Source organism: Pseudomonas serbica, assembly GCF_028823535.1.
Classification (GTDB): domain Bacteria; phylum Pseudomonadota; class Gammaproteobacteria; order Pseudomonadales; family Pseudomonadaceae; genus Aquipseudomonas; species Aquipseudomonas serbica.
Genome location: NZ_JAQIYM010000011.1, coordinates 1 through 56112, shown reverse-complemented (window position 1 = coordinate 56112; position 56112 = coordinate 1). Strand labels below are relative to the sequence as shown.

Below are 56112 nucleotides of genomic sequence, written 5' to 3'. Positions count from 1 at the left end.
TGCTGAAGGAAATGCCTGACAAACGCTTCAAACAAAGGCCGATTCGTCAGGACGCCGAGAAGCGCGGGCCGAACAGGATGATGCTTGCACCTATCACGCACAGGGCTACGCCAAGCCAGTCGGAGTCCAGTGGACGAATCCGCTCGACCACCGCCAGCCAGGCAATTGAAGCAATGATGTAGATACCGCCGTAGGCGGCATAGGCACGGCCTGCATAAGTCGCCTCTATTCGCGTCAGCAGCAACGCGAACAACGTCAGGCTCAGTAGCGCCGGCAGTACCCACCAGGCACTTTTGCCCTGACGCAACCACATCCAGAAGGCAAAGCAGCCAGCAATTTCAAACAGCGCGGCGAGGAAAAACCACAGGTAATTGAGCATGGGAAGGTCTCGCGAGGTTGGCCGATGGCGGCCACCCTAACGAGGCTGTTCGGAGCAGGCAAGTTCAGCTAGCGGATTGTTTGGCCTTGGCGCGCATCTTGTCGGCCATCTGGGTCATTTCGTTGTAGAGCAGTTGCGGGTTCTTCTGCTTGAGCGCCCAGGCCAGACGACCCTGTTCGTGGGGCAGGATCATGAACTCGCCAGCGGCGACCTGCTGGTAGATATAGTCGGCAATATCGGCAGCACTGATGGGCGAGCTTTCCAGCAACTTGCCGACCTGGGCTTTCATGGCCGGGGTCGGGCCACGGAAGGAGTCCAGCAGATTGGTCTGGAAGAACGACGGGCACACCACATGCACGCCGACTTCCTGATGCGCGAGTTCAATCAGCAGGCTTTCGGATAACGCCACCACGCCGGCCTTGGCCACGTTGTAGTTGCTCATGGCCGGGCCCTGCATCAGCGCCGCCATCGACGCGATGTTGATAATCTTGCCCTTGCTCTTCTCCAGCAACGGCAGGAAAGCCTTGCAGCCCTTGACCACGCCCATGAGATTGATTGCGATCTGCCAGTCCCAGTCTTCCAGGGACAGCTCGCTGAAGAACCCGCCCGACGCCACGCCAGCGTTGTTGACGATGACGTCGATGCCGCCGAACTTGACTTCGCAAGCCTGGGCGAACGCGGTCAGTTGACTGTAGTCGCGTACGTCACAACGCTGGATAAACCCGTCACCACCAGCCTCTCGCACCAGCTTCAGGGTTTCCTGCAGGCCAGGCTCACTGACGTCCGACAAGGCCAGCTGCCAGCCTTCGCGCGCCCAGCGCAGCGCGATTTCGCGACCCAGGCCTGAGCCTGCGCCAGTGATCATCATGCGATTTTGCATAGCAAACAGCCTTGTTGTTCCGGGGAAGATGCGTCGAGTGTAGCGAAGGCTATCGGCCTACCCACGCTCTATCAGATTGCTGAATGCCCCGGGCAAACCGCAGACACGGCTCATCAACTAACGCAACAGCGGCCGGAATAGGCCATCGCTCTAAAAACTGCAAAAAAACTTGGAATTTTATGCCTTGCGTCGCGGTCGGATTTTTTAAGCAGCTCGAATTAATGACATTCCCGCTGACTGTTGAACGGCTAGGTCATTCCTGAATACTTACAGCAAGGAAACAGACATGGGCACAATTCTTCTGATCATTTTGATCCTGTTACTGATCGGTGGTCTACCGGTCTTCCCACACTCCAGAAGTTGGGGTTATGGCCCGTCCGGTATCATCGGCGTGGTGTTGGTGGTGATACTCATCCTGTTGTTGCTCGGCAAGATATGAAGTTCTGACCGATAAAAAAAGAGGCCCTTAAAAAGGGCCTCTTTCTATTGCAGCACTGTTTAGTCCGGCTTGCCGTCGACTACACCGGCGGTGTTATCAATCAGGCTCTTGGTCGCCGTTTGCAGGAACGCTTCGAGCTTGGTTTTAAGCTCGGCGGTGCGCGGAGCATTCGCAACGACCACGGCACTTGGCGTAGCGCCCAGTTGGTACTGGTACATCTTCGGTGCCATGTCCTTGTCTCTCGGCAAGACCAGGATCTGGTCGGCGGTGATGATCGCGGTGGTCTGCTCGCTGCCCGATGGCTTGATCACGCCAAAACCGGTATCGCCTTCAGGCAGGTTGAGCAAGTCGCGGCCCCAGCACTGATGACGTACTTCGCCACCGATGCGGCCCATGATGGTCGGCACGATGTCGACCTGGGTGCCCACGGTGTGGTCGAGGGTGCCGAATTTTTCCTGGATGCCCGGTGCGATCATCAGCATCGGCACGTTGAAGCGGCCCAGGTCCATTTCGGTGATCTGGCGCTCGTTGCCGAAACCGTGGTCGCCGACGATGACAAACAGGGTCTCCTTGAAGTACGGCTCCTTGCGCGCCTTTTCAAAGAACTGGCCCAGGGCCCAGTCCGAGTAGCGCATGGCCGTCAAATGTTCGTTCAGGCTGCCGCGGTCGGTCACACGTTCAACCGGCAATGGGCTCGGCAGGGCGTACGGGGTGTGGTTGGACAGGGTTTGCAGCAAGGCATAGAAAGGCTTCTTGTCCTTGCCATCGCGAGCCTTGAGTTCCACCAGACCGCGATCGAACATGTCCTGGTCGGACACGCCCCAGGTCGGATCGGAGAACACCGGGTTAACGAAGTCGTTACGACCGATGAAATTGGTCATGCCCTGGTTACTGAAGAAACCCGACTGGTTATCCCAGGCGAAATCGCCGTTGTAGACATACACATCGTCGTAGTCACGCGCGCTGAGCAACTGCGGCAGGCCGGACAGTTTGTGGCTGCCCTCCGGGGTCTGCATCAGGTATTCGAAACCCGGCAGGTTCGGGAAGCAGGCCATGGTGGCGAACATGCCCTGGTGGGTATGGGTACCGTTGGAGAAGAAACGGTCGAACAGCAGGCCTTCCTTCGACAGTTTGTCGAGGTACGGCGTGATGTTGCCCGGCCCGCCGAGTGCACCCACAGAGTGACCGGCCATGCTTTCCATCAGGATCACGACGACGTTCTTGATCGGCAGGGTCTTGTCCGCTGGCGGCATGTAGTCGCGACGTACGGCGGCGGTCTCGGCATCCACCAGTTTGTCGTCCTTCATCACCAGCAGGTCACGCACGGTCTGCTGCGCCATCGGTTGCGGCAACGTGGCTTTCCAGATGTTATCGCGATCTTCGGACATCCGGCTCTTCGCCGCCGCCACCAGGGACAGGGTGCCGTTGAGACCCAACTGGTTGGCGAAGTTCGAATCGGTGGTGTAGACATCACCCCAACGCATTGGCGGACCTTGACGCAAGGTGCCGCGAGCGGCGACCACGCAGATCAGCAGGCACACCACGAATACCGCGGTGCGCGTATACCAGGGGGCAACCTGACGGGTGCTGATGCTGCCGCCGCTGAAAGGCCCACGAGGACGCGTGGCACGATCGGCGCCCTTGAACGCCAGGCTCAGGATCCAGGTGCCTAAAGCCCATGCCAGCAGGTAGCGAACCACCGGAAAACCGTACCAGAGCATGCTCATCACGGTTTTCGGGTCTTCCTTCACATACTGGAAGACCAGACCGTTGAGGCGCTGGTGGAATTCACGGTAGAAGTCCATCTCCATCAGGCCCAGGAACAGCGCGATACTGGAAGTCACTGTCAGCCAGAAGCGGAAGATTCCCCGCGCCGCCATGGCACGGGCACCGAACAGCGCCAGTATCAGCGGTATGCTGAGGTAGACCACCAGGCGCAGGTCGAAACGCAAGCCATTGGCGAAGGCTTCGAAAAAGGTCGCGGCCGGTGTATCGAGGATCATTTCGCGGTTGTAGACCAGCAGCGCGAGGCGCAGCGCGGAAAACATCACCATCATGACCAGAGCGCACAACAGCGTGTAGGCCAGATGCGATTTGACGGTCGGTTGCAGCAAGCGACTCGATGCTCGCTTCTGACTCAGGGCGTCCGGGATTGCCATGTCGTTTTAGGACCCATTGGAAGTTGAAGTTTCGAAAATACAGCTGCGCCCTGCCCTCTGTTGGCCAGTACTCGGCCTGGGGTTTGCGCGGTGCGCAAATGTTGCACGATCAATCGCGGCATTGCCATTGATTACTGTTCGTCGATGGCGGCGCGGGCGAATTGTCTTGGAGGTGTTGTGAAAATTCTGTGCAAAGCATATCTGGAAACACAATAAAGGTTTTCAGGCTTTGATGGCGGTTTGGGGGGCAAGGCCAAAGATCGCAGCCTTCGACACCTCCTGCAGAGGCTGCGATCTTTTGATCGGGCTTACTTTTCGGCGCGCGCCTTCAAAGCCTTCAACGTATTGAACGGGGCATCCACCACAAATTTGTTGGCCACCATCGACGGCACGCTGCCACCCGGCTCGGTATGTACCTGGTAGGTCACTTCAACCTGATCGCCCTTGGGTACGAATTTCCAGAAACCGTCGACCTTGGCGACCCGGACAAAGCCTTTTTCTTCAGGCAGGTATTTCGGTACGCCCTCGAGCTTGCGGGTCAGGCTGCCATCGGCACCTTCTGTGGTGGTGACATGCAGCACCGAATCACGTGGCGTGACCGGCCATGGCGTATTGAACTGGGTGTAGGTCCAGGTCTGGTTGCCTTCGTGCTTGAGCAGCTTCTGGGTCTTGCACTCGTGAATCCAGGCGCAGGCGCCGACCACGTCTTCCTGCAGCGCCCGCAGCTTGGCCACGGTGGTCTTCATCAGGGCGACACCCTGATAGGCCTTGTAGTCGGAACCGGCCACGTCACTCAGGGATATCTTGATGCCGTCTTCATTCCTGGCGTCCTTCCAGTCTTCGGCCTGGGCGACCGAAGTGACCAAAACCGCCGTCAAACCACACAACACAGCCATACGATGCAGCGAACCCATGATTTTATTCCTTATTGTTTAAGTTCCGTTCGTCGAACACATCACGCTGCCGTCATCTGCTCCCACCAGCCAATCAACCGAATCGCCTCCTCGCTGCTGCTGCCACACACCTCGACGTCAGCCTCGAACGCCGAACACACCGCCGGGCGCTCAGGCTTACCGAAAATATTGCACAGGTTCTCGGCAGACAGTTGCAGGCAACGTTCCCCGGCGGCCTTGCCATTGGGCATACCGGGAATCGGTGAACTGATGGAAGGGGCAATGCAGCAGGCGCCACAGCCCTCACGGCATTTCATGACGAAAAGCTCCTCGCGACGAGCGATGTGTTAAAAGACGGGGCACAGAGTAACCGCTAAAACAGTTGTTTTAAATTACTGGCCCTCGGGTTTTTACGCGCAAGCGGGCTTGACCGGGCAGTCTCCGACAGCGTCTGGCTGGCGGGCATGCAAAAGCAGGATTCAGCGCTTGAATTCGAATTCCAGCGCCGCGCCTTCGACTTCACGGCGATCTTCGTTACGTAGTTGCAACTGCATTTCGTTATTGATCAGCCGGCCGTTGAGCTGGAACTGATGACTTTTGTCCCCGAACATCTGCGGCAACACCGGTTCGCGCTTGGGCAATGGCACCATGCCGAGCGGTTTCAGCTCTTCGACCATGTCCTTGGGCAGACTCAAGTCCAGGTCGGCTGTAGGTACCGGGGTTTTCACCACCTCGCTGGCCGGTTTTGACTTGGCGGCAATAGGTGGGCGTTTTTTGACCGCGGCGGTCTTTTTGACCGGTGCGGTCTTATTCGCAGGTGCGGTTTTTTTCGGGGTAACCCGGGCATCGCTCGCGGCGGGTTTTCCCTGCCCGGATTCGGCCATCACGGACGCGGGATAAACACTCGTTAAAAGGCAGATCAACAGCCAAACGGCAGGAAAAATCGGCTTCATGTACCCAACGATGCAAACGGCGTAGATGACAGAAGTGTAGATGCTGGCCTTTTGCGCCCCCCTTGACAAGCACGGACCGAAACCGCCCGCTCAAAAGCCGCCGGCCATTTCCTGGCAGAGCTGGGTGGCAAGCATGCCCAGGGTCATCAACGCACGTTCGGCTTCGCGGTTCCACGGGATGCCGCAATTGAGCCGGATGCAGTGATTGAACTGCTCGGTGTTACTGAAAATCAGCCCCGGCGCGATGCTGATGCCCTGCTGCAACGCTCGCACATGCAGTTCCTGGGTGTTGACCCGTCCCGGCAGGCTCACCCACAAAATGAACCCGCCGGTCGGCCGGGTCATTTGCGTGCCCTCGGGGAAATACTGCTGCACCGCCAGCTGGAAAGCGCTGAGGTTCTTGCGGTACTCCTGGCGGATGTAACGCAAATGGCGGTCGTAACCACCGTTTTCCAGATAGGCGGCAATGCCCATCTGCGTGACGCTGCAGGCTGAATGGGTACTGAAGGTCTGCAGGCGCTGGATCTCCTGCTGATACTTGCCGGCAATCATCCAGCCGATCCGCACCCCCGGCGACAGGGTCTTGGAGAAACTGGAGCAATAGATCACCCGATCCAGGCGGTCATAGGCCTTGAGCGACTTGGTGCGGCCCTGTTCAAACATAAGCTCGCCGTAGATATCGTCCTCGACTATCTGGATATCGAAGTCCGACGCCAGGCGCAGCAGCTGCTTCTGCCGCTCCTCGGGCATGGTGCCGCCTAACGGATTACTAAGACGAGTGGTCAACACCAGCGCCTTGATCGACCACTGGTTGGCCGCCAATTGCAACGCTTCGAGGCTCATGCCGGTGGACGGGTCGCTGGGAATTTCAATGACCTTGAGACCCAGCAGATCGGCCAGCTGCAGCAAACCGTAGTAGGTCGGCGACTCGGCCGCAATCAGGTCACCGGGCCGGGTCAGTACTCGCAGCGACATCTGCAAGGCGTCGACACAGCCGTGGGTGATCACCACTTCCGAGGGGTCGACCACCACGCCGGCATCGCGCATGCGGATCGCCACCTGTCGGCGCAAGGGTTCGAAACCGGGGCTGAACATGTAGCTGAAAGCCCGCGGGCTATGGAACCGGGTGACTTTTGCCAATTGCTGGTGCAGCGCCCGCACCGGCAAATAGTCGACGCTGGGCACCGCGGCGCCCAGGGGGAAAACACCTTCGCGACGGGATTCGACCAATACCTGCTGGATGATGCTGCTGCGGGTGACCAGGCCTGGTCGTTCGACCCGGGCGATGTCCGGGGTCGGCGCAGTCAGCGCCGGGGTCTGGTGCACGTAGTAACCGGATTGCGGCCGCGCACGGATCAGACCCTGATCCTCTAGATTGGCATACGCCTGCAGCACCGTGGCATGGCTGACGTTGAGCTGCGAACTCATCTTGCGCACCGAAGGCACGCGCTCTCCCGGTTGATAGACACCACGGCGGATGTCTTCGGCCAGTTGCTGAGCAATACGTTGGTAGAGCAAGAGATTAGTCATGACGCAGCACTCGATTTCACGGGCATTTTATTCTTGTGTGAAACAATACCGGAACAGTTTAGAAGTGTACGGGGACAGTTGCCACAATAGTCGACAGTACAGTGCAGTGTCAGCAAGAACTGTACTGTTTTGTGCGGTAATCGGCAGGCGAAAAAAAACCCGGCGCTGTCTGGCAGGCCGGGCTTTCCAGAGACGCCGCCCTTTAGCGGGCCGCGCCCAACTGGCCTTTCTCGTCGGAAAACACGATTTCCACTCGACGGTTCTGCGCACGCCCACGCTCGGTGGCGTTCACGTCCACAGGGTATTCATCGCCGTAACCTTCAACCTTGATGCGCTTGTCGTCGATACCCAGGTCCATCAAGACGTCAGCCACCGACTGCGCGCGGTCCCGTGACAGCTTGAGGTTGTCCTGTTTACCACCGGTACTGTCGGTGTAGCCCTCGATCCGCACCACGCGCTTGGGGTTGAGCTGCAGGAACTGCACGATCTTGAGCACCACGCGGTTGGCCGAGTTTTTCAACTCCGCTTCGCCAGTGTCGAACAGCACATCGCCCAGGGTCATCACCAGGCCACGATCGGTCTGGGTGGTCGCCAACGCGACAATCTGTTCTTCGAGCAACTTGCCTTGCTGCTGCACGCTGAACAGCTTGGATTCACGCAATGCCAGTTGCAGGCGTTGACGCTCCAGTTCGAGCTTCGCTGCGCGCTCTTCGTTGAGCACCTGGTTGGTGTGCTCGCGAGCGATTTCGCTATAGCGCTTGCTCAGGTAGGCGTAATGCACCACGTCCGAACCGCTGCCCCAGTAGCTGGACAACCGGTCGGCGCGGGCAAGGGACTCACCGGCGCGAATCACGTCCTTGGGGGCGATGCGCAGCACGTTGGAGTCTTCCTTGACCTTCTGGAAGTCGGCGCCAGCCTGCTGCAGTGCCACTTCGCTTTGCTGTCCGGCACAGCCAACAAGGCTCGCGGTACCGGCCAGGATCAAGCAGCCGAGAATATTGCACTTGAGGCTCATTGGGCATCTCCCAACTGCTTGTGCAGGCGGGCTATGCGGGTATTGAGCACGTTCAGTTGCTCTTCACTCTTGAGGGTCAGGACGCGGGCCTCTGCCAGGCGCGCGTCCAGCTCGGCCTGTTCAGAGCGCATCCGCGCATTCCTGAAAGACTGGTCGGCCATGCTGCCCTTGGCCCGGTTGAACTTGTCTTCAGCCAGTTTCATTTCCGGCACTTCGTCGGCAGTGGCGCCCACGGCCTTCGCTTGTTCGAGTGCCTGTTCGGTCAGGCGCATTTGTTCATTAGGCGCCGGATCGGCTGCACAACCCGCCAGGGCCAGAAGGGCCAGGGCAGCGAAAAGGGGTCGGATACTCACTAAAAATCCTTACTGTTTTGGGGCACTGACAGGTTGTTTCTGCCGTTGAGAAAGTTGAGCGTTCCAGCGCTCGATATTGCGCAACAGCACGACCTCCGTCAGTCCGGACGCGGGCAATTCTGTCATCTTTTTGGCCAGCTGTCCGCGTAACCACGGATCGTTGCAGGCGGAGTTGTGGGAAACCGCCAGGAACAGTCCGGGTTTGTCGACCGGGTGCTCGCGCGCGACCAGGTCGTTGGTCATGCCCAGGGTCTGCGCCATTGCAATGCCGGAATAGCGCCCTGCCAAGACAAATTCCACCTCGCCCAAAAGCAGTTTCTGAAAGGCCTGGGTGAGGTTTGGCGTACGCGTGAGGGTCAATTGCTGCTCGGCTACAGTGCCGAATTCCGTGGTCAATCGAGACTTTTCCGACAAAGCGCCGGAATGACCGTGCAGGTCCTGGACGTCGTTGTAGACCAGCAATGAATCCTTGCGGGTCCAGACCAGGTAATCGTTTACCAGCAACGGCGGATGAATGTAATCCAGGGATTCCAGCTCGCTGACCGTCAACGGGGCATCGGCCAGCATGTCCATGCGCCCGCTGCGTACTTCATCCAGGGCCTGGGAACGTTTGCCGGCGTAGAGAATGTCGACCTTGATCCCCAACTGCCCCGCTACCTGCTGCAGCAAGTCGGCGCTGGCACCGATCAGGTGCTTGGGATTTTGCGGGTCCTGCCACAGGTAGGGTGGGGCATCCGGGCTGCCGGTCACCACCAGGCGTTCGCATTTGCCGGCGGCGTTGGACAGTGCCGGCAACAGCACACATCCGAGCAAGCTCCACGCGAGGCGCAGATCCATGGCAATACACTCCTCGATCCCGGTTATGTCATAGAAAAAAACTAAAAAAAAAGCCCGACCAAAAGGTCGGGCTCTTTATAAGTGAAGCAGCCGGATTAGACCAGCTTCTCCAGCTCAGGGATGGCTTCGAACAGGTCCGCCACCAGGCCGTAATCGGCCACCTGGAAGATCGGCGCTTCTTCGTCCTTGTTGATCGCAACGATCACTTTGGAGTCTTTCATGCCGGCCAGGTGCTGAATCGCGCCGGAAATACCGACGGCAATGTACAGCTGTGGAGCAACGATCTTGCCGGTCTGACCGACCTGCATGTCGTTCGGAACAAAACCTGCGTCGACCGCGGCGCGCGAAGCACCGACGGCAGCGCCCAGCTTGTCGGCCAGGGCGTACAGGTGTTTGAAGTTGTCACCGTTCTGCATGCCACGGCCGCCGGAAACGACGATCTTGGCAGCGGTCAGTTCCGGACGATCAGATTTAGCCAGCTCTTCGCCAACGAAGCTGGAGATACCAGCGTCGTGAGCAGCGCCAACAGCTTCAACAGCCGCCGAACCACCGGTAGCGGCAACCGGGTCGAAACCGGTGGCACGCACGGTGATCACTTTCACGGCAGCGTTCGATTGAACGGTAGCGATAGCGTTACCGGCGTAGATCGGACGCTTGAAGGTGTCGGCGCTTTCTACCGAGATGATCTCGGAGATCTGGTCAACGTCCAGGGCAGCGGCAACGCGCGGCAGGATGTTTTTGCCGTTGGAAGTGGCGGCGGCCAGGATGTGGCTGTAGCCCTTGCCCAATTCAGCAACCAGAGGAGCAACGTTTTCCGGCAGTTGGTGAGCGTAGGCAGCGTTGTCAGCGACCAGTACTTTGCTCACGCCAGCCACTTGCGCTGCAGCTTCAGCCACGGCGCCAGCGCCCTGGCCTGCAACCAGAACGTGGATGTCACCACCGATTTTGGCGGCAGCAGCAACGGTGTTCAGCGTGGCCGGGGCCAGCACTTTGTTGTCGTGTTCAGCAATAACCAAGATAGTCATTTAGATTACCTTCGCTTCGTTTTTCAGTTTCTCGACCAGTTCAGCCACCGACTTGACCTTGATACCCGCGCTGCGTGCAGCAGGCGCTTCGACTTTGACGGTCTTGTTGGTGGAGGCGGTGGAAACGCCCAAAGCGTCCGGAGTCAGCACTTCGAGAGGCTTCTTCTTGGCTTTCATGATGTTTGGCAGGGACGCGTAGCGCGGCTCGTTCAAACGCAGGTCGGTGGTAACGATGGCCGGCAGTTTCAGGGAAACGGTCTGCGCGCCGCCGTCGATTTCGCGGGTTACAGCAACGCTGTCGCCGCTGATTTCGACTTTCGACGCGAACGTGCCCTGACCGTAGCCGCTCAGTGCAGCCAGCATCTGGCCAGTCTGGTTGTTGTCGCTATCGATGGCTTGTTTGCCAAGGATCACCAGCTGAGGCTGTTCCTTGTCGACAACGGCTTTCAACAGTTTGGCAACGGCCAGGGAAGTCAGGTCTTCGGCGGACTCGACGAGGATGGCGCGGTCGGCACCCAGAGCCAGCGCGGTGCGCAGTTGCTCTTGAGCGGTGGACGGGCCGACGGAGACGACGACGATTTCAGTCGCAACACCCTTTTCTTTCAGGCGTACGGCTTCTTCCACGGCGATCTCGCAGAACGGGTTCATCGACATCTTGACGTTGGCAAGATCGACGCCGGAATTGTCCGCCTTGACGCGAACTTTCACGTTGTAATCCACAACGCGTTTGACAGCTACAAGAACCTTCATGGATTCCTCGTTACTCTCCGGTGAAAAGAAAGTCGCCTAGGCGAACCTGGCGGTTGATGCTCATCGGGCGCAAGGGCACCTCCAAAAACGCCGGCAAACGTGTCAAGTGACCATCGCTCATGATGCAAATGACCGTTTGTCAGGAGTGACTAACGGGTCATTCAATATCGTGGCGTGTAAACTGCGCGCCAAACCCGCGCTACGCATTCACCTTCCACTGCCATCGCCCTGTCTTTAGAGGTGCTCTTGAAACCAACAGTCAGCCTACGGCGAGCGCAAAACCGCCCGTATCTTGACCGGAACACCTATTCCGGTCAATACGCCAAAATGGCCGTTCATAAGCCGGGTGACTTTGATTTCTCTGGCTTGGAGCCATTTCAAACAAACGTTTGTATTGGACGCTGAGAGTGGTGTAGATATAATGCGCCACCAAAGAGAAAGGTGGTTAATCGATTGTCCTCTCCCTGCGTTGCGCAGGGATTCACGGATGCGACACCCAACCTCCATATTAGAAAAAAAACTGTTGAGCCTTGAGTAGGAGATAACCTGTGGAACGCGAATACATGGAATTCGACGTGGTCATCGTCGGTGCCGGCCCCGCTGGTCTTTCCGCTGCCTGCCGATTGAAGCAGAAGGCCGCCGAAGCCGGTAAGGAAATCAGCGTCTGCGTGGTCGAAAAAGGCTCCGAAGTCGGTGCTCACATCCTGTCCGGTGCGGTGTTCGAGCCACGGGCCCTGAACGAACTGTTCCCGGACTGGAAAGCGCTCGGCGCGCCGCTGAACACGCCGGTCACCCGCGACGACATCTTCGTGCTGAAGAACGCTGAAAGCGCGCAGAAAATTCCAGACTTCTTTGTGCCCAAGACCATGCACAACGAAGGCAACTACATCATCTCCCTGGGCAACCTGTGCCGCTGGCTGGCCCAGCAGGCCGAGAACCTGGGTGTAGAGATCTACCCGGGCTTCGCCGCCCAGGAAGCCCTGTTCGACGAGAACGGCGTGGTTCGCGGGATCATCACCGGCGACCTGGGTGTCGATCGCGAGGGCAATCCGAAAGAAGGCCTGTATACCCCGGGCATGGAACTGCGTGGCAAATACACGCTGTTCGCCGAAGGTTGCCGTGGCCACATCGGCAAGCAGCTGATCAAGCGCTTCAACCTGGACACTGACGCTGATGCCCAGCACTACGGCATCGGCCTGAAGGAAATCTGGGAAGTCGACCCGGCCAAGCACCAGCCAGGCCTGGTGGTCCACACCGCCGGTTGGCCGATGGACATCATGGGCACCGAGAACACCGGTGGCTCGTTCCTCTATCACCTGGAAAACAACCAGGTAGTGGTCGGCCTGATCGTCGACCTGTCCTACAGCAACACTTACCTGTCGCCATTCGACGAATTCCAGCGCCTCAAGCATCACCCGGTGCTCAAGCAGTACCTGGAAGGCGGCAAGCGCATCAGCTACGGCGCCCGTGCCATCTGCAAGGGTGGCCTGAACTCGCTGCCGAAAATGGTCTTCAAGGGCGGCGCGCTGATCGGTTGCGACCTCGGCACCCTGAACTTCGCCAAGATCAAGGGCAGCCACACCGCGATGAAGTCCGGCATGCTCGCCGCTGAATCCGTGGCTGACGCACTGTTCGCCGAGAAGGACGGCAGCGAAGAGCTGACCACCTACGTCGACGCGTTCAAGAACAGCTGGCTGCACGAAGAACTGTTCGCCAGCCGTAACTTCGGCCCGGCGATCCACAAGTTCGGCGCTATCGTCGGTGGTGGTTTCAACTGGCTCGACCAGAACATCTTCGGCGGCAAACTGCCGTTCACCCTGCACGACACCAAGCCGGATTACGCGTGCCTGAAACTGGCGGCCGACTGCAAGAAGATCGACTACCCGAAACCGGACGGCAAGATCAGCTTCGACAAACTCAGCTCGGTGTTCATCTCTGGTACCAACCATGAAGAAGAGCAGCCGTGCCACCTGAAGCTGACCGACCCAAGCATCCCGATCAGCAAGAACCTGCCGCTGTACGATGAGCCGGCACAGCGTTACTGCCCGGCCGGTGTGTACGAAGTGATCACCAAGGAAGACGGCGAGAAGCGCTTCCAGATCAACGCCCAGAACTGCGTGCACTGCAAGACCTGTGACATCAAGGATCCTTCGCAGAACATCACCTGGGTGACGCCGGAAGGCGCTGGCGGCCCGACTTACCCGAACATGTAAGCCGATAGCCTGAACATCAAGGCTCCCGCCATGGGGGCCTTTTTGTTGCCTGCAATTTAAGCCCCCGCCACAAGACCACTGTGGGAGCGAGCCTGCTCGCGAAGACGGGCTGAAATCCAACATCGATGCTGACTGACATACCGCATTCGCGAGCAGGCTCGCTCCCACAGGGTTTCCTTTCGGGATCAGGCGGCGCGTTCTTCTCCTGGATTACGCTCGAAGTAGCGCTTGTACTCGCGACTGAACTGCGACGTGCTCTGATACCCCACCCGATGCGCCACCTGGGCCACGCCCAGCCCCTCGCCCAGCAACAACTGCTGCGCCCGAAGCAAGCGCAGTCGCTTCAGGTACTGCACCGGCGACAACAAGGTGCTGCGCTTGAAATGCTCATGAAAGGTCGAGGCACTCATGTTCGCGCAACCGGCCAGGGTCTCGACATTCAACGGTTCGGCGAAATGCGCATGCAGATGACTGAGCGACGCCGCGATCCGCGCGAATTGCCCCTGCTGCTCGACCAGCGCACGCAACACGTCGGCTTGCGGACCGCGCAAGGCGACGAACAACAATTCACGCAAACGTGCTTGCCCCATGATCTGGCATTCCAGCGGATCGTGCAGGCAGCGCAACAAGCGCTCGACACAACCGCGCATGGCGTCATCGAGCACTGCCGAGGTCATGGACTCCGGCGTTTGTGCCGGAATATGCCGACCCGGTGCCAGGCCCATCGCCAATACCAACTCGCCGAGCATTACCCGGTCGATCGCGACAGAAACACCCAGCATTGGCCCGCTCGGCGCGGCAAAGGTTTCACACTCGAACGGCACCGGAAGGGCCTGAATCAGATAGTGCCCTGCCCCGTATTCCAATGTGCGCGGCCCCAGGTACGCCAGTTTGCTGCCCTGGGCGATGATCACCAGGCTCGGCTCGTAGATCTGCGGCCCACGGGCCACATCGCAACTGGCCCGAAGAACCTGCACGCCCGGCAACGCGGTCGGGACAAAACCTTCGCGCGTGGACAGCGGCGCGATCAACGAAACCAGCGTGGCATTGGCATCAAGATGACGGGTCAGCAGCATCGGAGCTCTTCACAAAAGACACGGAAAAAGGAATAAAAGCATCATCGCAGGTCTGATCGCCAATGCGATCGATCAAGGGACGATGTCGGAGGAATAGGCATGACACCCGGAGGAATTGCCATGGCCGCAATGAGGGTCGGCGCCCAGAATGCGCCACCTCACTTGTCAGCGCTTTTGCGAGGTTCACCATGTACACCGCCATCGGATACGCCGCCCAATCGGCCACCACGCCCCTCGCCCCAATGAAATTCCAACGTCGCAGCCCACGGGCCGATGACGTGGCGATCGAGATTCTCTACTGCGGCGTGTGCCATTCCGACATCCATCAGGCACGCAACGAGTGGGGCATTGCCGTCTACCCCTTGATGCCTGGCCACGAGATCGTCGGAAAAGTTACCGCCATTGGTGCGAATGTCACCCAATACAGAATCGGCGATCTGGTCGGTGTTGGCTGCATGGTCGACTCCTGCCGCAGCTGCGACGCCTGCCAGGCCGACCTCGAGCAATACTGCCTCGCAGGTCCGACCATGACCTACGCCACCCCCGACCGGGTCGACGGCAGCAACACCATGGGCGGCTACTCCGATAGCATCGTGGTCAGCGAGCACTTCGTTGTGCGCATTCCGCAAAAGCTCGACCTGGCCAGTGCCGCGCCCATCCTGTGTGCCGGTATCACCACCTATTCGCCGCTCAAGCACTATGGCGTGAAGGCCGGTGACAAAGTCGGGATTCTCGGCATGGGCGGCCTCGGCCACATGGGCATCAAGTTCGCCAAGGCCATGGGTGCCGAAGTGACCTTGTTCACCCGTTCGCCGAGCAAGGCGGAAGAAGCCCGCCGCCAGGGCGCGGACCACGTCATCGTGTCCACCGATGCCGAACAGATGAAGGCCGCGGCGGGACATTTCGACTTCCTGCTCGACACCATTCCGGTGCAGCACGACCTCAATCCCTACCTTGATACGTTGCGCTTCGATGGCGTGCACATTCTGGTGGGCTTGATCGAACCGGTGGATCCGCCGGTGCACGCCGGCAAACTGGTGATGAGCCGTCGCGTGCTGGCCGGTTCCTTGATCGGCGGCATCGCCGAAACCCAGGAAGTGCTGGATTTCTGCGCCGAGCACAACATCACCTGCGACATCGAGATGCTCGACATTCGCCAGATCAACGAGGCGTTCACACGCATGATCGCCGGTGACGTGAAGTACCGCTTCGTCATCGATATGGCGACCCTCAAGGTCTAAACCTTGAGCCCAAGCTCCGCCGAGAGCCGGGCTGTGACCCCTTTGATCAGGGGAATCAGCTCGGCCATTTTTTCCAGCGGCATGTACGGCACGGTGCTGGCAATGCTGATGCCGGCGACGATGCGCTTGCTGGCATCGCGGATCGGCGCCGCTACGCAGCGGATAGACGGTTCGTTGTCTTCCAGGTCGAAGGCGTAGCCGCCGGCCACATACTCGACCATGCGCTGCCGGAACTGCTCCCAGGACTGCTCCGGGTGCTGCGGCCAGAACAGATTTTTCCCACCCACCGGCAGGCTGACTTCGTACAGGCGCTGCCACTCCTGCGGTGAGTCATCGAGCATCAATGCCTTGCCGATCCCGGTACGCGCCAACGGCATGCGATGGCCGACCCGCGAACGCATTTCCGGACCGTTGCGCCCCGGATTCTTGTGCAGGTACAGCACTTCGTCGCCTTCGCGGATCGCCAAGTGAATGGTGTCGCCGGTGGCCGCCGACAACTCATCCAGGTACGGCCCGGCCAGGGTCACCAGCGGCAACTCTTCGCGCGCCTGAAACCCCAGCTCGATCAGCTTGGGCCCCAACAGGTAACCGACCTGCGGCACCACCCGCAGATAGCGCTCGTCCACCAGGCAACTGGCCAGGCGGTGCGTGGTGCTGCGCGTGGTGCCGATCAACCGGGCGATTTCCTTGAGGTCACGGGCGCCACTGGCCACGGCCTGAACCACACCCAGACCGCGAAGCAGGGTCTGAGTGCCGGTGGGCGCGGCGTCCTTGGCGATTTTTGGGGCGTCTTCCTGCATATCCAGCCTTTACCGTTGAGCGAGTGAACGGGCGGCATTATGGTCGCCCGCAGGTCACGACTACAACTTGATACGCTCGACCTTTCCAACCAGCAAGATGTAGGAAAGTGCCCCGATCAACGCCAGAACCGAGATATAGGTGATGGCCGGGGCAAAGGAGTCGCCGCTGGCCAGGAAGCCGATCACGATTGGCGTGGCGATGGCCGACAGGTTGCCGATGAAATTGAACACCCCACCGGTCAGTCCCAGCAAGCGGGCCGGCGCCAGGGTCGACACCAGCGACCAGGTGATCGACGCCAGGCCGTTGCCGAAAAATGCCAGCGCGAGGAAGGCAATCACCAGCGGCGTCGACTCGACGAAGTTGGCGCCAATGATCGAGGTCGAGATCAGCAAGCCACTGATGATCGGCAACTTGCGCGCGAACCCTACGCTGTAGCCGCGACGGATCAGCAAGTCCGAGAAGAACCCGGAACACAACACACCGACGAACGCGGCGAGAAACGGCAGCGACGCCAGCAGGCCGGACTTGATGAAGTCCATGCCGCGGTATTTCACCAGGTAGGTGGGGAACCACGTCAGAAAGAACCACAGCGTCGAGTTGAGGCAGAACTGGCCGAGGTAGATGCCCCAGAGCTTGCGCTTGGTCAGGACAATGCCCAGGTCGGTCCAGCTGAACTTGGCCTTGACCTTGGCTTGTTCAGCCTGGATATCCACCAGCCCGCCGCCTTCGCGGATCAAATCGATTTCGGCCTCGTTGGCACCTTTGAAATCCCGTGGCTCGCGATACACCGCGTACCAGATCGCCGCCCACAGAATGCCCACCGCGCCAGTGGCGACAAACACCATGTGCCAGCCAAATGCATGCTGCAGCCACGCCAGTACCGGCGTCAGGAATGCCAGGCCGACGAATTGCCCGGAGGTGTAGAAACCGATGGCCGTGGCGCGCTCACGCTCGGGAAACCAGGTGGTGACCACGCGGCTGTTGATCGGATACGCCGGCGCTTCGAGTGCACCGACCGCCATGCGCAACACGAACAGGGCGATGAAACTGGCGGCGAAACCGAGCATGACTGTGGCAATCGACCACAGCAGCAGTGCGGCGGTGTACAAGATACGCGGCGGTACCCGGTCCACCAGCCAGCCACCGGGAATCTGCATGGCGGCGTAGGTCCAGCCGAAGGCCGAGAAGATCAGGCCGACGTGGATCGGATCGATGCCCAGGTCGCTGGTCAGCGCTGGCGCGGCGATCGACAGATTGCTGCGGTCCAGGTAGTTGATCACCACGGTGATGAACAGCAGGACCATGATGAAAAAACGCTTGCGGCTGGGCGCCGCCAACGACGCCTGCCCGGTGAGGGTTTGCGGTTGCATGGGGAGTGCCTCTTTTTATGTTTATTGAGGTCGGTCTAAAGACTGGCGCTGAACCCTGTAGGAGCTGGCTTGCCAGCGAAGGCGGTCTCAGGTGTGGAGCAAGACTCAAAGGCCCCTTCGCTGGCAAGCCAGCTCCTACAGTGGGCTTGTGGTGGGTCAGGCAGCACTCACCACTCGGCAAAACTGCCGTCGGCATGGCGCCAGATCGGGTTGCGCCAGCGGTGGCCGACTGCGGCGCGTTCGATCACGTATTCCTCGTTGATCTCGATGCCCAGGCCCGGACCGTTGGGGATCTTCACGAAACCTTTGTCGTAGTCGAATACCCGCGGGTCTTTCACGTAGTCGAGCAGGTCATTGCTCTCGTTGTAATGGATGCCCAGGCTTTGCTCCTGAATGAACGCGTTATAGCAAACCGCATCCAGTTGCAGGCACGCCGCCAGCGCGATCGGGCCCAGCGGACAATGCAACGCCAGCGCCACGTCGTAGGCTTCGGCCATGTTGGCGATCTTGCGGGTTTCGGTGATGCCGCCAGCGTGGGAAGCATCGGGCTGGATGATGTCGACGTAGCCTTCGCTGAGCACGCGCTTGAAATCCCAGCGTGAGAACAGCCGCTCGCCCAGGGCGATCGGCGTGCTGGTCAGCGGCGCCAGCTCCTTCAGTGCTTCGTAGTTTTCGCTGAGCACCGGCTCTTCGATGAACATCAGTTTGTAGGGGTCGAGTTCCTTCATCAGCACCTTGGCCATGGGCTTGTGCACGCGGCCATGGAAGTCGACGCCGATGCCGACGTTCGGCCCCACCGCATCACGCACGGCGGCGACGTTGGCCAGGGCCAGGTCGACCTTGTCGAAGGTATCGAGGAACTGCAGCTCTTCGGTGCCGTTCATTTTCACCGCGGTGAACCCCCGGCTGACCGCTTCTTTCGCAGCACGCGCGGTGTCGGCCGGGCGGTCGCCGCCGATCCACGAATACACGCGGATCTTGTCCCGCACCTGGCCACCCAGCAGGTCACTGACCGACACGCCCAGCGCCTTGCCCTTGATGTCCCACAACGCCTGGTCGATACCGGCCAGGGCACTCATGTGGATCGCACCACCACGGTAGAAGCCACCGCGGTACAGCACGGTCCAGATGTCTTCGATGTTGCGCGGGTCTTTGCCGATCAGGTAGTCGGACAGTTCTTCAACGGCGGCAGCAACCGTGTGCGCGCGGCCTTCGACCACGGGCTCACCCCAGCCGGTCACGCCTTCGTCGGTCTCGACCTTGAGGAAGCACCAGCGCGGTGGAACGATGAATGTGGTCAGTTTGGTGATTTTCATCTTTTGTCTCTCTTATGGATGCAGCGCTCGCAGCGCCAAAAAAGTCTTAGCGAAGGGCTTTCCAGGCAGTGACGTAGGCCTTGGCATTGGCCGCCACTTGCGCCGGGGTCATGCCCGGCTTGAACAGCCCGGAGCCGAGACCGAAGCCCTTGACGCCGGCGTCGATGAACACCTGCATGTTGTCCGGGGTGATGCCGCCGACCGGCACCAGCAGGGTTCCGGCGGGCAGCACCGCGAGCCAGGCTTTGACGACCGCCGGCCCCATCTGCTCGGCCGGGAACAGCTTCAGCACATCAGCGCCCTCGGCCAGCGCCGCGAAGGCCTCGGTCGGGGTGGCGACACCGGGCGACAGATACAGGCCGGCCGCTTTCGCCGCGCGCAAAACCTTCGGATCACTGTGAGGCATGACGATCACCTGCCCGCCCGCCGCCTTGACCTGTTCAACCTGCTCCGGCGTCAGCACCGTGCCCGCACCGACCAGGCAATCGGCGGGCAAGCTGCTGCGCAGGATGCGGATGCTTTCGTATGGCTCCGGGGAATTGAGCGGTACTTCGATGACGCGAAATCCGGCCGCGTAGAGGACTTCGCCGATGGCGGCTGCTTCTTGCGGTCGCAGGCCACGCAGAATCGCGATCAGACCGTTTTGCGCCAGTGCTTGCTTGAGCATGTCAGGACTCCAGTCAGGTTTAATGATTTTGAGTGGACGCGATCAGGCCGGCCGCCATTGCCAGCTGCCACAGCCCGCGTTCGGTGGCCTGCTCGGCCAGGGTCACCCGGGCAAAACCGCAGGCATCGAGCGCCCGGCCATAGCGGCTGCACAGTTGGGAATTGCCGATCAGGACGACCGAAGGCAAGTGCACGCTGTTGCGTCGATGCCGCTGCACGCAGGCCAGGGCCGACAGTTCATGGCCGATCAACAGGCCGGACAGATAATCCACTTGCGCCGTGGCGCTGAGCTCACCGGTCAGGCCGAGGCTGCGCGCACTGAACACGGTCGACAGGGGGCCGATTTCGCCGTCCGTCGACAACGCCACTTGCACGCCGCGATCGAACGCATCGCCGTCGAATGACCCGCCGCGTTGCTGGGTGCGCCCCAGAATGCTGTGTTCGCTGAGCACGGCGAAGATTTCGCCGGTCATGAAGGTATCGAAATGCACGATGCAGCCGTCGGCCACTTCCACCCATTTCGAATGGCTGCCCGGCAGGCCGATCAGCAGATCGGCACCCGCCTCGCCCGCCAGGTTCTGCAGCACGCCGAGCACCTGGGTTTCCTCGCCGCGCATCACGTTCGGCAGGCGCGAACGCTGAATCACTCCCGGCACGATGTGTACATCGACACCGCGAAGACTGCGTACGGTTTGCAGGGAGGTACCGAGGTTGGCGACGTTCGCCGGTGTGTCGCGATAGGCCGCTTCGCGCCAGCCCTGGGCGCTGCCGACCATGCCACAGGCGATGACCGGCAAGTCGGGCTGTTCGTCGAGCCAGTCACCACAGGCCTCGTCGAAGGCCAGTTCAAAACCGTCGGTGCATTCGCGACCCTTGATGATTCGCCCAGCCTTGGGCAACTGCATGATCCCCGACGACAGCGAACGCTGTTCGAGCACCTGGCCGCCCGCGGCAAGTTTGTAGGCACGTAATGAGGTTGTCCCCCAGTCGAGCGCGATCAATTGCGCCTGCATCGCTTCACCTGTTCTGTTTTTGGCAGTGAGTGAGCGGACTATAAACCTTGGCGCCGATAAATCTCAATATATAAATATCACTCCCATATATTGGGATGCGCTTATTTCAGACAAAAAAAATCGCAGACGTTGATTTCTGCGATATTTGAAACATACACAGCCCTGGAGCCGGCTTGCTGGTGATCCTACCTGAGGTGCTGCGCTGCTCTTCAGGTCGCCTTCGCTGGCAAGCCAGCTCCTACAGATGGGTTTACGCCGTGATTAATTACCGTCTGCGAACTCTCTCAGCACCTTGCCATCCATGCGGTAACGAACCCACTCTTCCTGCGGCTGCGCGCCCAGGGATTTGTAGAAGTCGATGGCTGGGGTGTTCCACTCCAGCACGCTCCATTCGAAGCGCCCGCAGTCGTTGGCACAGGCAATTTTCGCCAGGTGGCGCAACAGGGTCTTGCCAGCGCCGCCGCCGCGCTGCTCAGGCGTGATGTACAGGTCTTCGAGGTACAGGCAGTTGCTGCCCAGCCACGTGGAGTAGCTGAAGAAGAACACGGCAAATCCGATCGGCACGCCTTCGCGCAGACAGATCAGGCCATGGGCCGTGGCCCCTTCGCTGAACAGGCTGCGTTCGATGTCAGCGACGCTGGCGATGACTTCATGCCGAGCACGTTCGTAGTCGGCCAGTTCAGTGATGAACGCGAGGATTTGCGGCGCGTCACTGGGGGTCGCCGGGCGGATTTCGATCGTCATGGACGTGCCTTGTCAGAAAGTGAAAACGCCATACTAAGGCGGTGCGTGGCGCTCGTCACATGGCAAATGAAAATGCCATCCCGGGCATTACTCCGCCCGACGCTAACCCTCGCATCGCGAACCTCGGACCTATCCTTGCCGCCCGCCGTGTTAGATAGAGGCCCTGGGTATCTATCGGGTCAAGGAACCGCGTCATGTCTACTGCAACACCTCAAGTCTCCAGTAAGTTGTTCGGCCTGTTTTGCCTGGCCAGCTACTTGCTGTCCCTGTCCTACGGCTCGACTTTTTTGCTGTCCTTGCTGATCGGTTCCCGCGGGGGGAACGAGCACGATGCCGGCAGCGTGATTTCGACGGCGATGCTCAGCACCTTCGTTGCGGTGATCGTTTCCGGTCACCTGTGCGACCTGCTCGGTGCGGCACGTTCGGTGGCACTGTTCGGCCTGTTGCTGGCGGCCGCCAGCCTGGGCTTTGCCCTGACACCGGGCATTGGCCACTGGCTGCTGTTTTTCGGGCTGCTGCTGGGCTTGGGCTGGGGCGTGTTCTACACCCTCGGGCCGATCATCGTCGCCAGCCTGGTGACGCCAGCGCAACGGGCGAAATATTTTGCCCTGCTGTCGGGCAGCATGATGACCGGGATCGGCAGCGGTCCCTTGCTGGGTCGTGCCGCCAGTGCCCTTGGCTATCCGGTGACGGTCGCGTTTTACCTGGCCGCCTTCGCCAGCCTGATGGGCGTGTTGCTGTTCTGGCGACTGGATCGCCAACTGAAACAAGCAGCCGTGCCCTCGACTGCCGTGTCGAGGATTTCCTGGCGTGCCGCCGCGCAAGTGCTGTCGTCCCGGGCGGCGCTGCCGATCGTCATGGTCGGCCTTGGCGGGTGCGTTTTTGGTGGCCTGTCGAGTTTCCAGACCAGCTACGCCGCCGCGCGCTCACTGGACTATTCACTGTTCTTCCTCGGTTTCATGGGTGCAGCGATCAGCAGCCGCCTGCTGATCGCAGGCTTCGTGGTCAAGCGCGATCCGCTGCGCGCCTCGTGCCTGCTTTCGGGCCTGATGATGGGCTCGATCCTGATGTTCGGTTTCATGGTCGACGATGGCTTGAGCTATGTGCTGGCGGCGGTGATGCTCGGGGTCGGTTACGGCCTGACCTATTCGGTGATCAACGGCCTGGCCGCTAATGAGGCGCCGAGCGGCACCACAGCGCAATCCTTGCTGCTGTTCAGCCTGTCTTACTTCATCGGCGTGTTCGGTTTCCCGCTGATCGCCGGGAAAATTATCGTCGAGCAAGGCATGGCGACGCTCCTGTACGCCGTGCTGGCAGTCGCCGGCCTCAACTGGCTGATCACTGTGGGGCGGCTGATCTGGCGTCGATTGAGTGCGACCCGGTCATTGCAGCAAGCCTGAACCGTTCGTCGTTCATCAGGCACCAATTCGAAACGGGGGCGGACCAACATCAGGTAAGGACTCTAAATCGATGGAGACACCACCATGCGCACGCCCAGGTTGACCGCCCTCGCTCTCGCTGTCCTGCTATCCCCACTTGCCGTTGCTGGCACCACCGCTTCCGGCACAGGCCCGACCAACCCGGTCGAAGCACCCAAGGCCCCCGCCATCCAGAGCGCCCCCGGCATCAACACCAACGGCACGGGCGTCGACAACAGCTTGCCGCCGTCAACCGGCACAGATCCGCGCATCCAGGGCAACGATACCGGCCGACAGGGCGGTCTGAACCTGCCCGATACCAAGACACCCGATAACGCCGCCCCCGGCATTGGCTCGACCACCACCGAAGGTGGCCCGGACGCATTAGGGGGCGTGAGCCAATAGTTCGCCGCACGACCTACCCATCGCAACGAAGAGGTAACCATGAACGTCGATAAAAACCTGGAAAAAGAAGTCCTGACCCGTCTGCTGCACGCCCACCCCAGCGGCCTGGGCAAGGAGGTGCTGGACAATTACCGGGGGGAAAAAATCGTCGCCAGTACCCTCGCCACACTGCAAGAGCGTGGTCTGATCCAGCACGGCAATGTGGTGTGCAACGAAGCTGGCGAACATTCGTTGAACTTGCCGATCAAGCTCAGCGCCGCCGGCGTTGAGGCGGCACGCAAGCTGGATGTTTGAACCCACCAAGAAGCCAGGAGAAATCCCATGCCTCGTGGAAGCAAAGACAAATACACCGCCGAGCAGAAACGCAAGGCCGAACACATTGAAGAGAGCTATGAGCACAAGGGCGTGTCCAAGGACGAAGCCGAAGCGCGTGCCTGGGCGACTGTGAACAAACAGTCCGGTGGCGGCGAACGTGCGGGTGGTTCAGGGCGCAAGAAGCCGGCCAGTGCCAAGGCGTAGGATCGCAAGGAATCGTCGCGACGCGCAGTGGCCAGCCGTGAAGGTCATTCGCGCAGCAGCAAGGCTTCGCGCGATGCGCAGACCGTGGACAGCCTGATGAAGGAGGCCCGGGCGAAGAATATTCCGGGGCGGTCGAGCATGCGCAAACAGGCGTTGATCGAGGCGCTGCGCAAGGCAGGCTAGAGTCCAATCCTGCATTGGCTCTGATGGCCTCATCGCAGGCAAGCCAGCTCCTACAGGGTTCGATGGTGTTCACCCATTATGTGCTCACCACCAGGAGCTGGTTTGCCAGCGATGGCGTCCGATCAGGCGCCGAAAGTCTCGCGGATCAAAGCATCCACCTCAGCAGCCCCAGGCGAAGTCGCCGGCCCCCACCGGGTTACCGCCAACGCCGCTGCCGCATTCGCCCGTTGCGCCGCATCAAACGCCGACAACCCCTGCGCCAGCCCCGCTATGAACACGCCGGCATGAGCATCGCCAGCGCCATTGCTGTCGACCGCCTGCACTTTGAAACCCGGTACATGTCGACGCTCGCCGTGCTGATCAATCCAGCATCCCTGGGGCCCGTCACGCACGACCATGAGCACATTGCGCGGCAGAAACCCGAGCAGACCATCCAGCGCCTGAGCGATGTCTGTCGAGCCGGTAATTTTCAGCGCTTCGACGCTGTTGCTGGTCCACACGTCGATACGCGGCAGTAAAGCCTGCATCAGCGGCGCGTCCGGCGAATCCACCAACGGCCCCGGATCGAACACCACGTTGACGCCTTGTGGCAGCGTCAGCACCCAGTTCACCAACGGTTGTGCCTTGCCCACGTGCAGCAGGCTGTAGCCGCTGACGTAGACATAATCGCCCGCCTCGGTCGGCACACTGGCCAGGTCCTCGGCAGTCAACTCGCCTTCGGCACCGATGTAGGAGACGAAACTGCGTTCGGCCGAAGCGTCGGTGATGGCCACGCACAGCCCGGTATCGCGCTCGGCAGGATCAGCGATGCCGATCCGGATGCCTTCGGCATTCATGGCCTCACGCGCCAGGTCACCGAAACGTCCGGTGCCGTGGCGACCGAGGTAGACCACCGACAGCCCGTTACGCTGGGCGGCCGCCATCACATTGAAACCGCCGCCAGCCTGGAAACTGGCGGACTGCGCCAACACGTCACCCCCCGCTTGCGGCAATTTATCCACGGCCATGACCAGGTCGATAATGACCTGGCCGGTGTGCAGCATCTTAGGCATGAGCATTCTCGACCAGCGCGGCACGACGGTCCGTCGCCCCGCCGAGTACAAGATAAATGCCACCGGCAACCACAAAGGTGACGATCCAGCCGAGGCCGTTATGCCCCAGCCACGAGTCGGACAGGAAGCCCTTGAACCAGGTGTTTTCTGCCGTGGTGCCGATGGTGGTGAAGCTGAAACCGAGCACGATCGCCAGCGCCCAGGCGCCGAACGCGCGCCACTCGACGCCGCCGCGATACCAGTAGGCGCTGCTCGGACTGACGTCCAGCAGGTCCTTGGGGCTGTAGTAATGCCGATGAATCAGGTCGACCACGAAGATCCCGACCCATGCCGTGATCGGCACCGCCAGCAGGGAAATGAAGGTGATGAAGGGGCCGTAGAAACTGTCGGCGATCAGCATGAAGTAGATCGAACCGGCGAAGATCGCCACGATGTCCACCACCACGGCGTAGACGCGCTTGACCTTCAGGCCGAGGGTCAGCGTGGTCAGGCCGGCGGAGTACACCGACAGGTTGTTCGACAGCAGTAGGCCACCGAAGGCGGTGATCAGGTACGGCACGGCCATCCAGGTCGGCAGCATGTCGCGGATGGCGATGATCGGGTCGGTGGCCTGGGCCAGGTCGTTGTTGCCCACCGACAACAGGCCACCGAGGGTGATCAACAGCACCAGTGGAATGCCCGCGCCGAACGCTGCCGACGCCACCAGGCGCACGGCCTTGACGCTGCGATGCTGATAGCGCGACATGTCGGCACCGGCATTGGCCCAACCGATCCCGGTGCCGGCCGCCATGGTGCCGATACCAATGATCATCGCGCTCATCGGCGCCGGCGTGGCGTTGAACACCGCGCTCCAGTCGATGGTGGCGCAGAGGAAGCCGCCGACCAGGATGTTCAGCGCACCGAACACGTAGGTCGCCCACTTCTGGATCACCAGCAATGTGGCGTGACCGAGGCCGGAGACCGACAAGGTCAACAGGACAAAAATCGCGATGAACACCAGCGTCAGTATCGGCGCGCTTTTCGCTTCCACCGGCGAACCAAAAAGGATCGAGCACAGCGACAGCAGCACGAACGCGGCGGTGGTGGTGTTGACGGTTTCCCAGCCCAGGCGCGACATCAGCGAGACCAGGGTCGGGCCGATATTACCGCGCACACCGAAGATGGCGCGCGACAGGGTCAGGCTCGGCGCACGACCACGACGACCGGCGATGGAAATGATCCCGACCACCGCGAAAGAACCGGCGGCACCGAGGATCGCGACGATGATCGCCTGCCAGATCGCCAACCCGCGAAAGGCCACGAGGGTCGCACCCAGCGGCAGGCCGAGAATGGAAATGTTGGCGGCGAACCAGACCCAGAACAGCTGCAGCGGATGCCCATTGCACTCGGCTTCCGGCACCGGCTCGATGCCGCGGGTTTCCAGCTGCCCGGCGTTCTGCCCGGCGTTCGATGAACTCATGAAAAAATGCTCCTGTTGCCATTTTTGTGGTTGTAGGCAAATACGGGAGTTGGCACAACATCCCGGTGAAAAACTTCAATACGCGGCGCTCCCCTTCGCGAGCAAGCCCGCTCCCACACTTGATCCGCAGCGCCTACAAATTATGTGCATGGCACAGATTCAATGTGGGAGCGGGCTTGCTCGCGAAGAGGCCAGCCCAGTCAACGCAAGGCCAAAAGCCCTTGCACCAAAGGTTCCAGCTCCAGGTCATTGACGGTTTTGACCGTCTCGATCATCGCCACCGGCCAGCTCGCCAGCCCCAGGCAGGCCCCGAGCATCGCCCCCAGGATCGCCGCGATGGTGTCGGTGTCACCGCCCAGGCTGGCGGCCATGCACAATGCGTCGAAGGCATTCATTTCGCCAATGGCCACTTGCTGGGCCAGGGCAAACGACACCACCACCGACTCTTGCGAAGCCACCGAGGTGCCGATGACGTCGTACAGCAAGTCGGCGAGCAACGCCTTGTCACTGTCGACGCTGATGCTGCGTGCCCAACTGATGCGCGAAGCGATTCGTCCGCCGGCCACCCAGTGTCCATGACCCTCGGCTTGCTGGGCGAATTGCTGGCCGAGGTTCAGCGCCTCACCCAGGTCCATGCCGTTGATCCCGGCGGACACCACCGCCGCCACCGCTGCCGCGCTGGAAATGCCCAGCGTGGTGTTGTGGGTGACCTGGCAGGCCTGCACCACGGCAGCGATGAAGCGCTCGGGGTTGGCCACGTCCGCGGCAATCCCGACCGGTGTGATACGCATGGCGGCGCCATTGGTGGTGCCATAGCGCCCGGCTTCTTCGGCAGAATGGCCGGCGAGGATCATCTCGATCGCCCGTTTGGTCGAAGGGCCGAGCAAGTCCTGCGAGCCCTTGGCCTGCATCACCGCTTCCCATTCGATCAAGCGTTGTGCAAGCACCGAGGGTTCGATGTGGCCTTTGCCTTCGAGCAGCAACTGACCAACCAGAATTGCCTGTTCGGTGTCATCGGTGATCGAGCCCTTGGGCATATTGGCGGCGATCGGCTGATCGGGGCCAGCATCTTCAAGGTCGGTGATGTCGCCGAATCGCGCCTTGATGTCGGCGCGGCTCAGGGATTGGGTCGGCATGCCCAGCGCGTCGCCCAGGGCCAGGCCGTAGAACGCGCCAAGCGCACGATCGAGCGCGGTCATTTCGAAGGTCCAAATTGCAGGTGCAGACGAAAATGCACTGGATCGAGCAGGCTTTCCACCTGCTCCATGAAGCGGTGTTGCCGGTCATAAGTGGTGCGCAAGGCCTTGAGGAATACGGTGCCGACCGGACGGCCCAGCAGTTCGGCATCTTCGGCGTTCAACGGCTCGGCACCGATCCATTGATCGCCGCGCTCGCCGATGTAGCCATAGGCGGCCAGGGTGATGGTCAATGAGTTATCGATCAAGCCAACCCGCGGCAGGCTTTCCAGGCCTCCGGTAGCGGGCATCAGTGAGCGTTCGAGGGAGACCAGCGTGCCGTCATTGGAGCGGCGGCGACGGTCGAGGGTGATGAATTGGTCGGTGCCAAAGCGTGACATCAGGTCGGGACGGGTCACCGCCTCCAGCCGCAGCACTTCGGTATTGACCAGCGCGCCGCTGTCGGCCAGGGCCTGGGCCCAGCCGCTGCGCTGATCCAGTGCCACGCCGTCGAAAGTGACAATGGAACCGACCCCGCTTTGCGTCGCAATGTAGTTACGCCGTTTCAACTCGGCTAGCGCTTCACGCAAGGTTCCTCGGCTGACTTTGAATTCCTGGGCCAACTGATGCTCGCCTGGCAGATGAAAGCCGTCCTCCATGAGACCGCTTTCAATGCGCCGGATGAGTTCGTCGACCACCCGTTGTTTCTTGTCGAATCGTACCTGTCTAATCATGTACAAATTAGTAACCGAAACAGGTTATGACGGGCAAGGATTTTTTAAGGACTATGACAGAAGGATGGCATGGCAAATACCCAGTGGGAGCGAGTCTGCTCGCGAAGCGGTGGCACATCCAACATCAATGCTGGTTGACACTCCGTCTTCGCGAGCAGGCTCGCTCCCACAGGTTATCAGGGTGTCAGCGCTGTTTCAGGCGGTCAATCACCACCGCCAGCAACAGGATCGAACCGCGAATCACATACTGGTAGAAGGTATCGATGTTCTTCAGGTTCATCGCGTTCTCGATGATCGCCAGGATCAGCACCCCGGCAATCACGTGCCGGATCATGCCGATCCCGCCGCTGAGCGACACGCCGCCCAGCACGCAGGCCGAGATCACCGTCAGCTCGAAACCCTGGCCGATCATCGGCTGGCCCGAGGTCATGCGCGAGGCCAGGATGACGCCGGCCAGCGCACCGATCAGGCCGTGCACGGCGAAGATGATGATCTTGGTCCGATCGACGTTGACCCCCGCCAGCAGCGCCGCTTCCTGGTTACCGCCGATGGCCATGGTGTTGCGCCCGTAGGTGGTGTAGTTGAGCAACCAACCGAAGAACAGGAAGCAGACGATGGTGATCAGGATGGGCACCGGCACGCCGAACAACTGCCCGTTACCGAACACGAAGAACGACTCCTGGGACACGCCCACCGCTTTGCCGTTGGCGAAGATGTAGGCCAGGCCACGGACGATCTGCATGGTCGCCAGCGTGGTGATCAGCGCATTGACCCGCAGTTTGGCAATCACGATGCCATTGATCAGCCCGACGATCAGCCCCATGGCCAACGCCGCGCTGACCCCCAGGAAAAGGCTGTCGGTGTCACGCATCACCACCGCGGCAACCACCCCGGCGCAGGCGATTACCGAGCCCACCGACAGATCGAAATGCCCCGACGCCAGGCAATACAGCATGGTGCACGCCGCGATCCCGGTGGTGGAAATCGCCAGGCCCAGGCCGCGCATGTTCAAGGGCGAGAGGAAGTTGTCGATCAGCAAGGTGCAGAGCACGAAGATCCCGACGGCCGCCAGCAGCATCACCCAGTCATCGAGAAAGCGCCGCAGGTCCAGGGGCTTGCGCGGGGTTGGCAGTGCGTCGTTTTGGCTTGTCATCATAGTCACCTCTCAGTTCGCCACGCCGTCAGTGCGTTGGCGCGGCAAAGCCAGTTGCAGCAGATTGGATTCATTGGCCTGTTCGCGGCTCAGTTCGCCGCGCAACGCGCCTTCGCACAGCACCAGGATGCGGTCGGAAATGCCCATCACTTCCATCAGGTCGCTGGACACCACGATCACCGCAATGCCACTGGCGGCCAGGTCATGGATGATCTGGTAGATCTCGGCCTTGGCGCCGATGTCGATGCCGCGGGTGGGCTCGTCGAGCAGCAGGACTTTCATCGGCATCGACAGCCAGCGACCGAGAATGGCCTTCTGCTGGTTGCCGCCGGAGAGAAACTTGATCGGCTGCCCGGCGTGGGGCGTCTTGACCTTGAGCGCCTTGATCTGCTTGTCGGCGTTGCCCTTCTCCCACAGGCCGCGCAACAGGCAGCCGAAGGTGGCATGCGCACCACGGGCACTGATGTTGATGTTCTCGGCGACGCTCGCCAGCGGCAGGATGCCCTCCTTCTTGCGGTCCTCGGGACAGAGCAGGATCCCGGCCGCAATCGCATCCCGGGGTGAGCGCAGTTTCAGCTCATGACCGCGCAACTCAAGGCGTCCGGCACTGTTGCGTTCCAGGCCACTGAGCAGGCGAAACAATTCCGTGCGCCCCGCGCCGACCAGGCCGAACAAGCCGAGGATTTCGCCTTTGTGCGCCTCGAAACTCACAGGTTCGCGCAGGCCAGGCCCGAGCAGGCGGTCGACTTTCAACGCCACCGCGCCACGCTGGCGAGGGCGGTAATCGTAGATGTCCTGGATGTCGCGACCGACCATGCAGGTGACCAATTGATCGTGGGTCAGCTGGCTCATGTCTTCGAAGGTGCGCACATAACGGCCGTCCTTGAACACCGTCACCGCGTTGCAGATACGGAACACTTCCTCCATGCGATGGGAGACGTAGAGCACCACTTTGCCCTCGTCGCGCAAGCGCGCGATGATCGCCATCAAGCGGTCGATCTCCCGCGCCGACAGGCTGCTGGTGGGCTCGTCGAAGGCGATCACATGGGCGCCCCGGGACAAGGCCTTGGCGATCTCGACCAACTGCCGCTGGCCGAGGGACAGGCGCCCGACCTTCTCCTGTGGGTCGATTTCGTCAGCCAGGCCGCGAAGGCACGCCAGGGCCTGCTGGCGCAGAGTGCCGCGATTGATCAGGCCGAAACTGGCGGGCAGGTGACCGAGAAACAGGTTTTCCGCCACGGTCATTTCCGGCACCAGGTGCAGCTCTTGATGAATCACTGCGACGCCGCTGCCGATGCTGTCGGCGGTGGACTTGAAGGCCATCGTCTGGCCGCCGATCTGCAGGTCGCCGCTGCTCGGGATGTAGGCGCCGCCGAGGATTTTCAGCAAGGTCGACTTGCCGGCGCCGTTCTCGCCCATCAAGGCATGAACCTGCCCCGGATGGGCGACGAAGTTGATGTTGTCCAGCGCTTTCACCCCGGGAAAGGTCTTGCCGATCCCGTTGAAGCGCAAGCTGCCACTGCCACTGAAAGAACTGCCGGGATGTTTCTGTACTTGTGTTTGCGCGTGCATAACCACCTCATCACACAGATCAGGCAGCCCCGTTGCCGGGGCCGCCAATGAAATCAACCGGCCCTCAGTTCCACAGGCCGATCTTTTCCAGTTCCTGCTTGAAGTTGTCGCGCGTGATCAGCGTCACGTCGTCCATGGCGGTGTACTTCGGCGGTTCTTTGCCGCTGGTGACCCACTCGTACATCATGCTGGCGGTGTTGTAGCCCTCGATATGCGGGCTGGGCAGCATCGAACCGTAGAAGCCGCTGTCGGGTTTCTTCAGCTCGCCAATGGCGTCGGTGCCGTTGATGCCGATGCCGATCACGTTCGCCGCAGCAAAACCGGCGGCTTCGGTAGCGCGCACGCCGCCGAGCACGGTGTTGTCGTTCATGCCACCGATGATCAGGTTCTTCGCCGCGCTCGGCAGCTTCACCAGCGCCGAGTTGGTGGCGTCCATGCTGCCCGGTACGTCGAGGGTCTTCAGCGCCGAGAAGAGGATGTGGTCCTTGGGCATGCCGGCATCCTGCAAGGCCTTGACCGAGCCGTCGGTGCGCTTTTTGCCCGTGTCGAGTTCGTTGTAGGTGTTGATCACGGCATAGGTGTCTTTCCAGTCCCAACCGCGTTTTTTCGCTTCGCTGGCCATGGCGCTGCCCTGCTTCTGGCCGACTTCGAACGCGGCCATGCCCAGGTACGGCACGTCTTCCATGAACTTGCCGCTGGCATCGACGAAACGGTCATCCACGGCGATCACTTTCAAACCGTTGAGCTTGGCCTTGGCCATGATCGCCGGGCCCAGGGACACGTCCGGCGGGCAAATCACGAAACCCTTGGCGCCGTTGGCCGCCAGACTGTCGATGGCCGACAGGGTTTTCTCACCATCAGGCACGGCAATCTTGATCAGGGTGAAGCCCTTATCCTTGCCGGCCTTTTCGGCGAAGGCCCATTCAGTCTGGAACCAGGGTTCTTCCGCTTGCTTGACCAAAAAACCGATTTTCACTTCCTCGGCCGCCAGCAGCGTGCTGCTCAAGCTGACAGCGCTGACCGCCAGGGCGGCACAGCACAGGGTACGGATGGCATGACGACGATTCATAAGCTGACTCCTTGTTGTTTTTGTTGAGCGTATTGCCAATAGTCATATCGTATGATGATTGGATTCCAGACGTGGCTTGCCGCCTCAAACCCGGACAGCTTAGTCGTGGTACATCACGGAGCGTCCGCCATCGATGGTGATGCACGATGCGTTGATGAACGGCGCCTCATCACTGGCCAGGAACACCGCCGTCATGGCCACTTCGATCGGCTGGCCGATGCGACGTGGCGGATGCAGGTCAAAGGCGCGCTGACGTTCGGCGTGGGGGTCGGCGAAACCGTTCCAGTAGTCGACGTTCAATTGGGTTTCGATGTAGCCCGGCGCGATGGCGTTGACGCGAATGCCCTTGGGGGCGTATTCGATGCCCAGGGCGCGGGTCAGGCCGAGCAAGCCGTGCTTGGCCACCGGATAAGGGAAGCAGCCCGGAATGATGTGGGTGGAATGGGTCGAGGCAATGTTGATGATGCTGCCGATGCCCTGCTCGATCATCTGCGGCAACACGGCCTTGCAACCGTACCAGGCGCCGTCCAGGTCGATGGCGAAGCAGCGACGCCAGTCTTCCTCGGTCATTTCCAGAGGATCGCGGAACACGTTGACCCCGGCGCAATTGACCAGCACGTCGATCCGCCCGTGCAACTCAACCGCCAGCCTGGCCATCGCCTGCAGGTCTTGCTGCTGCGAAACGTCAGCCTTGATCGCCACCACGTCGGCCCCTTTGCCCCGCCACTGCGCTGCGACGTTTTCGACTTTTTCGCCCTGGATATCGCTGATGACCAGCTTGGCTTGCTGGGACGCGAAAGTCGCGACGATCGCCTCGCCGATGCCTTGGGCGGCGCCGGTCAACAGCACGACCTTGTTTTTCAGACGTTCGCCCTTGGGCGGTTCGGGCACCGGGGGCAGCGAAAGAGGTTCAGCCATGGATCAGGACTCCTGTTCGAAAGCACGACGAAAACCGGGCATCGGTAGATGTCCGGTCAAAAGGCGTTGAGGAAGAAACAGGCAGGCGCGAAAACGCTTCAGCACCAAGGTGCCCTGAAACGCAGACCCCACAAGGGAGTACGGGGGAATATCGCTGCATCACTTCACCTGTTTTGTTTTTTTAAGTGTGAGTGCGTGTAACTGACGGAGCCGACTATAAACCCGGCCCGCTGATAATCTCAATATATATATTTGCATCCCATATTTAGGGATTTATCCTGCAAATCGGCTACAGACCTTTCCTGCAACATCGACACGGATCGCCAGCACCGCCCCATCCAGCGGGTGCCCAAGCGGACTCGCGGCGCTGGTGATGTACAGGGTCTTCAGGTCGGCGTCGCCAAACACGCAACTGGTCGGACGGCTGACGGGCAGCTCGATGACCCGATCGACCTGGCCATCCGGTGTCAGCCTGAGCAGACAACTGCCGTCCCATCGGGCATTCCAGATAAAACCTTCGGCATCCATCGCCGAGCCGTCCGGGCCGCCGCGTGTATGGGGGCCGAACCAAGCCTGCGCCGGTTCGAGGTGGCCGTCGGTACGAATGAAGTGCCGGTACAACGTGCCTTTGAGGCTGTCGCCGAAATATACGGTGGTGGCGTCATCACTCCACAGCAGCGTGTTGGGAATGCCCAGGCCACGCAGCAGCGGCGTCACTCGCGCATCGCGGTCAACACGGAACAGGCCACCGGAACAGCGTTCGACAGGCAGGTCTTCGCCCTGCTCGCCAATGTTGTTTTGCATGGTGCCAAGCCACAGCCTGCCCAAGGCATCGCAGCGGGCCTCGTTGGCGCGGTTGCCGGGTTGCGGGTCGGCGACGCAGAACAACCTCAGTCGAGGCTTCAACCCCGGGGAGTCCAGGTCCAGCCGATAGACGCCGCTGCTCAAGGTCACCAGCGCATCGCCGCTTTCGCAGGGAATGAAGGCGGACACATGCTCCGGCATCTGCCAGATCTGCACGTTGGCACCGATCAACCGCAGCACCTGCTTGCCAGAGATGTCCACCCAATACAGCGCCTGGGTCGGCGCATCCCAGAACGGACCTTCGCCGAGCTGGGCCCGGTGTTCGGTAACGGCAGTCCACTCCATGAAACCTCCTGCATTGTTATTGTTTTTATGCGGGTTCTTCGATGTCAGCTGGCCCTTTTATCGGCCATCACTTGCGGGTAGTAGCGCTTGATCGCCAGGTCCGCGTTGTCGATCAGAGTCATGCAGGCCCAGACACCCCGCGCGGTATCCCGGGCGGCGATGGCATCGGCCATGTCCTTGTGAATCGGCAAGGTGCGGCGCAGTTCGTCCGGGTCGGCGGCGGACACTTCGAAACACACCGCCAGCAGCGCCCCCAGGGCCGGGACCATTTGCTCGATGAATTGATTGTGGCTGGCCGCGAGAATGCATTCGTGGAAGAGCTGGTCGGCTCGGTTGTAATCGACGCCGCTGTCCACCGCCCGCTCCAGCGCGTTATAGGCCAACAGGATGGCGTCGAGTTGTCCGGCGGTTGCGCGTTCGCAGGCCCAGCGCACGGCCATCGGCTCGATGGTGCGACGCAGGTCGAGCAAGTCATCGACGAAGTTCTCCGGCAACCCGCTGCGGGACAGCCAGCCGACGACTTGCGGATCGAAGAGGTTCCAGCGCCGTACCGGCAACACCCGCGTGCCGACTTTCGGCCCGACTTCGAGCATGCCCTTGGCGACCAGGGTCTTGATGGCTTCGCGAATGACCGTGCGGCTGACACCCAGTTGTTCGCCAAGGTCGGCTTCGACTCTCAGCGAGTCACCCGGCCTGACCTGCCCGGCAGCGATCCAGCAGCCCAGCCAATCGACCGTCGATGCATGAAAACTGCTGGACATGGACACCTCAAAGCCTTTCGCGATGGATGCCCACGCTAATCATCATATGATTGGGTGTCAAATTGATTTTTATGAGCGTATGAAAATACCGGTGGGAGCGAGCCTGCTCCCAATAAAAAGGTCGACTGAACCGGCGCCTTCGCGAGCAGGCTCGCTCCCACAGGGGGATGTGTCAGGGTTCAAGACCAATGCGGAAAAACTCACCGCCACTCCACACTCCCAACCAGCGTTGACCTTCGATCTCACGACTCACCGCCAGCTCAACCAGCTGATAAAACACATTGCGATGGATCAGCGCTTCGAGGTTGGTGCGCACATGCACGTAGGGGGACGGTTCTTGTGTATCAGGATCGATGACCACGCGAATCGGATGCTCGGTGCCGGCTTCTGCAATCTCATCGACGTTGGTGGTAAAGCGCAGAACCTGCGCCTCACCCTCGCCCTCCGCTTCCACGGCAATCGCCACAAAGGGCGCGTCATCGACCTTGATGCCGACCTTCTCGACGGGAGTGATCAGGAAGTAATCATCGCCGTCGCGGCGAATGATGGTGGAGAACAGCTTGACCATCGGCTTGCGTCCGATCGGCGTACCCAGGTAGTACCAGGTGCCGTCGCGGGCGATGCGCATGTCGATGTCGCCGCAGAAGTCGGGATTCCACAGGTGGACCGGGGGCAAGCCTTGGGTCTTGGGGATTTGCCCCAGCAGGTCGTTGGCTTTTTGCGGGCCACTCATGGCGTTCTCCTTGATATTACTGGTCGCTGAGCCCCAGCAGGCTGCGCGCGTACTGTTGCAGCGGCGGGCCCATCAGGTCTTCGGGTTTTTCGTCGTGGAAGGTCAGGAGACCACCACGACTGTTGATACGTGCAGTATCAATCAAATACTGGGTGCTGGTCTCGATCAACATGATCTGAATCACGCCGGTGTCGATACCAAGGCGATCCAAGGCTTCCTGATCCAGCCACTCATCCGAGTTGCCGATGCGGTCGTCGGACTTGGCGAAACGGGTATAGAGCAGGTAATGGGCCCCCACGGCACGGGCTTCGCCCATGGCCTGGTCAAGACCTTGCGGTGTGCGGGCGCGGCGGACCATCGGGAAGTATTCGACGAAACCATCGAAGGCGACTTCGGCGATTACGTTGGGACGCGGGTAGACGGCACTGCCAGGCGGCATGAAGGCGCCCTGGGCAATGTAGACGAAGGAGTCCGGCTGAATGCGCAGGTTGTTTACCCGGCGACTGTCGCTGTGGTCCAGCAGGCCGGCGTCGCTCATGTGGTAGCGAGTCCCTTCGGCCATGTCGCTGACATTCATGCAGCCACCGAGCGCCAAAATGGCCAGCAGCAAAACCAGGCTACGCATCCTATCCTCCAGAGGCCGGTGACGGAAAACCGGCGAATGGCCGTGGGATGCAGCTTTTGCGCCAGCTCAGCCGCCAATAATCTTCATGACCGTGGCACCACCGGAAAACGCCACTTCCTGCTTATCGCCCAACGCCTTGACCAGCAACCGCTGCAAGGCCGGCAATGCTTGATGGCGCGGCTTGTCCAGAAGATCGCCGACATAGTGGCGATTGCTCGACGACAGGCAGCCATGCAGCCAGCCAGTGGACGACAGGCGCAACCGCGAGCAGGTGCGGCAGAACGGAACGCTTTCGTTGGCGATCACGCCGAAGTGGCCCTGCCCCGGAATCTCGTAGCGCACGGCGGTGGCATCGACGGGCGCATCGGCCTGCAGATACTCATAGCGTTCGCCGATCAGGCTCAGCAGCTGTTGCAGGCTGACGAACTGCTGCAGGAACGCATTGGCGTCGCTCGCCAGATGGCCCATGCGCATCAATTCAATGAAGCGCAGCTCATAGCCGCGCTCCAGGCAGTAGTCGAGCAGTGGCATCACCTGGTCGAGGTTCTGGCCGCGCAGCGGCACCATGTTGACCTTGACCTTCATGCCTGCGGCGCGGGCCTGGTCCATGCCACTGAGCACTGTCGCCAGGTCGCCGCCACGGGCAATGCCGCGAAACGCAGAAGCGTCCAGGGTATCGAGGGAAACGTTGATGCGCCGAATGCCGGCGTCGACCAGGATCGGCAGCTTCTTCGCCAACAGCTGCCCGTTGGTGGTCAGGCTGATGTCCTGCAGCCCCATCTGGCCGACGGCGGCCATGAAGGCTTCGAGTTTCGGACTGACCAGCGGTTCGCCACCCGTGATGCGCAAGCGCTCGATGCCCGCCGCCTCGATGAGGTAGGCCACCCCGCGCGCCATGGCTTCGGCCGACAATTCATCCTGCGCAGCCACCAGCCGCTTGCCGTTGGGCACGCAGTAGGTACAAGCGTAATTGCAGGCTGAGGTCAGGCTGACTCGCAAATTGCGAAAACGCCTGCCTTGACGGTCAACGATCATGATGACTCCGGCGAAGAATATACGGGCTGGTAAAACTTGACTCACAAATCAAGTTTTAGCAAGCCCTATGCCTGAGTATATTCCTGCGGTACTGCTCCATGTAGCGAAATCATGGGCAATAAGGCAGCTGAATGGCTCAGCTGCTCGGGGTGTCGCTGTCGCGTTTGCGCTTGTTGCCCATGCGCACGCCGATGTCCATCAGGAACTGGAAGAAGCCTTCCTGGTCTTCCAGCACATTGCTCCAGAACGGCGAGTGGTACAGCGCCACGGCACCATGCACCAGCGCCCAGGATGCGCAGTAATGGAAGTAAGGCGGCACGTCTTCAAGCTTGCCTTCGCTGATCCGGCCCTTGATGAGCAAGGTCAGGCGTTCGAAGTTCGAAGCGCGGATCTTGTGCAGCTCCTCGACCATCTCCGGCACCTGGTTGCCCTTGACGACCTTTTCTTCCAGGCGGTCAAACAACCGGTAACGCTGTGGGTCGCGCATGCGGAACTCGAAATAGGCGCGGGACAGGGCTTCCTTGTCCTTGTCGACATCGGCTGAATGCAACAGCTCGTTCAAATCGCGCTCATAGTCGAGCATCAGGCGCAGATAGATCTCGGCCTTGGACTTGAAGTGCTTGTAGATCGTGCCTTTGCCGATACCGACAGCATCAGCGATCATCTCGACGGTGACACTGTCTTCACCCTGGTCGAGGAACAGCTTGAGCGCGGTATCGAGAATTTCTTGCTCGCGGCGACGAAACTCACGGACCTTACGAGGTTCTTTATGCATAGGAAAGGTCTGTAGGGGTCAAAATTCGAAGCCGCGTATTATGCCTAAATTACGCCAAAATGCACGGATCATCCGACCATATCTGTGTTTCTTGATGATTTCGCGCAAGATCGACCTTTGATGAGAACTCTTCTGAAGCGTGCGTATTCCAAATTTGTTTAAAAACCGCGGCCTACAAACTGGACGGTGCGAAATACTGATCAATACTTGAACTGTCGGCGGGGCATCTCCCCCAAGTGTCACGCCGATATTGGTACCAACGGACCGCGTGCCATTGTTTTACTCCTAATGGTCTTAACCCGGATTCACCCCCCAGAACCCGGGTTTTTTTTGCCTGCGATTTAACCTTTCACATGCGCCAACGGGAACAATCGCTTGAAGTTCTCGGTGGTCTGCTCGGCAAATCGCTCGTAAGCCTCACCCCGCAACATTGCCAGAAATTCCGCTACTTCACGAACGTACTGCGGCAGGTTCGGCTTGCCGCGATACGGGATCGGCGCCAGGTACGGTGAGTCGGTTTCCACCAGCAAACGGTCGGCTGGCACCTTGCTCGCCACGTCGCGCAATGCGTCGGCATTGCGGAATGTGACAATCCCGGACAGGGAAATGTAGTAACCCATGTCCAGCGCGGCTTTCGCCATGTCCCAGTCTTCGGTGAAACAGTGCAGTACGCCCGCCTGGGGCAGCGCCGCTTCACGCAGCAGGTTCAAGGTATCGGCGCGGGCACCGCGGGTATGGATGATCACCGGCTTGCCGGTCTGCTGGGCCGCTTGCAGGTGCAACCTGAAGGATTGCTGCTGCAACGCTGCCGCTTCCGGTTCGTAGTGATAATCCAGGCCGGTTTCACCGATCGCCACCACGCGCGGATGGTTGAGCTCGTGCAACAGCCAATCCAGCGCAGGCGCCGCACCCGGCTGCACGTCCAGCGGATGCACGCCGACCGAGCAATCGACATCGTCGTAGCGCTCGGCCAGGGCTTTGACATCGGCCGCGTTGTCGGCGCTGACACCGATACACAGAAAGTGCCCTACCCCACGCTGGCGGGCCGCCTCCAGGGCGGCATCCAGCGAGCCGTCATGGGCGGCGAGGTCGAGGCGATCAAGGTGACAATGGGAATCTACGAGCATAAATGGGCTGCAACTACATCGTATGAGTGGGACAGTCGGATTGCCTGTGACTTGGAGTTTAGGCGCAGAGGGTTATCTCTGGGTAGGCAAAGTCGCCCATTGCACCAGCAGCGCTTCCAGCAACAGCACCCGGTTGAGGTTGGCTTTGCTCAACACTTTCTGGCGTTGGGCAAGGATCCAGTCCTGGATGTTCAGGACCTTATCCTGAGTGGTTTTTTGCGCCAGGTACTGAATCACCTTGCGCATGTCCATCAGCCCCAGGCCTTCTTCATCCTGGGTCAGCTGATAGCGCAGGATCAGGCTCGACCAGTCACAGAACCAGTCGAACAGCAGCAACAACGGAATCGCATTCCAGCCCTCGGCCAGCTGTGTCGGCGATTGTTGCTGCTTGAGCAATTTCTTCACCCCATCGACCACTTGCGCGCGCTGCTCACGCACGCCCTGGGCCTGCAGGTTGACGGCGGCCAGCGGCGAACCGGCGGCCAGGGTCAGCAATTCGACGCGTTCTTCCTGCGAACACTCCGGCAAGGCCTTGGCCAGCCAGTCCAGGCTCATGGCCTCGCCCGGCAGCGGGCAGGCTTGCTGCACGCAGCGGCTCTTGATGGTCGGCAACAGACGGCTGGGCTGGTGGCTGACCAACAGCAACACGGTGTCGCCGGACGGCTCCTCGAGGCTTTTGAGCAAAGCGTTGGCGGCGTTGATGTTCATCGACTCGACCGGCTCGATCAGCACCACCTTGCGTCCACCCAACTGTGCGGTCTGCACCACGAAACTGACCAGGTCGCGCACCTGGTCGACCTTGATCGCCTTGTCGGCTTCCTCCGGCTCCAGGATGTAGTTGTCGGGATGACTGCCGGCCTTGAGCAACAGGCACGATTTGCATTCGCCACAAGCGCCCTGCGCGGTCGGACGCTGGCATAGCAGGCTGGCCATCAGGCGTTCGGCCAACGCCCGCTTGCCGATCCCGGCCGGGCCATGAAGCAGATAGGCATGGGCGTGTTGCGCACGACCGGCCAGCTGCTGCCAGAGACTGTCCTGCCACGGGTAGGCTTCAGCCACGGCTCAACTCCAACAGGCGTGGCAGCAAGGCATCAAGGGATTGCTGGACCTGCGCCAACGGCTGTGCGGCGTCGATCAGCACGTAACGCGCAGGCTGTTCTGCCGCGCGCTTTAGGAAAGCACCGCGCACGGCATCGAAAAAGGTCCGGCCTTCCAGTTCAAAACGATCCAGGCGCCCGCGGGCACTGGCGCGCGCCAGGCCCACTTCCACCGGCAGGTCGAAGATCAGCGTCAGGTCGGGTCGCAGGTCGCCCTGGACAAAGTTTTCCAGCGCCGCGATACGTTCCAGGGACAGGCCGCGGCCTCCGCCCTGATAGGCATAGGTGGAATCGGTGAAACGATCACACAACACCACCGCACCACGGGCCAGCGCCGGACGAATGACTTCGGCCAGGTGCTGGGCACGCGCGGCGAATACCAGCAACAACTCGGTGTCCGGATTCATGACTTCATCGACCGGCGCCAACAGCACTTCGCGGATGCGTTCGGCCAGTGGCGTACCACCCGGTTCGCGGGTCAGCACCACCTCGATACCGGCAGCGCGCAGGCGCTCGGCCAGGTATTCGCGATTGGTGCTCTTGCCGGCGCCTTCCGGGCCTTCCAGCGTAATAAACAAGCCAGTCACAGGCAGTCCTTAGTCAGATTCATTGCGTGCTTTGCGGTGCTGTAGCATTCGGTCCTGGTTGCGGATCCGGTGCAGCTTCAGGCGCTGGTTCTTGCTCTGGCACTGCAGGTGCCGTCTCGGGCGCCGGGGAGGGCGAAGCCGCCGGGACCGGGGGCTGGCCCTCAGGAGCATCGCTAGCCTCGGGTTGCGCCGTCTCGGTTTGCTGTGCCTGGGTATCCGGTGTTTCGGGCGTTTCTGGCGTGGTCACCGGTGCCGGACTGGAGCGGTAATCGGCACGGCGCTTGAGCTGGAACTCTCGCACGGCGTTGTTGTGCGCGTCCAGGTCATCGGAGAACACATGGCTGCCATCGCCGCGCGCCACGAAGTAAAGGCTGGTGCCTTCCACAGGATTGAGTGCCGCGTGGATGGCTTCACGGCCGACCATGGCAATCGGGGTCGGCGGCAGGCCGGCAATCATGTAGGTGTTGTAGGGGGTCGCTTCCTTGAGGTGGGCGCGAGTCAGCTTGCCGTTGTAACGGTCACCCAGGCCATAGATCACCGTCGGGTCTGTTTGCAGCAACATGCCGATCGCCATGCGCCGCACAAACACGCCGGCTATCTGCCCACGCTCCTGCGGCACACCAGTTTCCTTCTCCACCAGCGAGGCCATGATCAGGGCTTGATAGGGCCCGGAATAAGGCAGGTCGGCTGCGCGCTGGTTCCACTCCTTGGCCAGCACTTCGTCGAGGCGGTCGTAAGCGGTTTTCAGCAGCTCGGTGTCGGTCATGCCCCGTACGAAGCGGTAAGTGTCGGGAAAGAATCGCCCTTCAGGAAAAATCCCGCCATGACCGATCTTTTCCATGACCTGACTGTCGCTCAAACCGTTCAGGGTTTGCTCAAGTTTTTCTTCCTTGGCCAGGGCCGCACGGACCTGGTGGAAATTCCAGCCTTCGACCAGGGTCAGGCTGTACTGCACCATTTCCCCGCGCTTCCACAGGTCGATCAGGCCTTCGACGGTCATGCCAGGCGTCATGCGGTACTCACCACTGTGCAGCGGCTGTTTAGGCAAATTGAAACGCCAATAGACGCGCAGCCAGAAGGCGTCCTTGATGACGCCATCGGCTTCCATGCGCAGGAAAGTGCGGTTCGGGGTGGTGCCCTTGGGCACCTCAAGCAGTTCTTCCTGTGTGATATTCAGCGGTTGCACCAGTGCCGAATGAATTTTCCAGGCAGAAGCACCTAACGTCAGCCCCGCCAGAACCAGTCCGGTTTCCAGCAGCAGCAAGAGTTTACGTCTCACGTATCAAGCATCCAGTAGCGCGCGGGCAATGGTTTGGAGTTTACGGGTGAGCGGCCCAACCGGCCAGCTCAGTGCTGCATAGGCGCGCACCGGCCAAATGCCATACACGCTGTTGCAGACAAAGACTTCATCGGCCCACTGCAGCTGTTCGAGAGGGATATCGGTGATTTGCGTGGGAATACCCAACGACTCGGCTTGAAACAATAATTCGGCTCGCATCACCCCTGCCACGCCGCAACGCTTGAGATCGGCGGTGACCAGCACGCCATTGCGCACCAGGAACAGGTTGCTGAACACACCCTCGATCACCCGACCGGCCTGATCGAGCATCAAGCCTTCGGCGTGCTCGGTGTCTTGCCATTCGGCGCGGGCAATGACCTGTTCAAGGCGATTGAGGTGCTTGAGCCCCGCCAGCAGCGGCTGCCTGGAAAGTCGCGTGGTGCAAGGGAACAGACGCACGCCCTGCTCGCCATGGACAGCAGGATAGGCAGCGGCAGGATTACCCTGCAGGATGCGCCGGGCGTGGGCCTTGGGATCAGGCGCATAACCGCGCAGGCCATCGCCACGGGTCACGATGAGCTTGAGCACGCCCTCGCCCAAAGCATTCGCGTAGGCCAGCAGCTCGTTGTGGATCTGCTCGGGGTCGACGTAGATTGCCAGGCGCGAGCAACCCTGTGCCAGACGCGACAAATGCCGGTCCAGCAACAGCGGTTGCCCATTGCGCACGGCGATGGTCTCGAACAGACCGTCGCCATAAGCCAGGCCGCGATCCTTCAGCGACAATGCGTCAGCCGGCTGACCGTCGACCCAGCTGTCCATCAGCCTGCAAACCGGCGGAACACCAGCGAGCCGTTGGTACCGCCAAAACCGAAGGAGTTGGACAGGACCACATCGATATCCATGTTGCGCGCTGTGTGCGGCACGAAGTCGAGATCGCAGCCTTCGTCCGGCTCATCGAGGTTGATGGTCGGTGGCGCCACCTGGCTGTTGATTGCCAACACGCTGAAGATGGCTTCGACCGCGCCCGCCGCACCCAGCAAGTGCCCGGTCATCGACTTGGTCGAACTGACGGCCATCTTGTAGGCGTGCTCGCCGAACACCGACTTGATCGCATTGACCTCGGCGAGGTCACCCGCCGGCGTCGAGGTGCCGTGGGCATTGATGTACTGCACTTGATCGCCATTGATTCTGGCGTCACGCAGCGCATTGGTAATGCAGCGAGCAGCACCGGCACCGTCGGCGGGTGGCGAAGTCATGTGGTAAGCGTCGCCACTGGTACCGAAACCGATCAGTTCGGCATAGATGGTCGCGCCACGGGCCTTGGCGTGTTCCAGTTCTTCAAGAACCAGTGCACCGGCGCCATTGGACAATACGAAGCCATCACGGCCCTTGTCCCATGGACGACTGGCGCGGGTCGGCTCGTCGTTGCGGGTCGACAGTGCGCGGGAGGCACCAAAACCGCCCATACCCAGGCCGCAGGCGGCCATTTCGGCGCCGCCGGCGATCATCACGTCGGCTTCGTCGTACATGATGTTGCGTGCAGCCATGCCGATGCAGTGCGTACCGGTAGTACACGCCGTGGCGATGGCGTAGTTAGGCCCCTGTGCCCCGAGGTGGATGGACAGGAAGCCGGAAATCATGTTGATGATGGAACCAGGCACGAAGAACGGAGAAATCCGTCGCGGGCCGGTCTCATGCAAGGTGCGACTGGTTTCTTCGATGTTGGTCAGTCCACCGATACCCGAACCCATGGCCACGCCAATGCGCTCGCGGTTGGCGTCGGTCACTTCCAGGCCGGCATTGCGCACTGCCTGAAAACCTGCGGCCAGACCGTACTGAATGAACAGGTCGAGCTTGCGCGCTTCCTTGAGCGACAGGTATTCCTCGACATTGAAGCCCTTTACCGAGCCGCCAAAACGGGTGGAATAGGCAGAAAGGTCGGTGTGTTCGATCAGACCAATGCCACTGCGGCCAGCCAGAATGCCCTGCCAGCTGCTCGGCACATCCGTGCCCAGTGGCGACAACATACCCATACCGGTGACTACGACGCGTCTACGCGACACAGCACTCTCCTTTTTTCAAATGACGACTTTGCATCAGGCCTAAAGAAAAAACCGCACGCCATGATGGCAGTGCGGTTTTTCCATGACAGCGAGCAACGATTACAAACTATTACGCCTGGTGGCTGGTAACGTAGTCGATTGCAGCTTGTACAGTAGTGATCTTCTCAGCTTCTTCGTCAGGGATTTCGGTCTCGAATTCCTCTTCCAGAGCCATCACCAGCTCAACGGTGTCAAGGGAGTCAGCACCCAGGTCTTCAACGAAGGAAGCAGTGTTGACAACTTCTTCTTCTTTAACGCCCAGTTGCTCGGCAACGATTTTCTTGACGCGCTCTTCGATGGTGCTCATACCTTGTTTTCACTCCTAATGGACAAATTCAGGCAGCTGGCCAGTGGGTAAGTGTATAGAAAGACTTTTCAGCTTTTCAACTGAAAGCTTCACTCCTCAAACCCGGTGACCCGCTGCCTATAAATAGATTGCAGCTTTATAACGGATTTTAGACAGCTCGTATGACATTTTTTTGAAACGATCCGTCACATTTAACTCATGTACATCCCGCCGTTCACCGGGATTGTAGCCCCAGTAACGTAAGCCGCACCGTCCGACGCAAGAAAAGCGACCACAGACGCGATCTCTTGAGCTTGCCCCAGACGACCCAGCGGAATCTGCGTCTGCAAGGCTTCACGCTGTGCCTCGGGCAGTTCGCGGGTCATATCGGTATCGATGAACCCAGGGGTCACCGAGTTTACCGTAATCGAACGCGAACCGACTTCACGCGCCAGAGAGCGGCTGAAACCTTCCAGGCCGGCCTTGGCGGCAGCGTAGTTTACTTGGCCTGCGTTGCCCATGGCACCCACTACCGAGCCAATACTGATAATTCGTCCCCAACGAGCCTTGGTCATACCGCGCAAAACGCCCTTGGACAGGCGGAACAGACTGTTCAGGTTGGTATCGACCACGTCATGCCACTCGTCGTCTTTCATGCGCATCATCAGGTTATCGCGGGTGATGCCGGCATTGTTGACCAGGATCGCCGGTGCACCGAATTGCGCCTGGATGCTTGCCAGGACAGCCGCCACGGACTCGTCGCTGGTGACGTTGAGCTCAAGGCCAGTGCCCTGAATGCCGTTTTCCTTCAGGGTGGCGGCAATGCGCTCGGCACCCGAGGCGGAGGTCGCGGTGCCGACAACGATGGCGCCCTGACGACCCAGTTCCAGGGCGATGGCCTGGCCGATACCGCGGCTCGCGCCGGTGACCAGTGCAACTTTACCTTGCAGACTCATGCAAGCTTCTCCTGATTCAGGCCAGCGCTGCACGGGCGGCAGCGAAAGCGTCTGGGGTGTTGAGATTGGAAGTCGATACGCCTTCGGCGCAGCGCTTGTTCAGACCGGCCAGTACTTTACCCGGGCCGCATTCGACCAGATTGGTCGCGCCTTTGGCGGCCAGGGTCTGCACGGATTCTACCCAGCGTACTGGCTTGTACAGTTGCTCGAGCAGATCACGCTTGAGCGTTTCCAGATCCGCCGGCACCTGGGCGCTGACGTTCTGTACAACCGGGATCTGCGGGGCCTGCCAATCGATCGCAGCGATCGATTCGGCGAAGCGCTCGGCCGCTGGGCGCATCAGTTCGCAGTGCGACGGCACGCTCACCGGCAACGGCATGGCGCGCTTGGCGCCACGGGCCTTGCAGCCTTCGATGGCACGCTCGACCGCAGCCTTGGCACCGGCGATGACCACTTGGCCCGGAGAGTTGAAGTTGACCGCACTGACGACTTCGCCCTGCGCGGCTTCGGCACAGGCTGCCAGTACGTCGGCGTCTTCCAGGCCGAGAATGGCAGCCATGCCGCCCTGCCCGGCTGGCACCGCTTCCTGCATCAGTTGGCCACGGCGCTCGACGAGCTTCACCGCATCCGCCAGGCTCAAGCTGCCAGCCGCTACCAGAGCGCTGTATTCGCCCAGGCTATGACCGGCCACATAAGCCGGACGCGCGCCGCCTTCAGCCAGCCACAGACGCCACAGCGCGATCGAAGCGGTCAGAATTGCCGGCTGGGTTTTATCGGTCTGGTTGAGTTGCTCTTCCGGCCCTTGCTGGGTCAGTGCCCACAGGTCGTAACCGAGGGCATCGGAAGCTTCTTTGAATGTGTCGAGGACGACCGGGTGTTGCGCGCCCAACTCGGCCAGCATGCCGAGGGACTGCGAACCCTGTCCCGGAAAGACGAATGCGAGGGAAGCAGACATGTAACAAGCCCCTAATGATCTGGTCGTCGGAGAATTGGCGTCCCGCTCGGGGGACGCAAGAAACTGACAGTTGGATGGCCAATTGGCCCAAGCGGTCACATTTAAGCATTGTCCGACGAAAACGCCTAAAGCAACAAATCCTCCAGACGACCGTGGATGCGTTCCGGCAGGTTTTCCTGGATCTCGATCAGAGCACGGGAAATGGCACTTTGAAAGCCCTGGACCCCTGCAGAACCGTGACTCTTTACGACAATGCCCTGCAAACCGAGGAAGCTCGCACCGTTATGTCGCGCAGGCGCCAGGTCGGCCTGCAGACGCTTCATCAGTGGCAAGGCCAAGGCACCGACCATACGTGCCGGCAGGCTCTGCCTGAATAACGCCTCGATGCGCCCGGCAATCATGGTGGCCAGCCCCTCGCTGGACTTGAGCAGGATGTTGCCGACGAAACCATCGCAGACCACGACGTCCGCTTCGCCACGGTACAACCCGTCCCCTTCGACAAAACCGATGTAGTTGATGCCACGGGCACTCTGCAACAGGGTTGCAGCCAGCTTGACCTGCTGATTGCCCTTGATGTCCTCGGTGCCGATGTTCAGCAAGGCCACACGCGGACGCACGATGCCCAGGGTCTCCGCCGCGACGGAACCCATCACTGCAAACTGCAGCAAATGTTCGGCACTGCAATCGACGTTGGCGCCCAGGTCGAGTAACTGGCAATAACCTTTCTGCGTCGGGATCGCCGCTACCATGGCGGGCCGATCGATACCCGGCAGGGTCTTGAGCACAAATCGCGACAACGCCATCAGCGCTCCGGTATTACCGGCACTGACGCAGGCCTGGACCTTGCCGTCGCGCAGCAACTCGAGGGCCACGCGCATCGAGGAATCGGGTTTGCCGCGCAGGGCCTGGGCGGGCTTCTCGTCCATGGCAATAACTTCGGACGCCGGAGTAATCGACAGGCGCGCGCGATCCACAGCCGATTGGCCAGCGATCAATTCTTCAAGGAGGGAGGGTTGACCGACGAGGGTCAGGTGCAGCGAGGGTGTGGCAGACAGGCAAGCAAGGCTGGCCTGGACAATGCTGCGGGGACCGAAGTCCCCGCCCATTGCGTCAATCGCGATGACTTGAGCGGACAAGTGATTACTCGTCAGCGCCCTTGTCGATCACTTTACGGCCACGGTATACGCCTTCTGGCGATACGTGGTGACGCAGGTGAACTTCACCAGTGGTTTTTTCTACAGACAGGGTGCTAGCCTCGAGAGCGTCGTGCGAACGGCGCATGTCACGGGCAGAGCGGGATTTTTTGTTCTGCTGAACAGCCATAATTGATTAACTCCTAAACGTTTGGGTCACGCTTTAACTGCGCCAATACACTGAACGGGTTGGACCGCGTTACCTCGTCCTCGCTCGGTTCGGGCTCATCTGCTCCCGCCGGCTGCTGGCATTCTTCCGGATGATGAGCAGGCACAATGGGCAAGGCGAGCAGAAGCTCCTCCTCGATCAGTGACTGCAGATCCAATGGATCTTCGCCCAGTTCCAGCACGTCATAACCTTTCGGCAACGACTGGGTATTCGCACCCTCCTTCACCACAGCGTAACTGCATTCGCTATGGATCGGCAGGGTGACCAGCTCAAGACAACGCTGGCAAACCATTTTGACTTCAGTGTCGATAAAGCTGTGGATGACCACAGATTTACGTTCATCTCGTTCAAAAACGAATTTAGCCTGCACCGTACCGACATTGTCGGAAAGCGGGTCGCAGAGTCTCTTCAAATCGGCCAGCAGCATTTCACCTTGGAGGGTGGTGCCACGATCAGCCAATTTGCGCGGGTCAACGTGAGGTGGAATCGGGTCATTCAACATAGGCGCAGCATTATAGGGATGCACCCGCCCATGTCAAAGGAAATTCAGCCCTGTCCGTCACTTGGAAGCCCCGCTAGAATTCGAGCCAGTCATTTGGAGTTGCGCATGCTGCCTTTATTACTTGCTTCCAGCTCGGTCTATCGCCGGGATTTGCTGGCCCGCCTGCAGCTGCCATTCAGCTGCAGCTCGCCGGATATCGACGAAAGTCATCGCCCCGAAGAATCCGCCGTTGAGCTGGTCAAACGCCTCGCCGAACAGAAAGCGCGCGCACTGGCCGACAGCCATACCGCTCATCTGATTATCGGCTCCGACCAGGTCGCGGTGCTAGGCGAGCGGATCATCGGCAAGCCCCATACCTTCGAAAAGGCCCGCGAGCAACTGCAAGCTTCCAGCGGCGCCAGCGTGACATTCCTGACCGGCCTGGCCCTGCTGAACAGCCAGACCGGCCATTGCCAGGTCGACTGCGTGCCGTTCACGGTGCACATGCGCACACTCGACGACGAACGCATCGAACGCTACCTGCGCGCCGAGCAACCCTACGATTGCGCTGGCAGCTTCAAGGCCGAGGGTTTGGGCGTTAGCCTGTTTCAAGGCACCGAAGGCCCTGACGCCACCAGCCTGGTCGGCCTGCCGTTGATTCGCCTGGTGGACATGCTGCTGGTCGAGGGCGTGCAGGTCCCTTGAAAGCAAGAGATCGCAGCCTGCGGCAACTCCTACACGCTCGACGTCCAATGACGCGAACCCTATAGGAGCTGCCGAAGGCTGCGATCTTTTGATCTTTAAATCGAATTAACGCAACGACGGACCGTTAAACCCCATCCACATCGCCAAATGCTCAGCCACGCTGGCACCGAGCTTTTTCGAGAAGCGGTCGAACGGCGATTCCTGAACGGTGAAATCCACCAGTTCTTTCTCACCGATCACATCGCGCGCCACCGAGCTGGCATTACCCAGACCATCGATCAACCCCAGCGGCAGCGCCTGCTCACCCGACCAGACCAGCCCGGAGAACAGCTCCGGATGCTCCTTGTCTTTCAGGCGATCGCCACGACCCTGCTTGACGCTGTTGATGAACTGCTTGTGAGTGGTATCGAGCACGCCCTGCCAGAACGCCGTTTCTTCGGGCTTCTGCGGCTGGAAAGGATCGAGGAACGACTTGTGCTCACCCGAGGTGTAGGTACGACGTTCCACACCCAGCTTCTCCATGGTGCCGACAAAACCGTATCCGGCCGCCGTGACCCCGATGGAACCCACCAGGCTCGCCTTGTCGGCATAGATCTGGTCCGCGGCACTGGCAATGTAATACGCACCGGATGCGCCCAGGTCGGAAATCACTGCATAGAGCTTCGTGTCGGGATGCAGGCCACGCAGGCGGCGGATTTCATCATAGACGTAGCCCGACTGCACTGGACTGCCACCAGGGCTGTTGATGCGCAGAATGACACCCTTGACCTTTTCGTCTTCGAAGGCGGCCCGCAGGCTGCCCACGACATTGTCGGCGCTGGCCGGCTCCTTGTCGGCGATCACGCCGGTGATGTCGATCAGCGCGGTGTAGTTGCCACTGCGGGTGGCGACCTTCTCCATGTCCATCAGCGGCGTAAACAGCGCCAATGCGACAAACAGGTACACGAAGGTCAGCAGCTTGAAGAAAATTCCCCAGCGCCGGGAGCGACGCTGCTCCTGCACGCTGGCCAGCAGGGTCTTTTCCAGCAGCTTCCAGCTTTTTTCGTCACCGTTCTCTGCGCTCGCCTTGGCGGGCGCTTTCCATTCGTCGGCCATGCCATCTACCCCAGCAATAACGTATTAAGCCCGCTGACCCAGCCAGGCGTGCAATTGTTCAAAACGATCGATGGTCAGTCGCGGCTCGTAGAGTTTCAGCGCGTCGATCGACTGCGCGCCGTAGCTGACCGCCACCGAATCCATGCCGGCATTGCGGGCCATCTGCAGATCGAAGGATGAATCGCCAACCATCAGCGCCTGACCCGCACAGACCTTACAATGGGCCAGTATCTGCTCCAGCATCAACGGATGGGGCTTGCTGGCCGTCTCGTCGGCGGCACGGGTGATATCGAAGTAATCTTCCCAACCGTGCGACTTCAGCACCCTATCCAGCCCGCGTCGGGCCTTGCCCGTAGCCACGGCCAGGTGATAACCCTCGGCACGAAAGGCCTCGAGCGATTCCACCACGCCCTCGAACAGGGGCGAAGGTTCCGCCTCCGAGGCGATGTAGTGGTCGGCGTAGTGCTGGCGAAAGGCAATCAGCTCGGCATCGCCAATCTCGGGATACAGGGTACGGATCGCCTCCGGCAGCCCCAGGCCGATGATGCCCTTGACGGCAAAGTCATCGCACTGCGCAAACCCGGACCGCTGCGATGCCACATGCATCGCCTCGACAATCCGACCAATGGAATCGGCCAATGTGCCGTCCCAATCGAAAATCAGCAGTTTGTAATCAGATGGGCGCACTCAATCGCTCCACGGTCTTGGCCCACATCTCGTCGACCGGGGCCTGCAACTTCAGCTCGCCGCCATCGGGCAGCGGCACGGTCAGCATGTAGGCATGCAGGAACAGGCGCTTTCCGCCCAGATCGCGGATTTCCTTGCTGAAACCTTCCTCACCATATTTAGTGTCACCAGCAATGCAATGCCCCGCGTGCAGGGTGTGGACACGGATCTGGTGAGTGCGGCCGGTAATCGGCTTGGCTTCGATCAGGGTGGCGAAGTCGCCGAAGCGGCGCAGGACCTTGAACACGGTCACGGACTCCTTGCCCTCCTCCTCGTCGACCTCGACCATGCGCTCGCCGGAGCGCAGGTTGCTCTTGCCCAGCGGCGCGCGGATTTGCTTGATCGAGCTGGCCCAGTTGCCGCGCACCAGCGCCATGTAGCGCTTGTCGACGCCATCACCGCGCAACGCGGTGTGCAAGTGACGCAACATGCTGCGCTTCTTGGCGATCATCAACAGGCCGGAGGTATCACGGTCGAGACGGTGAACCAGCTCGAGCTCCTTGCAATCGGGGCGCAACTGACGAAAGGCTTCGATCACGCCGAACGTCAGGCCGCTACCGCCGTGAACCGCAATGCCGGCGGGCTTGTTGATCACGATCAGGGCCTTGTCTTCGAAGACAATCGAGGCCTCCAGGCGCTGCAGCAGCCCCTGGGCCAGCGGCACCGGTTCGTCGCGCTCTGGCACGCGAACAGGTGGCACGCGCACGATATCGCCCGCCTGCAGCTTGTATTCGGGCTTGATCCGGCCTTTGTTCACTCGCACTTCGCCTTTGCGCAAAATGCGGTAAATCAAGGTCTTGGGCACGCCTTTGAGCCGAGCGAGAAGGAAATTGTCAATACGTTGGCCGGCATATTCCGGCGAGACCTCAAGCAGTTGTACGCCTGGAGTCGGGGGGGTAGTCGTCGTCATGGCGCGGATGATAACAATTTTTTATGGAATTGAAGCACTTAATCATTGCTGCTATAGTCGCGAACGCCGCCAAAAGCGGCCTGGACAGCGGACCAACGGTCAAAAACCGGCCCTGACCAACGCAATTCACCAGGACGCGAGGCCGTCCTACGGGGCTTTCGCTACGTAACGGTGGAGTTTGCAGGTGTAACAAGCGCAGGTGACATGAGGCCTGAATCAAGCCGCAGAACAGAGTTTTGACTCGTCTTGCGAGTGAATATTCATGGCCAGTTCACAAAGTGCAGTCAGCTGCGAATGACCCCGAGCGAATGCTTCGGAAACAACGCCTAAATTAGCCATGATGCGTGACCTCCCCTTTCGGAGCTCACGGTAAATGCCAACCCGCTGCGGATTCTGCGCGCGGCAGCACCCGAATTATCAGGGATACGTGTAGGGTGGAGATGCACAACCGCTGGCCTGTGTAGCAATAGGCTTTATCAAGACGCTTCATCTCGTCCACAGCCGCCGGTTGATTCCTCCTCCTGACTGAGTGCTTAAGTAGCCACAGCAAGCAGGACGCGTACGTCGCGACGAAGGCCCACATTGGCCGGACATCGCTGGACACGGGAATGGCCAACCACTCCCGACGCACCTGACACCGACCATGAGAAGTCGTGTGTGCCGAACGCCGTTTCCGGCAGCCCGGAAACCGACGGTACTACATGAAAAGAATGCTGATTAACGCAACTCAACCCGAAGAGTTGCGTGTTGCACTGGTAGATGGCCAACGCCTCTACGACCTGGACATCGAATCCGGTGCACGCGAGCAGAAGAAGGCCAACATCTATAAAGGCCGGATTACTCGCATCGAACCAAGCCTTGAGGCTGCCTTTGTCGATTTCGGCTCTGAGCGCCACGGCTTCCTGCCACTCAAAGAAATCTCCCGCGAATACTTCAAGAAAACCCCCGAAGGCCGCGTCAACATCAAGGACGTCCTGAGCGAAGGCCAGGAAGTCATCGTTCAGGTCGAAAAAGAAGAACGTGGCAACAAGGGCGCAGCCCTGACCACCTTCATCAGCCTGGCCGGTCGTTACCTGGTCCTGATGCCGAACAACCCGCGTGCCGGCGGTATTTCCCGTCGCATCGAAGGTGAAGAGCGCAACGAACTGCGTGAAGCCCTCAATGGCCTGGTTGCCCCGGCCGACATGGGCCTGATCGTGCGCACTGCCGGCCTGGGCCGCAGCAGCGAAGAAATGCAGTGGGACCTCGATTACCTGCTGCAACTCTGGACCGCCATCAAAGAAGCCTCGCTGGATCGTTCCGCGCCGTTCCTGATCTACCAGGAAAGCAATGTGATCATCCGCGCGATCCGCGATTACCTGCGCCAGGACATCGGCGAAGTGCTGATCGACAGCGTTGAAGCCCAGGACGAAGCCCTGACCTTCATCCGCCAGGTGATGCCGCAGTACGCCAGCAAGATCAAGCTGTACGAAGACAGCGTTCCGCTGTTCAACCGCTTCCAGATCGAAAGCCAGATCGAAACCGCCTTCCAGCGCGTGGTCGAACTGCCTTCCGGTGGTTCCATCGTTATCGACCCGACCGAAGCCCTGGTGTCCATCGACATCAACTCGGCACGCGCCACCAAGGGCAGCGATATCGAAGAAACCGCCCTGCAGACCAACCTTGAAGCTGCCGAAGAAATCGCCCGTCAGTTGCGCCTGCGCGACATCGGCGGCCTGATCGTCATCGACTTCATCGACATGACCCCTGCCAAGAACCAGCGCGCCGTGGAAGAGAAAGTCCGCGAATGCCTGGAAGCCGACCGCGCTCGCGTGCAAGTCGGTCGCATCTCGCGCTTCGGCCTGCTGGAAATGTCCCGTCAGCGCCTGCGTCCATCCCTGGGCGAAAGCAGCGGCATCGTTTGCCCGCGTTGCAACGGTACCGGCATCATCCGTGACGTTGAATCGCTGTCCCTGGCGATCCTGCGCCTGATCGAAGAAGAAGCCCTGAAAGACCGTACCGCCGAAGTTCGTGCACAAGTGCCGATCCCGGTGGCCGCGTTCCTGCTCAACGAAAAACGCAACTCGATCACCAAGATCGAACTGCGCACCCGTGCCCGCATCGTCATCCTGCCGAACGATCACCTCGAGACGCCACACTTCGAAGTGCAGCGCCTGCGTGATGACAGCCCGGAAGCCGCGATCAACCAGTCCAGCTACGAAATCGCCGCTGCCGCTGCCGAAGTGGAAGAAGTGCAGCCAGCTGCCGCGACCCGCACCCTGGTTCGCCAGGAAGCTGCGGTCAAGACGGCTCCGGCCCGCGCCAACGCTCCGGTTCCAACCGAAGTCGTCGCCGCTCCGGTCGCCGCACCGGTGGCCGCACCAGAGCCAAGCCTGTTCAAAGGCCTGGTGAAGTCGCTGGTCAGCCTGTTCGCTACCAAGGAAGAGCCTGTGGCTCCTGCCGTGGTCGAAAAACCGGCTGCCACCGAACGCCCGGCCCGTAGCAACGAAGAGCGTCGCAACGGCCGCCAGCAGAGCCGCAACCGTAACGGTCGCCGCGATGAAGAGCGCAAGCCGCGTGAAGAACGCGCCCCCCGTGAGGAGCGCGCCCCCCGCGAGCCCCGCGAAGAGCGCCAGCCACGGGAAGTACGCGAGCCTCGCGAGACCCGCGAAGAAACCCCGGTAGTCGCCCGCGAAGAACGCGTACCACGCCCGCCACGTGAAGAACGTGCACCCCGCGCCCCACGTGAAGATCGCAAGCCACGTGGCGAGCGTGAAGAGCGTGTGCGTGAACTGCGCGAGCCTCTGGATGCTGTCGCTCCTGCCGCTGCCGCTACCGCTGCCGCTACTGCAACCGCAACCGCAACCGCAGCCACTGAAGAGCGCCCGGCCCGTCCGCCACGGGAAGAACGTGCTCCACGTCCACCACGTGAAGAACGTCAACCACGTGCCGAACAAGCGGCTGCCGTTGCTGAAGAAGAGCTGACCGGCAACGAAGAGCAACTGCAGGAAGACGGTCAGGAAGGCGCCGAAGGCGATCGCCCACGCCGCCGCTCCCGTGGCCAGCGTCGTCGCAGCAACCGTCGCGAGCGTCAGCGTGACGCCAACGGTAACGTGATCGAAGGTTCGGATGAGTCCGACGCCGGCGAGAGCAATGAAGCGCCAAGCACGTCCGACCTGGCCGCTGGCCTGGCTGTTACTGCAGCCGTTGCCAGCACCGTGATCAGCGCTCCAGCTGAAGCACAGGCCAACGAGCAAGCCGAACGCGCTACTGCCGCCACCCTGGAATCGGCTCCGGTCGAAGCACCGGTTGTGGAAGCGACGACTGCGGTCGAAGCCACCGCATCGCCGGAAATCGAAGTGGCACCCGCGCCAGAAGCACAGCCAGTGGTTGAAGCGGCCGCCGAGCCCGCCGTGGTTGCAGAACCGGTTAGCGAAAGCGTGACTGAAACCGTGACCGAAGCCGTTCGTGAAGTTCGCGAAGAGCAAACCGCATTCAACTGGGTTGCCGAGCCAGCCGTCGTCGAAACGCCTGCTCCAGCGCCAGTCGCTGAAGCCGACGTAGCGCCAGCGTTGGTCTCCGAGCCGGTTGCCGCGGCTGCCGAGCCTGCTCCAGTGATTGAAGCGCCGGTTGTTGCCGAAGTGGCCGCTCCAGTGGTCGAAACAGCCCCGGTCAGCGCCCTGACGCCAAGTGGCCGTGCGCCGAACGACCCACGTGAAGTGCGTCGCCGCAAGCGTGAAGAAGAGCGTCTGCAGCGGGAAGCCGAATTGGCGGCCGCTGCTGCTCCGGTTGTCGCTGACGAACCAGCACCGGTTGCTGCCGAAGTGGTCGAGGCAGCTCCTGCCCCGGCTGCCGAAGTCGCTGCCGAGCCGGTTGAGTCAGTGACTGCCGAAGCCCCTCGCTCCGTTCAGGAAGCGGTTGAGCAACACGAGCAAGCCAAGGAAAAAGAGCACGAGCCTAAACCTCTCGTCTGATTCCCTCGGCTATTGAAAAGCCCCGCCTGGTCATCCAGGCGGGGCTTTTTTATGCCTGCTGTCTCGTCCTGAACAAGGTTTAAACCGCCTGCCAGCCTTGCAG

The 56112-nt window shown here is 60.6% G+C and carries 56 protein-coding genes and 1 pseudogene; 9 read left to right on the top strand and 48 right to left on the bottom strand.

Going from position 1 to position 56112, the window contains the following annotated elements; all coding sequences use genetic code 11:
- Positions 1-46: 46 nt before the first annotated feature.
- Both NQL71_RS19085 and NQL71_RS19080 read right to left on the bottom strand, forming a co-directional pair.
- Positions 47-379 (bottom strand): YnfA family protein, encoded by a 333-nt coding sequence (locus tag NQL71_RS19085; RefSeq protein ID WP_274643105.1) that lies wholly within the window; start codon positions 377-379, stop codon positions 47-49.
- A 64-nt stretch (positions 380-443) separates the two neighbouring features.
- Positions 444-1259 (bottom strand): SDR family oxidoreductase, encoded by an 816-nt coding sequence (locus NQL71_RS19080; RefSeq protein ID WP_046815982.1) that lies wholly within the window; start codon positions 1257-1259, stop codon positions 444-446.
- A 286-nt stretch (positions 1260-1545) separates the two neighbouring features.
- On the opposite strand from NQL71_RS19080, the gene NQL71_RS19075 reads away from it, so the two are divergent.
- Positions 1546-1698, top strand: coding sequence for a DUF3309 family protein (locus tag NQL71_RS19075; RefSeq protein ID WP_008060837.1), 153 nt, complete (start codon positions 1546-1548; stop codon positions 1696-1698).
- A gap of 59 nt (positions 1699-1757) precedes the next feature.
- On the opposite strand, the gene NQL71_RS19070 is transcribed toward NQL71_RS19075, so the two are convergent.
- The 10 genes from NQL71_RS19070 to NQL71_RS19025 form a co-directional block, all read right to left on the bottom strand.
- Positions 1758-3857, bottom strand: a complete 2100-nt coding sequence (locus tag NQL71_RS19070; RefSeq protein ID WP_046815981.1) for an LTA synthase family protein — start codon at positions 3855-3857, stop codon at positions 1758-1760.
- Between the two features lie 308 nt (positions 3858-4165).
- Positions 4166-4771 carry an START domain-containing protein gene (locus NQL71_RS19065; RefSeq protein WP_077185658.1) on the bottom strand — a complete coding sequence of 202 codons (606 nt, stop codon included), beginning with the start codon at positions 4769-4771 and terminating at the stop codon, positions 4166-4168.
- Between the two features lie 41 nt (positions 4772-4812).
- Positions 4813-5067: a zinc/iron-chelating domain-containing protein gene (locus tag NQL71_RS19060; RefSeq protein WP_046815979.1), complete on the bottom strand. Its 255-nt coding sequence runs from the start codon at positions 5065-5067 to the stop codon at positions 4813-4815.
- 162 nt (positions 5068-5229) lie between these two features.
- Entirely contained in the window at positions 5230-5703 is a 474-nt protein-coding gene (locus tag NQL71_RS19055; RefSeq protein ID WP_046815978.1) for a hypothetical protein, read from the bottom strand.
- A 90-nt stretch (positions 5704-5793) separates the two neighbouring features.
- Positions 5794-7233 (bottom strand): aminotransferase-like domain-containing protein, encoded by a 1440-nt coding sequence (locus NQL71_RS19050; protein WP_020799971.1) that lies wholly within the window; start codon positions 7231-7233, stop codon positions 5794-5796.
- 202 nt (positions 7234-7435) lie between these two features.
- Entirely contained in the window at positions 7436-8248 is an 813-nt protein-coding gene (locus tag NQL71_RS19045; RefSeq protein ID WP_248686180.1) for an OmpA family protein, read from the bottom strand.
- The gene (locus NQL71_RS19040) at positions 8245-8601 is read right to left on the bottom strand and encodes a DUF4398 domain-containing protein (protein ID WP_046815976.1); all 357 of its coding nucleotides are present in this window, start codon (positions 8599-8601) and stop codon (positions 8245-8247) included. The genes NQL71_RS19045 and NQL71_RS19040 overlap by 4 nt, the downstream gene beginning before the upstream one ends.
- Before the next feature lie 9 nt (positions 8602-8610).
- Positions 8611-9438, bottom strand: coding sequence for a substrate-binding periplasmic protein (locus NQL71_RS19035; RefSeq protein WP_046815975.1), 828 nt, complete (start codon positions 9436-9438; stop codon positions 8611-8613).
- A gap of 95 nt (positions 9439-9533) precedes the next feature.
- Positions 9534-10463: an electron transfer flavoprotein subunit alpha/FixB family protein gene (locus NQL71_RS19030; protein WP_046815974.1), complete on the bottom strand. Its 930-nt coding sequence runs from the start codon at positions 10461-10463 to the stop codon at positions 9534-9536.
- A complete protein-coding gene (locus tag NQL71_RS19025; RefSeq protein ID WP_007987229.1) occupies positions 10464-11213 on the bottom strand; it encodes an electron transfer flavoprotein subunit beta/FixA family protein in 750 nt (249 codons plus the stop codon).
- 548 nt (positions 11214-11761) lie between these two features.
- Between NQL71_RS19025 and NQL71_RS19020 the strand changes: the two genes are divergently transcribed.
- The gene (locus NQL71_RS19020) at positions 11762-13426 is read left to right on the top strand and encodes an electron transfer flavoprotein-ubiquinone oxidoreductase (RefSeq protein ID WP_046815973.1); all 1665 of its coding nucleotides are present in this window, start codon (positions 11762-11764) and stop codon (positions 13424-13426) included.
- Positions 13427-13611: 185 nt separating this feature from the next.
- Here the strand turns inward: NQL71_RS19020 and NQL71_RS19015 are convergent, their stop codons facing one another.
- A complete protein-coding gene (locus tag NQL71_RS19015; RefSeq protein WP_046815972.1) occupies positions 13612-14502 on the bottom strand; it encodes an AraC family transcriptional regulator in 891 nt (296 codons plus the stop codon).
- A gap of 188 nt (positions 14503-14690) precedes the next feature.
- Between NQL71_RS19015 and NQL71_RS19010 the strand changes: the two genes are divergently transcribed.
- Positions 14691-15743 carry an NAD(P)-dependent alcohol dehydrogenase gene (locus NQL71_RS19010; protein ID WP_046815971.1) on the top strand — a complete coding sequence of 351 codons (1053 nt, stop codon included), beginning with the start codon at positions 14691-14693 and terminating at the stop codon, positions 15741-15743.
- On the opposite strand, the gene NQL71_RS19005 is transcribed toward NQL71_RS19010, so the two are convergent.
- From NQL71_RS19005 to NQL71_RS18980, 6 genes are all read right to left on the bottom strand, one after another.
- Positions 15740-16543: an IclR family transcriptional regulator gene (locus NQL71_RS19005; RefSeq protein ID WP_046815970.1), complete on the bottom strand. Its 804-nt coding sequence runs from the start codon at positions 16541-16543 to the stop codon at positions 15740-15742. The genes NQL71_RS19010 and NQL71_RS19005 overlap by 4 nt on opposite strands.
- Positions 16544-16603: 60 nt before the next feature.
- Entirely contained in the window at positions 16604-17914 is a 1311-nt protein-coding gene (locus tag NQL71_RS19000) for an MFS transporter (protein WP_046815969.1), read from the bottom strand.
- A 167-nt stretch (positions 17915-18081) separates the two neighbouring features.
- Positions 18082-19230 (bottom strand): galactonate dehydratase, encoded by a 1149-nt coding sequence (gene dgoD, locus NQL71_RS18995; RefSeq protein ID WP_046815968.1) that lies wholly within the window; start codon positions 19228-19230, stop codon positions 18082-18084.
- 46 nt (positions 19231-19276) lie between these two features.
- The gene (locus tag NQL71_RS18990) at positions 19277-19897 is read right to left on the bottom strand and encodes a 2-dehydro-3-deoxy-6-phosphogalactonate aldolase (RefSeq protein WP_077185653.1); all 621 of its coding nucleotides are present in this window, start codon (positions 19895-19897) and stop codon (positions 19277-19279) included.
- A gap of 19 nt (positions 19898-19916) precedes the next feature.
- On the bottom strand, positions 19917-20909 hold the full coding sequence (locus NQL71_RS18985) for a 2-dehydro-3-deoxygalactonokinase (RefSeq protein ID WP_046815966.1): 993 nt from the start codon (positions 20907-20909) through the stop codon (positions 19917-19919).
- Positions 20910-21170: 261 nt separating this feature from the next.
- Positions 21171-21653 carry a GNAT family N-acetyltransferase gene (locus tag NQL71_RS18980; protein WP_046815965.1) on the bottom strand — a complete coding sequence of 161 codons (483 nt, stop codon included), beginning with the start codon at positions 21651-21653 and terminating at the stop codon, positions 21171-21173.
- A 194-nt stretch (positions 21654-21847) separates the two neighbouring features.
- Between NQL71_RS18980 and NQL71_RS18975 the strand changes: the two genes are divergently transcribed.
- The 4 genes and pseudogenes from NQL71_RS18975 to NQL71_RS18960 all read left to right on the top strand — a co-directional run bounded on the left by NQL71_RS18975 (position 21848) and on the right by NQL71_RS18960 (position 24178).
- Positions 21848-23053 carry an MFS transporter gene (locus NQL71_RS18975; protein ID WP_046815964.1) on the top strand — a complete coding sequence of 402 codons (1206 nt, stop codon included), beginning with the start codon at positions 21848-21850 and terminating at the stop codon, positions 23051-23053.
- A gap of 84 nt (positions 23054-23137) precedes the next feature.
- A complete protein-coding gene (locus NQL71_RS18970; RefSeq protein ID WP_046815963.1) occupies positions 23138-23476 on the top strand; it encodes a hypothetical protein in 339 nt (112 codons plus the stop codon).
- A gap of 39 nt (positions 23477-23515) precedes the next feature.
- The gene (locus tag NQL71_RS18965; protein ID WP_046815962.1) at positions 23516-23770 is read left to right on the top strand and encodes a hypothetical protein; all 255 of its coding nucleotides are present in this window, start codon (positions 23516-23518) and stop codon (positions 23768-23770) included.
- Positions 23771-23797: 27 nt separating this feature from the next.
- Positions 23798-24178 (top strand): annotated as a pseudogene (locus NQL71_RS18960) (Rho termination factor N-terminal domain-containing protein).
- 122 nt (positions 24179-24300) lie between these two features.
- On the opposite strand, the gene NQL71_RS18955 reads toward NQL71_RS18960, so the two are convergent.
- The 26 genes from NQL71_RS18955 to NQL71_RS18830 all read right to left on the bottom strand — a co-directional run bounded on the left by NQL71_RS18955 (position 24301) and on the right by NQL71_RS18830 (position 48641).
- On the bottom strand, positions 24301-25230 hold the full coding sequence (locus NQL71_RS18955) for a PfkB family carbohydrate kinase (protein ID WP_274643104.1): 930 nt from the start codon (positions 25228-25230) through the stop codon (positions 24301-24303).
- A complete protein-coding gene (locus NQL71_RS18950) occupies positions 25223-26689 on the bottom strand; it encodes a purine-cytosine permease family protein (protein WP_274643103.1) in 1467 nt (488 codons plus the stop codon). Before NQL71_RS18950 ends, NQL71_RS18955 begins: the two co-directional genes overlap by 8 nt.
- Positions 26690-26889: 200 nt before the next feature.
- Entirely contained in the window at positions 26890-27888 is a 999-nt protein-coding gene (locus NQL71_RS18945) for an ADP-ribosylglycohydrolase family protein (protein ID WP_274643102.1), read from the bottom strand.
- On the bottom strand, positions 27885-28598 hold the full coding sequence (locus NQL71_RS18940) for a GntR family transcriptional regulator (RefSeq protein WP_046815957.1): 714 nt from the start codon (positions 28596-28598) through the stop codon (positions 27885-27887). Before NQL71_RS18940 ends, NQL71_RS18945 begins: the two co-directional genes overlap by 4 nt.
- Positions 28599-28782: 184 nt before the next feature.
- On the bottom strand, positions 28783-29751 hold the full coding sequence (gene araH / locus NQL71_RS18935; protein ID WP_077185751.1) for an L-arabinose ABC transporter permease AraH: 969 nt from the start codon (positions 29749-29751) through the stop codon (positions 28783-28785).
- A 12-nt stretch (positions 29752-29763) separates the two neighbouring features.
- Complete coding sequence (araG, locus tag NQL71_RS18930) at positions 29764-31323, bottom strand: L-arabinose ABC transporter ATP-binding protein AraG (RefSeq protein ID WP_077185648.1); 1560 nt, start codon at positions 31321-31323, stop codon at positions 29764-29766.
- A gap of 64 nt (positions 31324-31387) precedes the next feature.
- Positions 31388-32392, bottom strand: a complete 1005-nt coding sequence (locus NQL71_RS18925; RefSeq protein ID WP_077185647.1) for a substrate-binding domain-containing protein — start codon at positions 32390-32392, stop codon at positions 31388-31390.
- Between the two features lie 99 nt (positions 32393-32491).
- A complete protein-coding gene (locus tag NQL71_RS18920; protein WP_046815954.1) occupies positions 32492-33310 on the bottom strand; it encodes an SDR family oxidoreductase in 819 nt (272 codons plus the stop codon).
- A gap of 273 nt (positions 33311-33583) precedes the next feature.
- Positions 33584-34459 (bottom strand): SMP-30/gluconolactonase/LRE family protein, encoded by an 876-nt coding sequence (locus tag NQL71_RS18915; RefSeq protein WP_046815953.1) that lies wholly within the window; start codon positions 34457-34459, stop codon positions 33584-33586.
- Positions 34460-34503: 44 nt separating this feature from the next.
- A complete protein-coding gene (locus NQL71_RS18910) occupies positions 34504-35220 on the bottom strand; it encodes a FadR/GntR family transcriptional regulator (protein WP_046815952.1) in 717 nt (238 codons plus the stop codon).
- Positions 35221-35392: 172 nt separating this feature from the next.
- On the bottom strand, positions 35393-35953 hold the full coding sequence (locus tag NQL71_RS18905) for a DUF1285 domain-containing protein (RefSeq protein ID WP_046815951.1): 561 nt from the start codon (positions 35951-35953) through the stop codon (positions 35393-35395).
- A 16-nt stretch (positions 35954-35969) separates the two neighbouring features.
- A complete protein-coding gene (locus NQL71_RS18900; RefSeq protein ID WP_046815950.1) occupies positions 35970-36578 on the bottom strand; it encodes a DUF4823 domain-containing protein in 609 nt (202 codons plus the stop codon).
- A gap of 66 nt (positions 36579-36644) precedes the next feature.
- Positions 36645-37613: a GTP 3',8-cyclase MoaA gene (locus NQL71_RS18895; protein ID WP_166620710.1), complete on the bottom strand. Its 969-nt coding sequence runs from the start codon at positions 37611-37613 to the stop codon at positions 36645-36647.
- Positions 37614-37749: 136 nt separating this feature from the next.
- Positions 37750-38388 carry a TetR/AcrR family transcriptional regulator gene (locus NQL71_RS18890; RefSeq protein ID WP_007945721.1) on the bottom strand — a complete coding sequence of 213 codons (639 nt, stop codon included), beginning with the start codon at positions 38386-38388 and terminating at the stop codon, positions 37750-37752.
- A 341-nt stretch (positions 38389-38729) separates the two neighbouring features.
- The gene (locus NQL71_RS18885; RefSeq protein ID WP_046815947.1) at positions 38730-39515 is read right to left on the bottom strand and encodes a TatD family hydrolase; all 786 of its coding nucleotides are present in this window, start codon (positions 39513-39515) and stop codon (positions 38730-38732) included.
- A 72-nt stretch (positions 39516-39587) separates the two neighbouring features.
- Positions 39588-40574 (bottom strand): DNA polymerase III subunit delta', encoded by a 987-nt coding sequence (locus NQL71_RS18880; protein WP_166620709.1) that lies wholly within the window; start codon positions 40572-40574, stop codon positions 39588-39590.
- Complete coding sequence (tmk, locus tag NQL71_RS18875) at positions 40567-41199, bottom strand: dTMP kinase (protein WP_046815945.1); 633 nt, start codon at positions 41197-41199, stop codon at positions 40567-40569. Before tmk ends, NQL71_RS18880 begins: the two co-directional genes overlap by 8 nt.
- 19 nt (positions 41200-41218) lie before the next feature.
- A complete protein-coding gene (mltG, locus tag NQL71_RS18870) occupies positions 41219-42478 on the bottom strand; it encodes an endolytic transglycosylase MltG (RefSeq protein WP_274643101.1) in 1260 nt (419 codons plus the stop codon).
- A 3-nt stretch (positions 42479-42481) separates the two neighbouring features.
- On the bottom strand, positions 42482-43297 hold the full coding sequence (pabC, locus tag NQL71_RS18865) for an aminodeoxychorismate lyase (protein WP_274643100.1): 816 nt from the start codon (positions 43295-43297) through the stop codon (positions 42482-42484).
- Complete coding sequence (gene fabF / locus NQL71_RS18860; RefSeq protein ID WP_077185643.1) at positions 43297-44541, bottom strand: beta-ketoacyl-ACP synthase II; 1245 nt, start codon at positions 44539-44541, stop codon at positions 43297-43299. Before fabF ends, pabC begins: the two co-directional genes overlap by 1 nt.
- Positions 44542-44650: 109 nt before the next feature.
- On the bottom strand, positions 44651-44887 hold the full coding sequence (gene acpP, locus NQL71_RS18855; RefSeq protein ID WP_003175607.1) for an acyl carrier protein: 237 nt from the start codon (positions 44885-44887) through the stop codon (positions 44651-44653).
- Positions 44888-45078: 191 nt separating this feature from the next.
- Positions 45079-45822, bottom strand: coding sequence for a 3-oxoacyl-ACP reductase FabG (gene fabG / locus NQL71_RS18850; RefSeq protein WP_046815941.1), 744 nt, complete (start codon positions 45820-45822; stop codon positions 45079-45081).
- 16 nt (positions 45823-45838) lie between these two features.
- On the bottom strand, positions 45839-46777 hold the full coding sequence (fabD, locus tag NQL71_RS18845; RefSeq protein WP_033043587.1) for an ACP S-malonyltransferase: 939 nt from the start codon (positions 46775-46777) through the stop codon (positions 45839-45841).
- A 125-nt stretch (positions 46778-46902) separates the two neighbouring features.
- Positions 46903-47913 carry a phosphate acyltransferase PlsX gene (gene plsX / locus NQL71_RS18840; RefSeq protein WP_077185642.1) on the bottom strand — a complete coding sequence of 337 codons (1011 nt, stop codon included), beginning with the start codon at positions 47911-47913 and terminating at the stop codon, positions 46903-46905.
- A 4-nt stretch (positions 47914-47917) separates the two neighbouring features.
- On the bottom strand, positions 47918-48100 hold the full coding sequence (gene rpmF / locus NQL71_RS18835; RefSeq protein ID WP_003179396.1) for a 50S ribosomal protein L32: 183 nt from the start codon (positions 48098-48100) through the stop codon (positions 47918-47920).
- 13 nt (positions 48101-48113) lie between these two features.
- The gene (locus NQL71_RS18830; RefSeq protein ID WP_008066540.1) at positions 48114-48641 is read right to left on the bottom strand and encodes a YceD family protein; all 528 of its coding nucleotides are present in this window, start codon (positions 48639-48641) and stop codon (positions 48114-48116) included.
- A gap of 105 nt (positions 48642-48746) precedes the next feature.
- Between NQL71_RS18830 and NQL71_RS18825 the strand changes: the two genes are divergently transcribed.
- Positions 48747-49325: a Maf family protein gene (locus tag NQL71_RS18825; protein WP_046815939.1), complete on the top strand. Its 579-nt coding sequence runs from the start codon at positions 48747-48749 to the stop codon at positions 49323-49325.
- Between the two features lie 105 nt (positions 49326-49430).
- Here the strand turns inward: NQL71_RS18825 and NQL71_RS18820 are convergent, their stop codons facing one another.
- From NQL71_RS18820 to rluC, 3 genes are read right to left on the bottom strand one after another with little or no spacing between them, the layout of a single operon-like run.
- Positions 49431-50420 carry a S49 family peptidase gene (locus NQL71_RS18820; protein ID WP_046815938.1) on the bottom strand — a complete coding sequence of 330 codons (990 nt, stop codon included), beginning with the start codon at positions 50418-50420 and terminating at the stop codon, positions 49431-49433.
- A 24-nt stretch (positions 50421-50444) separates the two neighbouring features.
- Entirely contained in the window at positions 50445-51107 is a 663-nt protein-coding gene (locus NQL71_RS18815) for an HAD-IA family hydrolase (RefSeq protein WP_248686247.1), read from the bottom strand.
- A complete protein-coding gene (gene rluC / locus NQL71_RS18810; RefSeq protein ID WP_046815936.1) occupies positions 51094-52056 on the bottom strand; it encodes a 23S rRNA pseudouridine(955/2504/2580) synthase RluC in 963 nt (320 codons plus the stop codon). The genes NQL71_RS18815 and rluC overlap by 14 nt, the downstream gene beginning before the upstream one ends.
- A 701-nt stretch (positions 52057-52757) precedes the next feature.
- On the opposite strand from rluC, the gene rne reads away from it, so the two are divergent.
- Positions 52758-56009, top strand: coding sequence for a ribonuclease E (rne, locus tag NQL71_RS18805; RefSeq protein ID WP_274643099.1), 3252 nt, complete (start codon positions 52758-52760; stop codon positions 56007-56009).
- Positions 56010-56112 lie beyond the last annotated feature (103 nt).

Excerpts from the sequence above, each read along its gene's own strand:
- NQL71_RS18920 (WP_046815954.1), bottom strand. The coding sequence starts at position 33,310 with ATGGCTGAACCTCTTTCGCTGCCCCCGGTGCCCGAACCGCCCAAGGGC.
- NQL71_RS19025 (WP_007987229.1), bottom strand. The coding sequence starts at position 11,213 with ATGAAGGTTCTTGTAGCTGTCAAACGCGTTGTGGATTACAACGTGAAA.
- NQL71_RS18990 (WP_077185653.1), bottom strand. The coding sequence starts at position 19,897 with ATGCTCAAGCAAGCACTGGCGCAAAACGGTCTGATCGCGATTCTGCGT.
- NQL71_RS18975 (WP_046815964.1), top strand. The coding sequence starts at position 21,848 with ATGTCTACTGCAACACCTCAAGTCTCCAGTAAGTTGTTCGGCCTGTTT.
- NQL71_RS18890 (WP_007945721.1), bottom strand. The coding sequence starts at position 38,388 with ATGCATAAAGAACCTCGTAAGGTCCGTGAGTTTCGTCGCCGCGAGCAA.
- acpP (WP_003175607.1), bottom strand. The coding sequence starts at position 44,887 with ATGAGCACCATCGAAGAGCGCGTCAAGAAAATCGTTGCCGAGCAACTG.
- NQL71_RS18940 (WP_046815957.1), bottom strand. The coding sequence starts at position 28,598 with ATGATTAGACAGGTACGATTCGACAAGAAACAACGGGTGGTCGACGAA.
- NQL71_RS18970 (WP_046815963.1), top strand. The coding sequence starts at position 23,138 with ATGCGCACGCCCAGGTTGACCGCCCTCGCTCTCGCTGTCCTGCTATCC.
- NQL71_RS18980 (WP_046815965.1), bottom strand. The coding sequence starts at position 21,653 with ATGACGATCGAAATCCGCCCGGCGACCCCCAGTGACGCGCCGCAAATC.
- NQL71_RS19075 (WP_008060837.1), top strand. The coding sequence starts at position 1,546 with ATGGGCACAATTCTTCTGATCATTTTGATCCTGTTACTGATCGGTGGT.
- NQL71_RS19050 (WP_020799971.1), bottom strand. The coding sequence starts at position 7,233 with ATGACTAATCTCTTGCTCTACCAACGTATTGCTCAGCAACTGGCCGAA.
- araG (WP_077185648.1), bottom strand. The coding sequence starts at position 31,323 with ATGCACGCGCAAACACAAGTACAGAAACATCCCGGCAGTTCTTTCAGT.
- NQL71_RS18915 (WP_046815953.1), bottom strand. The coding sequence starts at position 34,459 with ATGGAGTGGACTGCCGTTACCGAACACCGGGCCCAGCTCGGCGAAGGT.
- NQL71_RS18950 (WP_274643103.1), bottom strand. The coding sequence starts at position 26,689 with ATGAGTTCATCGAACGCCGGGCAGAACGCCGGGCAGCTGGAAACCCGC.
- NQL71_RS19045 (WP_248686180.1), bottom strand. The coding sequence starts at position 8,248 with ATGAGCCTCAAGTGCAATATTCTCGGCTGCTTGATCCTGGCCGGTACC.
- araH (WP_077185751.1), bottom strand. The coding sequence starts at position 29,751 with ATGACAAGCCAAAACGACGCACTGCCAACCCCGCGCAAGCCCCTGGAC.
- NQL71_RS19055 (WP_046815978.1), bottom strand. The coding sequence starts at position 5,703 with ATGAAGCCGATTTTTCCTGCCGTTTGGCTGTTGATCTGCCTTTTAACG.
- NQL71_RS19030 (WP_046815974.1), bottom strand. The coding sequence starts at position 10,463 with ATGACTATCTTGGTTATTGCTGAACACGACAACAAAGTGCTGGCCCCG.
- NQL71_RS18825 (WP_046815939.1), top strand. The coding sequence starts at position 48,747 with ATGCTGCCTTTATTACTTGCTTCCAGCTCGGTCTATCGCCGGGATTTG.
- NQL71_RS19035 (WP_046815975.1), bottom strand. The coding sequence starts at position 9,438 with ATGGATCTGCGCCTCGCGTGGAGCTTGCTCGGATGTGTGCTGTTGCCG.
- NQL71_RS19015 (WP_046815972.1), bottom strand. The coding sequence starts at position 14,502 with ATGCTGCTGACCCGTCATCTTGATGCCAATGCCACGCTGGTTTCGTTG.
- NQL71_RS18925 (WP_077185647.1), bottom strand. The coding sequence starts at position 32,392 with ATGAATCGTCGTCATGCCATCCGTACCCTGTGCTGTGCCGCCCTGGCG.
- fabD (WP_033043587.1), bottom strand. The coding sequence starts at position 46,777 with ATGTCTGCTTCCCTCGCATTCGTCTTTCCGGGACAGGGTTCGCAGTCC.
- NQL71_RS18885 (WP_046815947.1), bottom strand. The coding sequence starts at position 39,515 with ATGCTCGTAGATTCCCATTGTCACCTTGATCGCCTCGACCTCGCCGCC.
- NQL71_RS18820 (WP_046815938.1), bottom strand. The coding sequence starts at position 50,420 with ATGGCCGACGAATGGAAAGCGCCCGCCAAGGCGAGCGCAGAGAACGGT.
- NQL71_RS19000 (WP_046815969.1), bottom strand. The coding sequence starts at position 17,914 with ATGCAACCGCAAACCCTCACCGGGCAGGCGTCGTTGGCGGCGCCCAGC.
- NQL71_RS18895 (WP_166620710.1), bottom strand. The coding sequence starts at position 37,613 with ATGATCGTTGACCGTCAAGGCAGGCGTTTTCGCAATTTGCGAGTCAGC.
- dgoD (WP_046815968.1), bottom strand. The coding sequence starts at position 19,230 with ATGAAAATCACCAAACTGACCACATTCATCGTTCCACCGCGCTGGTGC.
- NQL71_RS18965 (WP_046815962.1), top strand. The coding sequence starts at position 23,516 with ATGAACGTCGATAAAAACCTGGAAAAAGAAGTCCTGACCCGTCTGCTG.
- NQL71_RS18830 (WP_008066540.1), bottom strand. The coding sequence starts at position 48,641 with ATGTTGAATGACCCGATTCCACCTCACGTTGACCCGCGCAAATTGGCT.
- NQL71_RS19070 (WP_046815981.1), bottom strand. The coding sequence starts at position 3,857 with ATGGCAATCCCGGACGCCCTGAGTCAGAAGCGAGCATCGAGTCGCTTG.
- NQL71_RS19005 (WP_046815970.1), bottom strand. The coding sequence starts at position 16,543 with ATGCAGGAAGACGCCCCAAAAATCGCCAAGGACGCCGCGCCCACCGGC.
- NQL71_RS18905 (WP_046815951.1), bottom strand. The coding sequence starts at position 35,953 with ATGAGTGGCCCGCAAAAAGCCAACGACCTGCTGGGGCAAATCCCCAAG.
- fabG (WP_046815941.1), bottom strand. The coding sequence starts at position 45,822 with ATGAGTCTGCAAGGTAAAGTTGCACTGGTCACCGGCGCGAGCCGCGGT.
- NQL71_RS19065 (WP_077185658.1), bottom strand. The coding sequence starts at position 4,771 with ATGGGTTCGCTGCATCGTATGGCTGTGTTGTGTGGTTTGACGGCGGTT.
- NQL71_RS18985 (WP_046815966.1), bottom strand. The coding sequence starts at position 20,909 with ATGCAGGCGCAATTGATCGCGCTCGACTGGGGGACAACCTCATTACGT.
- NQL71_RS18945 (WP_274643102.1), bottom strand. The coding sequence starts at position 27,888 with ATGACCGCGCTCGATCGTGCGCTTGGCGCGTTCTACGGCCTGGCCCTG.
- NQL71_RS19010 (WP_046815971.1), top strand. The coding sequence starts at position 14,691 with ATGTACACCGCCATCGGATACGCCGCCCAATCGGCCACCACGCCCCTC.
- NQL71_RS18910 (WP_046815952.1), bottom strand. The coding sequence starts at position 35,220 with ATGTCCAGCAGTTTTCATGCATCGACGGTCGATTGGCTGGGCTGCTGG.
- NQL71_RS19080 (WP_046815982.1), bottom strand. The coding sequence starts at position 1,259 with ATGCAAAATCGCATGATGATCACTGGCGCAGGCTCAGGCCTGGGTCGC.
- rne (WP_274643099.1), top strand. The coding sequence starts at position 52,758 with ATGAAAAGAATGCTGATTAACGCAACTCAACCCGAAGAGTTGCGTGTT.
- NQL71_RS18900 (WP_046815950.1), bottom strand. The coding sequence starts at position 36,578 with ATGCGTAGCCTGGTTTTGCTGCTGGCCATTTTGGCGCTCGGTGGCTGC.
- rluC (WP_046815936.1), bottom strand. The coding sequence starts at position 52,056 with ATGACGACGACTACCCCCCCGACTCCAGGCGTACAACTGCTTGAGGTC.
- NQL71_RS19085 (WP_274643105.1), bottom strand. The coding sequence starts at position 379 with ATGCTCAATTACCTGTGGTTTTTCCTCGCCGCGCTGTTTGAAATTGCT.
- NQL71_RS19060 (WP_046815979.1), bottom strand. The coding sequence starts at position 5,067 with ATGAAATGCCGTGAGGGCTGTGGCGCCTGCTGCATTGCCCCTTCCATC.
- rpmF (WP_003179396.1), bottom strand. The coding sequence starts at position 48,100 with ATGGCTGTTCAGCAGAACAAAAAATCCCGCTCTGCCCGTGACATGCGC.
- NQL71_RS18955 (WP_274643104.1), bottom strand. The coding sequence starts at position 25,230 with ATGCCTAAGATGCTGCACACCGGCCAGGTCATTATCGACCTGGTCATG.
- pabC (WP_274643100.1), bottom strand. The coding sequence starts at position 43,297 with ATGGACAGCTGGGTCGACGGTCAGCCGGCTGACGCATTGTCGCTGAAG.